The organism is Synechococcus sp. N19 (genome assembly GCF_900474045.1).
GTDB lineage: Bacteria > Cyanobacteriota > Cyanobacteriia > PCC-6307 > Cyanobiaceae > Parasynechococcus.
In genome coordinates this window covers 1-53864 of record NZ_UCNR01000009.1, presented here as the reverse complement: position 1 = coordinate 53864, position 53864 = coordinate 1, and the positions used below count along the sequence as shown (strand labels likewise).

Sequence of the window (53864 nt, the reverse complement as noted above, 5' to 3'; positions counted from 1 at the left end):
GGCTTGGGGGTCAGACCCAGCTGGTCTCTCACCAGGCTGCAACCGGAGAGTGCGCTCCCGGCCAGGGCGATGGCGAGCCAATGCTGGGCGTTGGGCATCACGACGAGATGTGTGCTGATGCATTTAAGACGGCCTGAGCGGATCGGCATGCGTAGATTCAGCGCTCGGGCGATGGGTGGTTTTGGCGCAGACGGGCGAAGAGCTCTGGATCAAGGTGCGGGATGGGTTGCAGGCGAAGCTGAGCAAGCCCACCTTCGAGACCTTCATTCGCCCCACGGGTTGCAGCGGCTTTGCCAATGGAGAGCTGAAGCTTCTGGCCCCGAATCCCTTTGCCAGCGTTCGTTTGCGGGAGCAGCTGCTGCCCACGATCGCCGAGATGGCCAGCAGCATCAGCGGTCAGCCCGTCCAGGTGACGGTGCTGGCGGAAACCGCCTTGCCGCTGCCGGATGCCAACGATGAGGCCTCAGCCGCTACAGATGCGGCGCCGCCTCCAGCGGCCCAGGAGTCGGCATCGGCTCCAGCGCGGAACGGCTCCCCACGCCGCTACCTGCCCGGGCTCAATCCCCGCTACGTGTTCGGTCGTTTTGTGGTCGGCCCCAACAGCCGGATGGCCCATGCGGCGGCTTTGGCTGTGGCCGAAGCACCGGGCCGGGAGTTCAACCCCCTGTTCATTTGCGGCGGTGTGGGCCTGGGCAAAACCCACCTGATGCAAGCGATTGGTCATTACCGGCTGGAAATCGACCCCGGGGCTCGGGTGGCCTATGTCTCCACCGAAACCTTCACCAATGACCTGATCCAGGCCATCCGCAAGGACGGCATGCAGGCCTTCCGCGATCGCTACCGCGCCGCCGATCTGATCCTGGTGGACGACATTCAATTCATCGAGGGCAAGGAGTACACCCAGGAGGAGTTCTTCCACACCTTCAATGCCCTGCATGAGGCAGGCCGTCAGGTGGTGATCGCCAGTGATCGTCCCCCCAGCCAGATTCCACGGTTGCAGCAGCGCCTGATCTCCCGGTTCCAGATGGGCCTGATCGCAGACATTCAGTCGCCTGACCTGGAGACACGCATGGCGATTCTTCAGAAGAAAGCGGAGCAGGAGCGCATGTCGCTGCCCCGTGATCTGATCCAGTACATCGCCGGTCGCTTCACCTCGAACATCCGCGAGTTGGAAGGGGCCCTGACCCGGGCTGTGGCCTTCGCCTCCATCACGGGGCTGCCGATGACGGTGGAATCCGTGGCACCGATGCTCGACCCCACGGGGCAGGGGGTGGAGGTCACGCCGCAACAGGTGATCGACAAGGTGTCTGAGGTGTTTGATGTCACGGCCGAGGAGATGTGCAGCAGCACCCGTCGCCGCGCCGTAAGCCAGGCCCGTCAGGTGGGGATGTACCTCATGCGCCAGGGCACCGACCTCAGCCTGCCGAGGATCGGCGACAACTTCGGCGGAAAAGACCACACCACGGTGATGTACGCGATCGAGCAGGTGGAGAAAAAACTGGCCTCCGACCCCCAGCTCGCTGGTCAGGTGCAGAAGGTGAAGGATTTGCTGCAGATCGATTCCCGCAAGAAGCGCTGATCAGCGGCAGGCTTTCTTGTCACCTTTCCAGCCCGGCATGTCCTGTGCAGCGGCTGAGCACACCAGCTGGCGGGCTGCTGCGAGTGCCGGCTCCAGGCGCCTGGAACTGAAGGGGGGCAGGGGCCGGCTGCGCAGCCAGGCACCCCAACGAAACTCGTGATACGGGATTAGGGGCTGAGGCTTGATCCACCCCTCCTGCTTCAGCTTCCACACGAGGCTCCTGTAGGGATCGTCGTCCAGTCCCAGAAGGCTCGTGGGCAGCTGCTCGGCCGGGCGCGGGCCGTTGCCTCGTCCGTCGTAGAGGTAGAGCCAGCCCTGGTTGTGCAGATGGGCCAGCACAGCGCTTCGGTCGGCGGTTGGCAGCTCCTCCACCACGTAACCCCAGGTGGTGGCCCCTGGATCAATGCCGATAAGGCCTCGCAGGCGGTGGTGCCGGTCCAGCATCCACATGGCGCCATCGGCAGATCGGATCAAAGGGACCGGTTTGCCGCGCAGGTAGTCAAGACGCTGCTGACGGGTGTCCTGGGCGAAATCCTTCTCGCGCGACCAAATCTCCGCCAGTCCCACACACCACTGGGTCGGCTGCAGCTGCGCCGCTGATACTTCAATCAGATCGGTCCCCCGATCGGGGGCGGGGATCGGTTGATAAGCGGGCAGCCGCAGGGGCACGACTCAGCGTTGGCGCCCCCGCACTATGACCCAATTAGGAAGGGTCGGGGATCCTGATCAAAGCGATCCCTCACCGGCAAGGGCTTGGCCTGCTCAGGGCCATCCAGCTGGGCGGTGGCTTCAAGGGCTTGACGCAGCAGTCGAGCGGCCGGGAGCGGCATATCCCTTGGCACCGAAATGCGATCGCGCAGATAGCGCAGCCCGGCGGCACTCCCCGCTGGAGGCGGGCAGGGGGTGTCGCGAACCAACCGGGTGAGGGCACAGCGCAGGGGCTGGTCAAAGGCTGCAGCACCCATGGGGTTCACCTCGCGCAGCCGTTGCTGGTGACGCAGCACCCGGCTCAGGGCGATGACGGCCTGATCGGCTTCATGGTCCGCATCCCAGCAGGCTTCGTCCTCGCCGAGGCCATCACCTCGGTCGATCCGTTCGGCCAGGCGCTTTGCTTCCGCTCCATCGTCGGGCCAGCAGCCGCCCATCTGGGGAGGCAGGTCATGGGCATGGGTGTGAAAGTCGCTTTGGGTGCCGCGGTAGGTCTCCAGTTGCTCCAGGGCACGGAACCAGCGGTCAATGGCCGGATGCTCAGCCCTCAGCCGGTATCCCTTGTAGTAAGCCAGCGAGGCATTCATCCGTTCCACGTAGGGAACGAAGATCAGATCCACGGTCTGCGGCTCCGGGCCCCGCAGCCATGGGCCTTCGTCCCGGTTCAGCTCCCGTTCGAAGCGCCGGGCGATGTCTTGAAACTGCTCTCGGGCCAGAACCTGTTGCCTCGGACGCAGCCGTGGTGAACACAGCCAGATGCACCAGGCTTGAAACAGCAGCCGTTCAAGACGGCGCAGCTCCAGAGCTTCTGGCGCTGTCATTGCCATGCCCAGAGGGCCGAACTGCTGTTCGAGGGCCAGCAGGATGTCGTCGCTTTCGGTGATCAGCCGCCCGTTGAGCTCCAGGGCCGGCAACATCCCTGAAGGCACTTTTTCCAGGAACCACGGCTCCTTCGGGCCGTAGCAACGCATGGTGACTTTGCGGATCCGGTAGGGGATGCGCTTGAACTCCAGCCAGAGCCAGATTTTTTGGCAGTAGGGGCACCAGGCGTGGTGGTCGCGGTACAGCGTGACCATCACGTTGGATTCAGGCTGTCCGAACAGGCGCAATGTGGCCTGGGCACTGGTCGGCCCTTCAATCCGATTCGGTTCCGGCATCGCCAGGCTGGCCAGGTCCGACCAGTTCAGGGGTTCAGCTGATTCCGATGAAAGGGGCATGCAGGATCGGCGCAAGCGTTGCCCGTCCATAGGACTGCCAGTCGCCCAGTTCGTGCATCAGCGCCAGACAGTCCTGCTGGCGGCCCTGATCAGCCAACTGCTTCAGCCGCAGTTTCATGTCATCGCTGGTGATCATCATCACGATCTCGCGGCGTTGCGATCGTTTGAGGCGCAGCTCAGGTTCAGGCGGCTGCCTGCGGCGCTTGGAAGAACGGTTCATGGTTTAAGGACGCGGTTGAAATACGACCGACTCGTCTTGGGCCTTTATGACCCCCTTCCCCGGACCATAACGCCATCTTTACGATGACGCCCGTCATCTTGAGCACCCTTCTGTTATGGGCGCTGATCTGGATCTGGTTGTGCTCGGCGCAGGCTCCGGTGGTCTGGCTGCTGCGAAACGCGCGGCCCGTCATGGAGCCCGCGTCGCCATCGTGGAGGGTGATCGCGTCGGCGGCACCTGCGTGATCCGCGGCTGTGTTCCCAAGAAGCTATTGGTGTACGGCGCCCAGGCCCGCCATCAACTGGCGGATGCCTCGGCCTACGGCCTTGAGATCGGTTCGGTGCGTTCGGATGTGCCTGATCTTCTGCGTCGGGTGCGTGCCGAGGTGGATCGGCTCAATGCCCTCCATCTCGGATTTCTGGAGAAGGCCGGCGTTCAGTTGATCTCCGGTTGGGGACGCTTCACGGCAGCAGATCGCATCGGCATTTCCGATCAACGCGGTGGGCCCGTGCGAGAGGAACTCTCGGCCCCGCGCTTTCTGGTGGCGGTTGGTGGCCGGCCGGCCCGGCCGGAGATTCCTGGGGTTGAACACACCTGGGTCAGCGACGACATGTTCCTGCTGGAGGATGTCCCCTCAGCCGTGGTGGTGGTGGGCGCAGGCTTCATTGCCTGCGAGTTCGCCTGCATCCTGCGGGGCCTTGGTGTTGCGGTCACCCAGGTGGTGCGTGGTCCGCGCTTGCTGCGCGGTTTTGATGCTGAGTTGGCCGATGCCGTGCTGGGTGGCATGCGTGAGCAGGGCATTGAGGTGCTGTTGGAGCAAACGCTGGTGGCCGTGGAGGGAGAGCCCGGGGCGCTGACGGCGCGGCTGGGCAATGGTGAGTCTTTGGCTTGCGGCGGTGTGTTGATGGCCACCGGGCGTCGCCCCTGGCTTGCGGATCTTGGGCTGGATGCTGCCGGTGTAGCGATCGAGCACGGCCGCATCAGGGTCGATGCCAACTCCTGCACCTCGGTTCCCCACATCCATGCCGTCGGTGATGTCACCGATCGGGTCAACCTCACGCCTGTGGCCATTGATGAAGGTCGTGCCTTCGCCGATAGCGTCTTCGGGTCGCGTCAGCGGCAGGTGAACCACGACCTGGTGGCCAGTACCGTGTTCAGCGATCCAGAGCTGGCGACCGTGGGCCTTTCGGAAGAACAGTCCATCGAACGCCATGGCGTGGAAGGTGTTGTTGTGCATCGCGCCCGCTTCCGGTCCATGGCGCGGGCATTGCCCGCCTCCGGTCCCCGTTGTCTGCTCAAGTTGGTGGTGGAGAAGGCCACCGATCGGGTGCTGGGCTGCCACATGGTGGGCGAGCATGCCGCGGAGATCATTCAGATGGCGGCGATTGCCGTGGGGATGGGCGCCACCAAGGCCGATTTCGATCGCACCATGGCACTGCACCCCTCTGTTTCAGAGGAGTTCGTGACGATGTAGTGATCTGGCAATCCTTTCGACAGTATGAAAGGTGAATGACAGTGCATATCTGGCGATCTAGACCACGATTAGATCGATATATATGACGTGGAATCATTCATGCAGACTCGAGGTCATAAGGCTAATTTTGCTCACTTTTTGATTGAATCAGGCGAGCAGTTGCTCAGCCTTCTTTGGCCTGCAGCTGATGCTCGCCGGGCAGCGTCCTTAGAGATTATTGCTCGCACGGCCTACACGGCTGAGGAAAGTGCTTGTCATTACCTTGAAACGATTGGACTCGATCAGAGTGGTGCTATTCGTAAAACTCTGGAGCTGGCACGTCGGCAGGATAGTAATGAGCAGACGCATGAAGACATTTTTTCTCGTGATCTTGGTGGATTGTCTTTATGGATAGACCGCTTTGTGGCAAGGCATGTAGCTGTGCTTGTTTATTGGATATTTGCTCTTACTACCTTGTTGGATCACGAGTTGGCCTCTTTGCTTGGAGAAGCTGTTGAGGCCGAAGCTGTCAAAACGTACCGGCGCATGCTTCTGGAGCAGCCAGAGGAATGGTTGCAGCAGCCCGTAACTCCAATTGCAGCAACCTATTGGAGAAAAGAGGGAAATATGTGGGCTGCCCGTGATGAATGTGAGCCAAAAACTCTTCGAGATGTAATCGAATTGATTGCCAGAGATGAGTTGGACCATGTGGCGGCTAATAGCCAAAAAGCAATTGCTTTTTAGGTATTGATTTTAGTGGTTGGACTGTTCTGGTTGTCCCGCCAATAAAAAACTGCCTGAGTGAAAATCACAATCATCACGATTGGAATTACAGCGCAGAGCATCACAAGGCGAAATTCATCGGCCCAGGTGGCCATGGCCGTTCGGGGCAAAACATTGTCGACCAGATACAGAACATAGAGGCCGAGAAGTAGCCCTCCTTCCAAGCGGGATATTCGACCTTTCGTCCAAAAAATTGGCATACAGGCCAGGCTGGTGAGCAGCATTACCGGCAAGTCGTCCTGAATCAGTTCCGGGCTGACTTCAAGTCCGTTGCCAGCTGCCGCTATGGCTCCGCCGCCCAGCACCAGCATCAGGTTCAACAGGCAGCTGCCTACCACGTTGCCGATCGCCAGATCGGTGCGCCCGCGCAGGGCGGCCACCAGGGACGTGATCAATTCGGGCATCGACGTTCCGGCTGAAACGATTGTCAGACCGATCACTGCCTCACTAACTCCCAGAAAGGTTGCGGCGCTGACCGCGCCATTCACCAGAACCCTGGATCCGATCGAGAGAACGCTGATGCCGGCAATCAATCGCACTGAAGCTGGGATCAATCCACCTTTGTTTGCTTCGTCACTGATTTCGGGTTCAGCGCTACCGCTGTCGTCCGGTTCTTCACGGGCGGTGCGGATCTCCCAGACGGTGTTGATCACAAGCCCCAACAGCAAGGCCAGGCCCGCTTGCCAGGTGACCCGTCCTGCGGAGGCCATGCCCCAGACCGCCGCCGAGATGGCAATCATCAGAGGCACATCCCGCCTCACCAGGCGGCTTTCAACCCGCAAGGGCAGCACAAGGGCACTGCTGCCCAGCACCACCATCACGTTGAAGATGTTGCTGCCCACCACATTGCTCACGGCGAGGGCGTCAGTTCCCTGGAGCACCGAACTCAGGCTCACGAACAGTTCCGGGGCGCTTGTGCCCAGCGACACCACCGTGAGGCCGATCACGAGCTGGGGAATCCCGAAGATCACCGCCATGGCGACGGACCCCTGAACGAACAGTTCCCCGCCACCGAAGAGCAGTCCGATGCCCAGGAGCACTTGGATCGAGGCCTGCAGAAATTCAGGCATGGGGCTAGCTCAGCTGTACGGGGATTCTGCTTTGAAGCGAATCAACCTAAGGTCACTCACCTGGGTAATAGATAAGAAACCTTGTTGAACCGGATCAGCACAAGCAACATCCGGGGTGACGCCTTTGGTGGCGTGACCGCCGCGGTGATTGCTCTGCCGATGGCCCTGGCCTTCGGGGTCGCCGCAACGGGTGACCCTGCCCCTGGGCTTTGGGGGGCCGTGATCATCGGCTTGGTGGCGTCTCTCTTCGGCGGAACTCCCACCTTGATCTCCGAACCCACCGGTCCCATGACCGTGGTGTTCACGTCGGTGATCCTGAGCTTCACCGCCACAGCGCCGGACAAGGAAACGGCCATGGCCATGGCCTTCACCGTGGTCATCCTGGCGGGTCTGTTTCAGATCCTTTTTGGCGTCTTCCGTCTGGGTCGATACGTCACCCAGATGCCTTACACCGTGATCTCTGGCTTCATGTCGGGGATTGGAGCCATCCTGGTGATTCTCCAGCTGCCCGCTTTCCTGGGGCAGACCGCATCGGGTGGGGTGATGGGAACCCTGTCCAACCTGCCGGGTTTGATTGCCGGAATTCAGCCAATGGAGCTGGCGCTGGCGTTGATCACCGTTGCGATCCTCTGGTTCACCCCAGCCAGCGTGAAGCGTTTCTGCCCACCGCAGCTGCTCGCTCTGGTGCTGGGAACGGTGCTGTCGATGACCCTTTTCCAGACGGCCGGTCTCAAGACCATTCCTCCGTTCAATGCTGAGCTCCCCAGCCTGCATGTGCCCACCTTTTCGGGCGGACAGCTGCGTTTGATGTTCGTGGATGCCGCAGTGCTGGGCATGCTCGGCTGCATCGATGCGCTGCTCACCTCCGTGGTGGCTGACAGCCTCACCCGCACGGAGCACAACTCCAACAAGGAATTGGTGGGTCAGGGACTGGCTAACATCGCATCGGGCGTCTTTGGCGGACTGCCTGGGGCAGGAGCCACGATGGGCACCGTCGTGAACATTCAGGCCGGCGGACGCTCAGCCCTGTCGGGCATTGTCCGCGCGCTGATTCTGATGGTGGTCGTTCTGGCTGCCGCGCCCCTTGCGTCCACGATTCCCCTCGCTGTGTTGGCGGGCATCGCCCTGAAGGTGGGCATCGACATCATTGATTGGGATTTCCTCCAACGGGCCCACCACCTCTCGGTGAAAGCTGCGGTGATCACCTACGGAGTGATTGCGCTCACGGTGCTGGTGGATCTCATCACTGCAGTGGGCATCGGAGTTTTCGTGGCCAACGTGCTCACCATTGATCGGATGAGCGCGTTGCAGTCAAGAAAAGTGAAAACGATCAGCACCGCCGATGACGATGTGGAGCTGACTGATGAAGAGCAAGTGTTGCTGGATCAGGCCTCCGGCCAGGTTCTGTTGTTCCAGCTCGCAGGGCCGATGATCTTCGGCGTGGCCAAGGCCATCTCGCGTGAGCACAACGCCATCGGCAATTGTAAGGCGGTGGTCTTCGACCTCTCCGAGGTGTCCCACCTGGGGGTCACCGCTGCGATCGCCCTCGAGAATGCCGTCAAGGAAGCGATTGAAGAGAGTCGTCAGGTGTTCCTGGTCGGTGCAACGGGCAGCACGGAGAAGCGCCTGCAGAAGCTGAAGCTGTTGGATCGGCTCCCCCAGAGCCACATCACTGGTGATCGCCTCGATGCCTTGCGCCTTGCCGTGAACGGTCTGCAGCTGAATGTCTGATCAGATCTCGATCATCGCCCCTGATGATTGGCACGTGCATCTCCGCGACGGGGAGATGCTCCACCAGGTTGTGGCCCATACCGCCCGCCGTTTTCAGCGGGCCATCGTGATGCCCAACCTGCGTCCCCCGGTGACCACGGTGGCTGCTGCACGGGCATACCGAGACCGGATTCAGGCGGCGTGCCCCGCTGATCTGGAGTTCACGCCGTTGATGACGGCGTACCTCACGGATTCGATCGCTCCTGCCGAGTTGGAGACAGGATTTCGAGAGGGCGTCTTTGCTGCCGCCAAGCTTTATCCCGCGAACGCCACCACCAATTCCGCCGCAGGGGTGACGGATCTGCTGCAGATCGATCCCGTGCTGGAAACGATGGCCCGGATCGGTATGCCCTTGCTGATCCATGGTGAAGTCACGGATAGCGAGATCGATATCTTTGACCGAGAGGCGGTGTTCATCGAACGCCATCTGGCACCACTGCGGGACCGCCATCCCGAGCTGAAGGTTGTGTTCGAGCACATCACCACCGAACAAGCGGTGCAATACGTCAGCTCAGCGGATCGTCATCTCGCCGCCACCATCACCCCCCACCATCTGCACATCAACCGCAACGCGATGTTTGCCGGCGGGTTGCGCAGTGATTTTTATTGCCTCCCCGTGGCCAAGCGGGAATGCCACCGCCAGGCCCTGCGCCGGGCGGCCACCAGCGGTGACCCATGCTTCTTTCTCGGCACCGACACGGCACCGCACGAACGGGCATCCAAGGAAAGTGCCTGCGGATGCGCCGGCATCTTCAATGCGCCCTTCGCCCTGGAGAGCTATGCCCAGGTTTTTGATGAGGAGGGCGCCCTGGAGCATCTCGAAGCCTTCACCAGCCTGAATGGACCGGCCTTCTACAACCGTCCAGCCAACACGCGTCGCATCACGTTGCAACGCCGTGACCATCTCGTGCCGGAACTTGTAAATGGACTGGTTCCTTTCCATGCTGGAGAGATCCTGTCCTGGGCCGTTGCCGATGCACCTGATCAAGTTCAGCTCTGAAGACTGCGGCACCTGTCACCGCATGAGTCACTACGACGGCAAGGTGGCCGAGGAGCTCGGCTGCAGCTTCATCTCCGTGATGCTGCAGGACACGGAGATGTATCGGAAATACCGGATGATCCTGCTCAAGCAGTACCCCAACAAGGAGGGGATGGGCTGGCCCACCTACCTCCTGGTGAACGATCCCGATGGAGATTTTTCGATCGAGGGAGAACTGAAGGGCGGCATGCCCAAGGGAGATTTCCGCACCAAGCTGGCTGAGTTGCTGCCGTCTTGAGCTCAGGTGGTGGGGGCAGGGGGACTTGAACCCCCACAGGCCTTTCGGCCCAAGCGATTTTAAGTCGCGTGCGTCTACCGATTCCGCCATGCCCCCTCCCGGACATCTTAGATTTCCCCCAGATGTCCTCAGGCCTTGGACCTTTCGTCCCTGCTTTCTCAAGTCCCACAGGACACGTTGTTGGTTCTGTTGGCCTACACCGTTCTGGGCGGCATGTATCTCGTTGTAGTTCCCCTCGCCCTGTACGCGTGGATGAACCAGCGTTGGCATCGCATGGGCAAGCTGGAGCGTCTGGGGATCTATGGCCTGGTCTTCCTCTTTTTCCCGGGGATGATTCTGTTTGCCCCCTTCCTCAATTTCCGGCTGAGCGGGCAAGGAGACGTCTGAATTGACGCGTGGCAAGGTTCTTCTGATCGGACTTGCAGTCCTCCTGTTGGGCGGGCTTGGGCAAGTCGGCTTTCAGGCTGCAGGCTTTGAGGGGTTTTCAGCAGGGATTGCTGCGGAGGCCCTGCTGGTTGTGATTGTGGTGGTGTGGACAAGCTCTTACCTGTTCCGTGTGGTCACCGGCCAGATGACCTACATGAATCAGCGGCGTCGCTACCGCGAGGTCTACGACAAACAGGAAGCTGAGGCGCTTCAAGCCCGTTTTGATGCTCTTCCCGAGGAGGAGCAACAGGCGCTGTTGCGCAAGATTGGAGCGGATGCCTCGGTTTCCACCGACGGCGATGCCCCCGTCGACTCATAGGCTTCCGAAGTTTGTTCCTGGTCGGTTGACCGAGATGCCCAATCAGCAGTCCTCTTCCATCGCCCAGCGCTTTGAGCAGCTGAAGCAGGACGGTCGCCTCGCCTTGATGCCATTCCTGATGGCCGGCGATCCGCATCTCTCTGTCACCGCTGATGTGCTGCTCAGCCTGCAACGTGCAGGGGCTGACATGGTCGAACTGGGAATGCCCTACAGCGACCCCCTCGCTGATGGGCCGGTCATCCAGGCTGCTGCGTCCCGGGCCCTTGCCGCCGGAACCACGCCAAAGGGTGTTCTGGACATGCTGCGGTCATTGAAAGGCCAGCTGCAGATTCCCGTGATCCTGTTCACGTATTCCAATCCACTGCTCAATGTGGGGATGGAGGCGTTTTGCCAGTCCGCAGCGGAGGCTGGTGCGGCGGGTTTGGTGGTCCCTGATCTACCCCTTGAGGAAGCGGAGCGGCTGTCGACGATCGCAGAGCGTCATGGCTTGGATTTGGTGCTCTTGGTTGCACCCACCACTCCCCAGGATCGGATGGGTCGGATTGCGACATGCAGCCGAGGTTTCACCTACCTGGTGAGTGTCACAGGTGTCACCGGTGAGCGAGCTCAGATGGAAAGCAGGGTTGAAGGTTTGGTGCAGCAACTCAAACAAACCTCACCGGTTCCTGTTGCGGTTGGTTTTGGGATCTCCGGTGCCGAGCAGGTGCGTCAGGTTCGGGGTTGGGGTGCCGATGGAGCGATTGTGGGCAGTGCACTTGTGAAACGGATGGCGGCAGCGTCGCCCGGGGACATCGCTCAGGAAGCTGGTCGTTTTTGCGCTGAGTTGCGTGCCGCTGCTGATCAGCCCTAGGGGCTGCCATCCCGCTCAAGCCATGAAAAACCCCGGCATTGGCCGGGGTTGCATTGGTTTTTAATGTTGAATCACTCGTCGTCTTCGTCGGTGGCGCCCACCGATGTCAGACGAATCTGTTTGCGACCAAGTTTGATTTCAAATTCATCTCCAGGTTTCAGGTCAAGCAGCGCTGTATAGGCCTTGCCGATGAGAAGATTGCCGTTGCCTTGCACAGTGGCCACATAGCTGAGTTTGCGGCCGCCTTTGCCCACACCGCCAACTCCACCCACGCCAAGACTGACGCCTTTGGCCTCCAGCAGTGCTTCATAAAAAGCGGTGAAATTCAGACGTTCACCACCATCTTTTTTCGTGGAGACATAGCCACAGGCACGAACAAGGTCAGACTTGCTGATGTCACCCAGGTCTTTGACTTTATTGAGAAGGTCGCTCCCAGTGAGCATCGCTTTCGAGAGATATCAACCTTCACAACATAGCCATAGTTCAAGCGGCTATGCCATCATTTTCCATTGAAAAGTTCGCTGTTATTTCATCCTTCGCTATGGCACGTTTCGTTTTGTGGGGCACTTACTGCGCGGATGCTCTTGAGAAGCGTGCTCCCTATCGGGATGAGCACCTTGCTCGTCTCCAAAGTCTGAAAGAGCAGGGAACGCTGGTCACGCTCGGACCCACCGAGGGAAGCACCCATGTTTTCGGGATCTTCGAGGCCGACAGCATCGACGTCGTCCGCAGGCTGGTTGTGGACGACATCTATTGGAAGCAGGGGATCTGGACGGCGCTCGAGGTTTATCCCTGGGTCCAGGCGTTCTGAGCCTGCATGAGCACCCATTCAGCCACGAGCTGATCTCCACCGCTCCCGAGAACATCGGCGTAACCACTCATCTGGCCTCGCCCTTCCCGGGCGATGGCTGCGATGGCGTCCACCGTTGCGATCTGCTCACGCTCGAGGGTCTTCAGCTTCAGGTTTTTCCCCCGGCGAATGATGTTGCCACCGTTGATGTGGCATCCCGCGCAGTGCTGTTCGAACAACAGGGCGCCGGGGCTGGCGTCAGACCCGGCAGCCAGCGAAGCGCCGGCTGAACCAAGGCTCATCAGCAGAACAAGAAACGCACCAATGCAGCAGCGCAGGAGGTGGCTCAGCACAGGGATGATGTGGCTTGGATCAGTCTGCTTGAGCAGGCGATGCCTCCTTCTGGAACCGCTGGATCAGTTCATCGGGAGAGCGGTAATCCTTCGGAAGCGAGGTGTGCAATCTGTTGAGGTAGTCCCAGCAGACCGTCCGGCGAATGGCGTTGAGGTCGCGTCCATCGGCCACAAGGCGACGCAGGGCCTGGCAGTAGGTCGAGAATCCAGCCTCCAGATCTCCGATGGTGAGCGCCTTGGTTGCGGACGGCATGAAACAGAAGGTCAGGATCTTCTGACTTTTGCGTCGATCCCCTGATTGGTCTGTTGTCAGGATCACTGTTGAAGCTGTGCGGTGGTCTCCGTGGCGGAACAGGATCTGATCCGTTTCCTCAACAAGATCTCCCAACTTCAGGCTCTTGCGGAGCGTGTGCGGAACGACTCCAGCAGCCGCGAACAGCTGGCGGCTTGTGCGGACCACAACCAGGTTGTTCAGTTGGCCCGATCCTGGGGGTTCGACATCGGTCGGCGCTGGGGTGAGCGTGACCATCGGCCGGGGGGAGAGGCCAACCTGCTGGTGACCCCGTGCCCTCCACCGGGTGAGGAATCAACCCAGGTGGTGGCGTCTGCCGAAACATGGAGACTGCTGCTGATCGCCTCCAACGGCTTCAGCTCCCCCCGTGACGAATGGATGGATCAGTCCGATCACGAGTGGGTGCTTGTGCTGCGGGGGAGTGCCTGTGTTGCGCTGCAGAACCCCGATCGGATTGTGGATCTCAGTCCAGGGGATCATCTGCTGCTTTCGCCCCATCAACGCCACCGGGTGGAGCGCACTGATCCCGATCCAGGAACCCTGTGGCTGGCCTTGCACTGGGATGTTGCTTAAGCCCGGCGAGGTACGCCACCTCCACGATGGGTCGTGCAGCCCCCAAAAGGCAATGAGCACGACAGCTGATTGCCGTCGGTGGCATCGCTGACGAGAGTGAGTGCATCGAGATCGGAGGAGCCCATGACGGCCGACACTCCACCTGAGCAAGCCCCAGAAGCAGACTGACTTTCTGGCCCCTGCTCCAACAGTTTCCACCCATTCGTAAGCGATTCGTCTGGCGCGACAACGAAGAGCGTCAAGCCAGTCGACTCCCCTCTGCATCGTTCGTAGGTGCCCCGCAGGAGAGCCGCTTCACACCTGGACCCGATGGCCCCAGGGTGCCTTGAGCCAGATGCTTCGACCTTCCTGTCTCAGTTCCATTGCTGGAGGAGATTTTCCAAGGCATCAGACACTGAAGTTGAGGTCGATTGCCATGTGCAAACGAGCGAGTTAGGCCGTCTTTCCATCGGGAAGGGCGGCCTTCCTTTTGTTCGTGAAGCCTCAGTCCTGGAAATCAAGCTTGTTGGCTGATCCTCCGCGGCCCAGTCGTTTGCGGGAGGGAGTGGCGTTCGCACGCTTCACCAACCAGTAAGCCGCTGAAAGTGAGACGACTGCGATCCCGAGGCCCACCAGCAGCTGGGGTTTGTTTTCAGCACCGGAGGGCAGCACGATCACCTTTCGAGCCACAGCCGTCAGCGCGGTGACCAGAACCAGTTCGATCTGCACCACGTGGCGCCTCAGGTAACTGGTGATGTTCTGCAGCACCTCCAACGCGATCAACACGGTGAGCAGATCGCCAAGGATCTTGATCAGGTCATCGCCCAACCATGTCGCCGCTGACCCAGTCAGCAATTTGGAGCCCAAGGAAACAATCAGCTGGATGATGGCGGCGCTGATCACCACGGCCGTGATCAGGGTGAGCAGTCGGGCGACCTCGCGCTCGCCTGCATCAACGAAACCGAGAAAACTTCTCTTGGAACGCGTGGGTTCACTCACGGGCTTCAGTCGTTGAAAGCGATGTCTGAGCCACCACTTTGCCCGTGTCAGCGGTTAATCGGTGCAGTCGTCTCGAATTTCCTGCAAAAGCAGATCAAGTTGCCCGAACGGATCGTCGTCGGCCGTTGCCACACCGGCAGGTTCGCTGGAAGGCTGGCCATGCCATTCGGCTTCAACGCTGCAGAGCCGATCAGCCAGTCCGGCCAGTCCACGCATGTTGTGTTCGCGCTCCAGCACCTCAAGCAGGGCGGGCATTCGGGTCGACACAGCGCGTAGGTTGCGACGCAGGTCGGCCTGGGTGCGCCCTTGCTGCTTCAACCAGTCCTTCAGCAGCAGAGTTAGATCCGCTTCAAATTCAGGGGTCCAGCCAGACATTGATCAGCGATTCAGTTCAGCGGTTTCAGTTCAGCGATTCAGGCCGCCAGGGGAAACCAGTGATCCAGTTTGCGCCGAGCTCGCATCCGGATGGCTGGCGTGACGTGATTGCTCCACAGACGTACCATGGCCGTAAGCGCCACCAGATCATCACTGAAACCGGCCACCGGCAGCAGATCGGGAATCAGGTCGGCGGGCATCAGGAGATAAATCAGGGCAGCCAGCATCGTCAGCCGCGCGGCTGAGGGGGTCCCGGGGTCCAGCATCAACTCGAGGGCTTCCAGGGCTGGGGCGGCAAGGCCTCCGCCGGCCCGTTGCAACAGGCGCCGCAGCAGGTTTTCGTCGACCACTTCCCGTTCAAGCACGTCGGCTTCAACGGTGGTTCGCGCAGCCTGGTCAGTCATGCGGAGAGAACCGGTTGGAACCACTCTCCTCAGTTCCTCCGCAAGACGCCAGCGGGGCGGGCCGATCTTCAGGGTGTGGATTCCACGAGTCCGCTCTGAATGCCCGTCTTGCGCAGTTTGCGCAGGGCCCGCTGCACCACCTGACGGCAATACTCCCGTGAACAGTTCATGTGGCGAGCCACCTCGGCAAGGGTGCGCCACTCGTTGGTGCCATCCAGCCCAAAGCGCAGGGTCACAACGGTGTGTTCTTTCGGGGTGAGATTGGCTTTGGCCAGTAAAGACCACACCGAAGCGGTGCGTTCAGCGTTCTCGGCCCGTTCCAGCGGCGGGAGCTCCTCGCTTGGCAGCACATCCACCAGCTCGGAGGGATCCGATTTCGATTTCACAACCCCCTGCAGGCTCACGGTGACGCTGCGCAGTTCACAGGCCAGCAGATCTTCCACCTCAGCGATGGGGATCTCCATAAACTCCGCCAGCTGTTCACCGCTGGGGCTGAGGCCATTGCGCTGCATCAAACGTGCCTTGGCAGCACGCAATTTGGTGAGCTTTTCATTCACATTCACGGGAATGCGAATCGTGCGGCTCTGGGTGGAGAGCGCTCGATTGAGCCCCTGCCGAATCCACCAGTAGGCATAGGTGGAGAAACGATGGCCGCGGGTGGGGTCGTATTTCTCGACGGCTCGGGTGAGGCCAAGGGTGCCCTCCTGAATCAGATCGAGAAGATCCAGCCCTTTGCCCTGATAACGCTTGGCCAGATTGACGACAAGACGAAGGTTGGACGTGATCATCTGATTTTTGGCCCGTTCGCCACGGCGAATCACCCCTTTTCTTCATCGCTGTACTCACAGGCTGGGCCACTCCCGCCAGCCAGATGACAGCGTTCTGTGATGGCGACCATCGCCTGAACCTTCCTTCCCATCATGAGTTCCTGCTCCGGAGTGAGCAGTTGATGGCGACCAATTTCGCCGAGAAAAGCACTCAGAGAACTCGTCATCATGACGATACGGCTGAATTGAACCTAGAACCAAAGTGTTTTTTTCTGGCGGTCATAATAAAGACTCCCGAATTAATACTTTGTGCGCTATTTCACTCTTTCTTCCTGTTACTGAAGTGAATCTTTCATTGTTGATTCAATTGGGTGGCTAAGGTCGCCGCACTTTCCGTCGCCACGACCATGCCCCTGGCCGTCGCTCTCACGTCCGACATCGCCAAAAACGCTGGCGCTGCCTACGTTCACTACCTCAGTTTCATGCTCTGTTTCGGCGCCCTGGTGCTGGAGCGGAAGCTGATCAAAGCGGATCCAAATCGCCAGGAGGCCACGGCGATGGTGATCACCGACATCGTTTATGGCATTGCTGCCCTGGCACTTCTGGTCAGTGGGATCCTGCGGGTGATCCACTTCGGCCAGGGGGCTGAGTTCTACACCCAGAATCCATTGTTCTGGTGGAAGGTTGGTCTGTACCTCTCCGTGGGAGGCCTGTCGCTGTACCCGACGATCACCTACATCCTCTGGGCGATTCCGCTGAGCAAGGGTGAGCTGCCCAAGGTGAGCGAAGCCCTGGCCAAGCGTCTGGCCTGGATCATCAACATTGAACTGGTCGGCTTCGCCAGCATTCCGTTGATGGCGACCCTGATGGCCCGCGGTGTGGGGCTTCCCGCCGCCTGATGCAGCCCGAGCTCTGTCCTCCACAACAGCAGGTTCGAATCCTGCAGGTGGCTTTGGAACGCCAGGCTCCAGGCCAAAGGCCGGGCTATGCCTCCTCCATAGCCACCACATCCCTGGGCCCGCCGGTGTTGAAGCACTGGTGCGTGTGGGTTCAGCCCGCCGCCGCCACGCCAGTCAATCGCTGGGATCAACGCTGGCTTGATCAGTTGTCATCGGCGCTGACCACCTGGGGTGCATTGGTTCCACTCACGCTGGTGGACAATCCGGACCAGGCGAACGTGTTGATTCATCGGCAGCGCCCGGCGCGCCGGCAGGTTGCTGGGGTGTGGCGCGCCAGCAACGGACGCGCACAGCTTCAGGTTGTGAACGTGCAGCGCCAGGGCCGCCGAAGGCTTGAACCCCTGGTGAAGGTGATGGTGTCACCAGGGCTGCGAGCTGAAGCACTGCAGGCCACCGCACTGCATGAACTGGGTCACGCCTTTGGCCTTTGGGGCCACAGTTCCGTTCCCACTGATGTTTTGGCGATCAGCCAGGGCGAGCGTCCGGTGTTGGTGCCATCGCAGCGGGATCGCCTCACGCTGGCTTGGGTCATGCAGCAGACCACTCGTTTCGGTTCAACGCTTCGAAAGCCCCTCGAACCGGCCGAATCTGAATCACTTGAGTGACGTCACCATGCGGGCGCGGCATGCTGCCGGCAGTCGTGCTTGATCGATGCACCTGGTCCGTTCTCTGGCGCTGGCTGGTCTGCTGCTGAGTCTGGTGGGTTGTCGTTCCAACAACAGCCTGCCCCAGCACGACCCACAGGTTCGAGCACCGATTCGGATTCAGCTGGACGGCAGCAATCCAGCAGCCAGTGAAGGTGTGTTGGATCGTGCTGAGGGGCCGTTGCGTTTCACCGTTGGCCATGGTCGCCATGGCATTGCCTGTGAAGGCACCACCTTTGAAGAGGGTGTCACTCCGCTTGGAACCTTTCAGGTCAACGCCATCCTCAGCAACGACCGCTTCGAGATGGATCCCGGCCTGGTGGAGCAATCCGGCAAATCAGAAGAGGTGCTGCGCGAGACCCTCTTCACCAACATGAACTCCATTGACTTCAAAGGTGATGGGGAAACCGGGGAATACGGCATCGGTTACATCAGCCTGGCTCCTGTGCCTGCCACAGAGCAGCCCTTCCGTTTCAACACCTATGACGGCGTCTTCCGCTGGTACAGCTTCGCCATTCACGGCACCAATGACGAGTCCCGGATCGGCAAGGCGTTGACCGGCGGTTGCATCAATGCCGGAAAGCTCACCATGGGGGTGTTGTTGGACACCGTGGAGCTTGGCGATGAAGTGGTGATCAGCAGCGACAGCCCCTGTCTGCCTTAGTGCCGGCGCGGGGCACCCCGTCGTGCGGCCAGCACTTCCTGCACCTGTCGCCAGCTCACGCCGTGATGGGCCAGGGCCACCTGCATGTGGAAGATGATGTCCGCTGCTTCGCCGGCGATCTCGGCGGCGTTGTCGTCTTTGCAGGCCATCACGAATTCAGCACCCTCCTCGCCGATTTTCTTGAGGATGCTGTTGTCTCCCCCCGCCAGCAGCTTGTTGGTGTAGCTGCCCTCTTCCGGTTTCTCGCGTCTCCCCTCGATCACCCGGAACAGTTCGGTGCAGGCATCCGTTGGTGGCGCTAGAGCCTCGGCTCCACCTGTGGTTCGTGCATCGCTGTTTTCGTAGAAACAGCTGCGGGAGCCGGTGTGGCAGGCCACATCCCCAGCCTGCTCCACGGTCACCAGCAGCACGTCGGCATCACAGTCGTAGCGGATCTCCCGCATCGTCTGAACGTGACCGCTGGTGGCCCCTTTGTGCCAAAGCTCCTGGCGTGAGCGGCTCCAGTAATGCACCTCACCGCTGCGCAGGGTGGCTTCGATGGCTTCCCGGTTCATCCAGGCCAGCATCAGCACCGCTCCGTCCAGCCAGTCCTGGGCCACAGCTGGAATCAGCCCCGCTTCGTTAAAACGGAGTTGGTCAATGAAGGCGGGGCTGAGGGGCTGCATCAGGCCTCGGTCATTCGGGCAACACCTGAATCTTCCCGCAGCGTGCTCCATTCCGCGTTTTCACCCCTTGCTCGTTTCTCCGACCCCCTACAGCTGCAGCAAAGCCTTCAGCGGCTATCCCTGCTGTCACCGGCAGTGGCGCCATCAGGGCCATTGTCGCTTCGTGCATGGGTACAGCCGCAGTTTCAACCTCTGGTTCGCCGCAACGGAGCTGGATGCCTGCGGGTTTGTGGTTGATTTCTCCAGCCTTCGCCCCTTCGAAGAACGCCTGAGGAAGCAGTTCGACCACACCTTTCTGGTCAATGCCGACGATCCACTGCTGGCGGAATGGCAGCGGCTGCACGACCTCCAGGCCATTGATCTTCGCGTGATGGAGAACGTGGGCATGGAGGCAACGGCGGCCTTGATCTGGACCTGGGCCAATGAGCTGCTGCAGGAGCGGGATGGTGGTCGCACCTGTTGCTATGGCGTGGAGGCGCGGGAGAACAGCCGCAATGCCGCCACCTACAGCGCTGTTCCCGCCTGGTTTTCAGCGCAGGGCTAACGCGTCTGCTTCCAGCTCCACGCTGATCGCCTGCCCCTCGCTGTAACGACCCGCCAGGATCGCTTTGGCAATGGGTGTCTCCAGTTCCCGCTGCACAGCGCGTTTCAGCGGTCGTGCCCCGTAGACGGGGTCATATCCGGCATTGGCGAGCCAGTCGGCGGCCCCATCGCTCAGGCTGAGCTCCAGCTTGCGCTCAGCCAGCCGCTGGCGCAGACGTTCCACCTGAAGGGTGACGATCTGGCGCAGTTCCTCCCGCCTGAGGCTGTGGAAGATGATCTGATCGTCGAGGCGATTGAGGAATTCCGGCCGGAAATGGGCCCGGAGAGCGTCATTCACCTGGCTTTCCATCGCTCCATGCTGCTCGGGATCGCCGGCCAGCTCGAGGATCGACTGGCTGCCGATGTTGCTGGTGAGAATCAGCACGGTGTTGGTGAAGTCCACGGTGCGGCCCTGCCCATCGGTGACACGGCCGTCATCGAGGATCTGCAGCATCACGTTGAACACATCCGGGTGGGCTTTCTCCACCTCGTCGAACAGGATCACGGCGTAGGGCCTACGACGTACCGCTTCGGTGAGCTGGCCACCGGCCTCATAGCCCACGTATCCGGGAGGTGCCCCGATCAAACGGCTCACGGTGTGCTTCTCCATGTACTCCGACATGTCGATGCGAACCATGGCGTCATCGCTGTCGAACAGCCGATTGGCGAGGGCTTTGGAGAGTTCCGTCTTGCCCACACCCGTGGGGCCGAGGAACAGGAAGCTGGCGATGGGGCGGTTCGGATCGCTCAGCCCCGCCCTAGACCGTTGAATCGCATCGGCGACGGCGGTGACGGCCTGGTGCTGGCCGATCACCCGCTGATGCAGATCATCTTCGAGTTGTAGCAGCTTCTCCATTTCGCTCTGCACCAGCCGCGCCACAGGGATTCCGGTCCACTTGGCGATCACCTCGGCGATGTCGTCTTCACTCACCTCCTCACGCAGCAAGCCTTTCTCGCCAGGCTCCTCTGAGGCGATCTGGGCTTCCTGTTCGAGCAACTGCTTCTGCAGCGAGGCCAGGGTGCCGTATTCCAGTTCCGCTGCTTTGTTCAGGTCGTAGCTGCGTTTGGCCTGTTCCACCTGCAGCTGCACCCGTTCGATCTCTTCCTTGAGCGACGACAGCTCATCGATCGCACCTTTCTCCTGCTGCCACTGGGCATTCAGGGAACTTTGCTGTTCACCCAGTTCCGCCAGTTCCCGTTCAATCCGTTGCAAGCGTTCCTGGCTGGCGCTGTCGGATTCACGGCCGAGGGAGAGCTTCTCCATCTCCAGCTGCAGGATCTTGCGATCGATTTCATCGATCTCCTCCGGTTTGGAGGTGATCTCCATCTTCAGGCGGGCGGCTGATTCATCCACCAGATCGATCGCTTTGTCCGGCAGGAAGCGGTCGGCGATGTAGCGGCTGCTCAACACAGCAGCTGCCACCAGGGCACCGTCGGCGATGCGGACGCCGTGGTGCACCTCATAGCGCTCCTTCAGACCACGCAGGATTGAAATCGTGTCTTCCACGCTGGGTTGATCCACCAGCACCTGCTGGAAGCGTCGCTCCAAGGCGGGGTCCTTTTCGATGTGCTGGCGGTGCTCGTCGAGGGTGGTGGCGCCAATGCAGCGCAGTTCCCCCCGGGCCAGCATCGGCTTGAGCAGATTGCTGGCATCCATGGCTCCACCGGTGGCTCCAGCGCCCACCACCGTGTGGATTTCATCGATGAACAGCACGATCTGGCCTTCCGAGGCGGTGACCTCCTTGAGCACAGCTTTGAGCCGTTCTTCGAACTCACCGCGGTATTTCGCACCGGCGATCAGGGCTCCCATGTCGAGGGCGATGAGCTGACGGTTCTGCAAGGCCTGGGGCACATCTCCATTCACGATGCGCTGTGCCAATCCTTCAACAATCGCGGTCTTGCCAACCCCTGGTTCGCCGATCAGCACAGGGTTGTTTTTGGTGCGCCGGCTGAGGATCTGGATGGTGCGCCGGATCTCCTCGTCGCGACCGATCACCGGGTCCAGCTTTCCGTCACGGGCGGCGGCCGTCAGGTCCCGTCCGTACTTCTCAAGCGATTCATAGGTCCCTTCCGGGTTTTGATCGGTCACCGTCTGGTTGCCTCGCACGGCTGTAATGGCTTCTTTGAGTTTGCTGGTGTCGACGCCCGCTTGGCTGAGCAATTGCCTGCCGCAGCGGTCATCGTCGGCCAAGGCCAGCAACAGATGTTCGATGGCGATGTAGCTGTCGCTGAATCCATCCCGGGCTGTTTCGGCGCGATCCAGGCAGCTGTTCAGGGAGCGTCCCAGAAACACCGATTCCGGTGGAGTGCCAAGACTGGGTTGCTGCCTGAGATGGCTGTCGACGGCTGCCTGGAATGTGTCAACGTCGACCCCTGCTTTGCTGAGAATGCGTCCAGCCAGACCGTTCTGCTGCAACAGCGCAAGCAGCAGATGCTCCGTTTCAAGTTGCTGATGCCTGGCGCTCTGCGCCAGTTGCTGGGCGGCGACGATGGCGGCCCAGGTTTGTTCGGTGAACTGTTCCGCCGTGGGTTGCATCTCGGATGCGTTTCAACTGGGTTCACCGTATGGGGCTTGTTCCATTTTCAGTGGGGACAAACCGAAGCCTTTGGATCGGTCCCCACGCCAGGAAGCGGCAAACCGGGGCGTCTTTTTAGAGTTTGCCGAACCCTTTGATGCCAATGCCTGATCAGCCGCTGGTGGACTCCCTCGTGCAGCAGGGCCTGGCGCTCGCCGCAACGGCTGGGGGTGAGCTGGAACGCAGCTGTTGGATGGTGGTTCATGAGCACCACCACGGTGTGAAACCCACGGAGTACGACATCCGAGAAATTGACGAGGATCTCTATCTGGCTGTGTTGCAGGCGGCCAAGCAGGCTCAGTCCGTCGTTTGATCAGCCGTTGAGCAGCTCCCGTAGAAGCGCGCGGTGAGCGTTTTCGGCTTCGATGCTCTCCCGCATCTTTTTCGGGAGGCGGGCCTCAAGGATGTCCTGTTTTTTCATCTCCGTGGCATAGCGGCTGCTGAACGCGCTGAAGCGATCGAGATACGACCTTGCCACCTCTGGGGTGAAGGCAATCACCTCCAGGGCGTGTTTGAAGTGGAGGTAGGACACGGTCCACTCCACCAGCTCGTCAAAACTCTGCAGGCCAAGCGGGTTCTCAGGAAGCGTCATCGCTGCATGGCCCATGGCTTCAACCAAAACCCTTGGCCTTGGCCTGGGCCTTTAGGTCCTTCAACCGGCCGTTGAGCAGAACATCGCGTTCACGGTCTGCTCCCATATGGGGTGCGATCTCCACCCCAGCGCTTCGCATGGCCTGCAGTGCTGCTGCTTCCTCAGCTGAGCCCGTGTCACTGCCGAGGTAGCGCTCCACGGCCGCAGCCCCTGGGGCGTCCGCGGCGAAGTACACCGTTCCTGGACCTCGCCGCTCGATGGTTTGCTGCCGCTGCCGGCGGCGCTGCTGCACGCTCGCCCAGAGCCGGCCTTGATTGGCGGTCATGAAGGCGTTCAGATCAGCGGCGTCGGTGTCTTCCGCCAGGGCCATGCTGGTGCCGTCGATGAAATCACTGAGCAGGGTGACAACGGCCATCAGGTCTTTTGTGGTTGAGGGGCTGTTGATTGGGAGGCTGTTGATTGCGAGGGATTTGATTGGAAGGGTGGTGATTGAAACGAGCGCTGGATTCGGCTGGTTTCGAACCAACTGGTGATGGCTGATTCGCGGGCGTCGTCGCAGAGATCCCGCTGGATCACATTGAAGCCGTGGCGGCGTGCCAGGGCCAACAGTTGATCGTCATCACGGCATTGGGCCGCATCACGCCGCAAGCCCTGGTGGTGCTCCACAGCCCGCAGAAAATCCCGAAGAGCTTCACGACTCATCGCCTGGACCAGCCCAATTCGGCCCTTTGTTCAACGTAGGTAGCCACCGCCATGATCTCCTCTTCACTCAGTTTGTCGGCATAGCTGGGCATGGCATTCAGCCCATCCTCGATCTCATGCTCCAGGGCCTCCAGCGGGGAGCTGGAGTAGGCCTCCACATGGTCGTTCAAGTCGCTGATCTTCAGCGTTCGGTTGGCGCGGATCACATTGCCGCCCCCCATGTGACAAGCCGCACAGTTGCTGTTGAAAATCTGCTCACCTCGCTCCAGGGCGGAGCTTTCCATCGTGTACATCGCCATCGCCGGAGCAGCAGACAGCAGGCCTGTTGCGCCAACGATCAACAGCAACGTCAGGATCAGGCCTGATAGGCGTGCCATCGCAACCCCCCTCAATGCCCCAAGCTATCCATCGTTGCTGGCAAAAAAAAGAACCCCTGACTGTGGTTGATCCACAGCCTGGGGCTTTCAGTTCAATTTGAGATGTTCAGAAATTTCCTCAGAAATCCAGAGATCACTCAACGATCACCTTGCCGACCATGCCAGCACCGCGGTGGGGCTCGCAGTAGAAGTCGTAGGTGCCAGCGGTGGCGAAGGTTTCCTCCCAGGATTCGCCGGGGTTGAAGGCGAGATCAGAGTGGCTGTACTCGTCGTGGCCTTCGAAAACAGCGTTGTGAGGAGCCAGCTTGTTGTTGACGAACTTGACGGTGTCGCCGGCCTTGATGTTCACGGTGGCGGGCTCGAAGGCGAGCATGCCGCCGTCGGTGCCGAGCTTCACTTCAACAGTGGCGGCTTGAGCGCTGCCGACGTTGAGGCCGATCAGCATCAGGAAGGCGCAGCAGGCGGCTGCAATGGTGCGGATGACGGAGCGCATGAAAGTGCTAGGTCGATTCATTGACCTTACGCGCGGGTCTGGGGGTTCCGCGGTTGGGTAGGCCGGAATCGCTAAGAACTGTTGCCAAGTCAGGGGCATGGCTGCTGCCACCGAAACGTTCGGGCTGCGTCACCGGGTCATGAATGAAGTGGCGCTGGCGAATGCTGAACCGGTCCCAGGCATTCACTTCGATCGGCAGAACGCGGATCAGGGTCTCAATCAGCCATGGCCAGAGCGGAATGCCGGGTGTTCGGGCCACACCGCGCCAGCGGCAGAGGGTTTTCACCGTGTCGTTCACCGAGATGGCCGCTTGTCCCATCACCACTCTGCGCAGGGCGCCTTGCCCTGGTTCTCGGTTCGGTTCATGGGGGCGGGTGGCCAACAGGCCACAGATGCGGGCGATGTCTTCCGCATGGATGAAGTGGAAGCTCGCATCCACCCGAAGCCAACGTGCCAGCCAGAGCCAACGGCTGACTTCAGCCAAACCTTCGGTGAGGTAGCTGGTGGGGAAGGGGCTGGTGCCGTCGACACGTCCACCGAACACCAGGGTGGGAAACACCGCCACGACTTTGCTGGCCAGGGAGTGCTGCTCCAGATCCCTGAGGCAGCGAGCCTTGGTTTGAATGTATTCCGTGCCGTAGGCCAGAGCTTCCGGCAGGGGGCGCAGGTGCCGGTCGAGCACGCTGGCCGTGGAGAAGTAAATGATCTGCTCCAGCTTGCTGGGATCCAGAAGCGCCAGCATCCGTTTCACCGCCACCACATTCACCTGTTCGGCCCGCTCAGGGTCACCCCAGGCAGTGGCGGTGTGAATCACCCGGTTCACCGAGGCCAGCTCTTGGGCAAAACGGTCGGTGTCCCGCAGGTCCCCGACCAAGAGGCGGATGCGGGGATGGTCTGCTGGAACAGCGGTGAGTTTGGCGGGCTCCCTCAGCCAGAGCAGCAGCTCGGCATCCGAGTGGTCCAGAAGCCAGCGGGAGATGTACTGACCGACGCATCCGCTGGCGCCGGTCACCAGGATGCGGGTCAAACGACAGCCCCGAGACGGTCCATCACGCTCTTGCCGGCCCGGAAGAAGGCTTCACCGTTTTCTTCCGGTGTGCCCGGCAGGATTCCATGGCCGAGGTTGAGGATGTGCTTCCGGCCGCGGGCCTTGCGCACGCAGTCATCGATGCGGGCCTCAATCGCCTCCGGGGTGCCGAACAGCAGGCCGGGATCCACGTTGCCCTGAACACCAACGTGCTCCGGAAGACGTGCCAAGGCTTCGGCCATGTCCACCGTCCAGTCGAGCGAAACGATGTCAACTCCGGTGTTGGCCATCCGCTCGATCACGCCGGCGCTGCCGGAGATGTAGAGGATGAAGGGGGTGTCGGGGTGTGTCTGCTTGACCAGATCCACCACCTTCTTCTGATAAGGCGCAGCGAAGGTGTCGTAGTCCGCTGGGCTCAGCTGGCCCGCCCAGGAATCAAACATCTGCACCACCTGGGCGCCGGAATCAATCTGATAGCGCAGGTAGTTGGCGATCGACTCGGCGAAGTGGTCGAGCAGCTTGTGCAGGATCTCGGGCTCGCGGAAGGCCATGGCCTTAATCACCGCGTAGTTTTTGCTGCTCTTACCCTCCACCACGTAGGCGGCCAGGGTCCAGGGGGCACCAACGAAGCCGAGAACAGCTGCTTCGTTGCCGACGCTTTGGCGCAGACGACCCAGCACTTCACCCACAAAGGGCATCGACTCGGCGGGGTTGAGGGGGCGCAGGGCATCCACCTGGGCCATGCTCCGGATTGGATCGCCGATCTGGGGGCCTTTGCTCTCGATGATGTCGAAATCGATTCCCATACCCGGCAGGGGCGTGAGGATGTCGGAGAACAGGATCACGCCGTCGGGCTTGAAGGCGTTGAACGGCTGCATGGAGATCTCGTAGGAGAGATCAGGGTTTTCGGAACGCTCACGGAAGCTGGGGTACTTGTCCCGCAGGTCCCGGTAGATCTTCATGTAGCGACCGGCCTGGCGCATCATCCACACCGGAGGACGCTCCACCGATTCACCGCGCGCAGCACGCAGGAGCAGGGGTAAAGAGTCGCTCATCAAGCCCGGTCAGGTCAGCCGGAAACCTACCCGAATCGAGGCCTTGGCTAGAGCTTTACCCCCTCTTTGTCATCACGTTCGTCACACGATGTTGTCCGGCTCGCTGCTGCTCAGGCTGCGTTTCGGGTCGTGCTTGAACACCATCAGGCTCAGCGGCGGCAGGCAGAGATCCAAGGAGTTCTCGTAGCCGTGGATGCCCCATTCGTCTGTTGGTTTGCCGCCCATGTTGCCGAGGTTGCTGCCGCCGTACTTGGCTGCATCGGAGTTGAAGATCTCCTCGTAGAACCCTGAGAGAGGAACGCCCACGCGGTAGTGGGAGTGACTTTGGGGCGTGAAGTTCGCCACCACCACCAGCCAGGTGCCGCTTGCACTCTCCCGACGCATGAAGCTGATCACGGAGTGGCGGTTGTCGTTGCAATCGATCCACTGGAAGCCGAACTGGTCGAAGTCGTCCCGCCAGAGAGCCGGTTCTGCCTTGTAGAGAACGTTGAGGTCATCCACCAACCGCTGGATGCCCTTGTGGGGTTCGTAGTTGAGCAGATCCCACTGGAGATCGCCCCACACATTCCATTCAGCCCGCTGGCCAAATTCCATCCCCATGAAGATCGTCTTCTTGCCGGGGTGCGTCCACATGTAGGAGAGCAACGCCCGGGTGTTGGCGTACTTCTGCCAGTCATCTCCCGGCATCTTGTGCAGGAGATGGCTCTTCCCGTGCACCACCTCATCGTGGCTCAGGGCCAGCATGAAGTTCTCGGTGTAGGTGTACCAGATCGAGAAGGTGATGTTGTTCTGGTGGAACTGGCGGAACCACGGGTCCAGCTCGAAGTAATCGAGCATGTCGTGCATCCAACCCATGTTCCATTTGAGGTTGAATCCAAGCCCGCCGCTGTCCGTGGGCTGCGTCACCATCGGCCAGGTGGTTGATTCCTCCGCGATCGAAAGGGCCCCTGGGAAGTGCTGGAAAAGCACATGGTTGGCCTGCTGCAGGAAGCGAACGGCTTCGGTGTTTTCCCGGCCACCGTTCTCATTGGGGAGCCATTCCCCGTCGGGACGCAGGTAGTCGCGATAGAGCATCGAGGCCACGGCATCCACGCGAATGCCATCGATGTGGAACTGCTCGAACCAGAACACCAGGTTGGCGACGAGGAAATTACGAACCTCGTTGCGGCTGTAGTTGAAGATCAGCGTTCCCCATTCCTTGTGTTCCCCGATCCGGGGATCACTGTGCTCATAGAGATGGGTGCCATCAAAGAAGGCCAGGCCGTGGGCATCCTTCGGAAAGTGGCCCGGAACCCAGTCGATGATCACGCCGATGCCTTCGGCGTGACAGCGATCCACGAAGGCCCGGAATTCATCGGGCGTTCCGTAACGGCTGGTGGGGGCATACCAACCCGTCACCTGATAGCCCCAGGAGCCGTCGAAGGGATGCTCGGTGATCGGCATCACCTCGATGTGGGTGAAGCCCCTCTCCTTGACGTAAGGAATCAGCCGATCAGCGAGTTCGGCGTAGGTGAGCAGGCGAGCGCCTGGTTTCATCTCCGCGGCGGGAACGGGCTTCCGAGGGGTGCCGTCGGGTTGAATCCAGGGCTCATCCGCTGAGGCGTGGATCCAGCTGCCCAGGTGCATTTCATACACCGAGATCGGTTGATCGAGCGCGTTGCTGCTGTCGCGCTTTTGCATCCAGCCCTGATCAGACCATTGGTATCCGCCCAGGCGAGCCACAACGGAGCTGTTGTCCGGGCGAACCTCGTGCTGGAAGCCGTAAGGATCAGCCTTTTGATAGCAGTGGCCTTCTTGGGTACGGATTTCGTACTTGTAGAGATGTCCCTCCTCGAGGCCGGGGATGAACAGTTCCCAGATGCCCCCGACGCGCTGCTGCATGGGGTGGTGACGTCCGTCCCATGAATTCAGGTCTCCAATTACGGAGACCGTGAGAGCGCTGGGCGCCCACAGGCAGAACATCACACCCCTGACCCCGTCACGCTCGGTGAGGTGGGCACCCATCTTTTGCCAGATGTGGTGATGGTTGCCTTCAGCAAAAAGGTGGCGATCCATTTCGCCCATCCATTCGCCACGGAAGGCCCAGGGGTCGTGTTGTTCGTGCACAATCCCGCCCCGCTCAACCCTGACCTGGTAAGTGCAGCCGGGGTCTCTGTTGAGCTGTGCCTCGAACACCCAGGGGTGGTTCGGCGTTGTCATGGCGATCTCGTCGCCAGCCTGCAACAGGGTGACTGTTTGGGCTTCCGGCATCCAGATCCGCACGGTCCAATGCTGATCCGAGGGTTGAGGACCAAGCACCGCAAACGGGTGGTCATGGCGACAATTCGCCAACCGTTCGCCGTCCTGCACCATCCAGTCGAGGACTGCGGCGACACCCATGGGAGATCTGTGAATTGGGCGAGATGTTAAGCCCGATTTACGAAACAGATCCGCTGTTGATCAGACGAAGTCTCGGGAAATGTCGACGTTGATGATTCGACCGCTTGCGTCAAAGATCACGAACAGGTTGGTGGTGGCCTGGCCGAATGCGACAGCCACCAGCACGAGCTGCTGATCGCTGCCTTGATGGGCGATCACAGCGTTCTTGACCTTGCGGAACCCACCTGACACCTGGCTAGGCTTGGTCCATATACGTTCCAGATCTCCCGGGGCCAGCTCCTCCTGGAGTTGGAGAGACCTCTTGGATTGCGCGGCAATCCAGCGTCCTGCTGCCAGGTCGCGGGTGAATTCGAGGGCCGTTAAAGCACAAACGTCAATCGAGCTTCAGTCTGCCGGAATCAAAGGGGTTCAGCTGCAGGGTGGAGCCAGCAAGTTTCAGTGTCAGCGTCACCACACGATGCTCTGGGCTTGGTGCTCCGCAGGGAACGGCATCGTGGCCAGGGTTGACGCTAATGGCGGGCCAAGCTGCTGCGGCAACGGAGATCCGCAGTCGATCGCCACAAGCCAGGCTCGCGTGCAGCGGCTGGAGGGTCACGCTGCGCCTGGCTGGCTGCAACGCCTCCTCTCCGCGAACCCGTACGACTCCCGTGCTCAGTTGTTCAACGCTGTTGGCTTCCGCGGGCAGGCGCGAGAGGCTGATGCAGAGATCAAACCCGGGCTGGTCCGCTTCGACGTCAAGCAGGAGGTGCGGTTGACCTGACAGCAGCAGCTCATCAACCAGGGGTGCGGTGGTGAATGTCGCAACGTCGCTGCGTTGATCCACGGCCGTGCGCTCCGCCGGCCCAGGGGTTGTCCCAAGGTGTCCACCGATGGCCGGAACCGGTCGCCAGGGGTCATGAACGATGACCACGCTTCCTTCTCCCTCTCCATCCGCCACAAGGGCACCGTCGTTGGGGTCGATGCAGGCCAGTCCATGGCTGCGAAGTCCCCATGACACTGACCTGCCCGTGTCCGGTGCGGGGATCGCATCCCACTGATGCTGGGTGATGTTCCAGAGCTGGTGCCTGGGCTTCGGCTCCTGCGGGGGGCGATCCTGCAGATGCTGTTGGAAGAACTGAAGCATCAGCTGCTGGGTTTCCGGCCACCACTGCAGATGAGAGGCCGGCCCGATGTGCAGGGATGGCTGCCCGCCGGCCACCTGACTGCGATGCCAGAGGTCCAGCAGACCCACCAGATGCGGATCCCACCATCCACCGATCAACAGCATCGGCCTCTGGAGCCAGCTCTCCGGGGCGTGATGAACCGTCCACTGCTGATCGTTGCTGGGGTCGTTGTTCAACCAGCTCCAGGCCATGCCTTCGGGGTCATGGCGCTCCAGCAGGGTTGGTCCGTCCCGTAAATAGCGGTTGTCTTCAAGGCTTCGGCGGATCTCCAGCCAGGCCGTTGCATCTCCGCGTCGCTGGGCCTGGAGGGCCGCCAGCTGCAGCCCCCAGCCCAGGCCGAGGTGCCACCAGTGGGCACCGCCTTCACAACTCCAATGGCGTCGTTCGTCCAGGCCGGTCATCGCCGGAGCGGTGCACTCCGGCGGTGGGGCCGATTCAGCTGCGGTGAGCTGGGTCAGGCCCTGATACGAAAACCCGTAGACCCCCAGGCGTCCATTGCATTCCGGAAGCTGCCGCACCCAGGCATGGGTGGCGGGGGTGTCGGCTGCTTCCTGACCAAACCCCCGGAAACGTCCCTCCGACTCGCCTTGTCCTCGGACGTCCTGAACGACCACCAGGAAGCCATGGGACGCCCACCAACTGGGGTGGGCGTAGGTCACGGTTGAGGCGATGCGGCTCCCGTAGGGCTGCCGCATCAGCAGGGCTGGCCAGGGGCCTTCGCCGCTGGGATGCCACAACCGTGAACGCAGCTCCACGCCATCGGCCGTCCTCAGCGCTGCAGACCGGCAGACAATTCCGCTGGTCTCAGCGGACATCGGCGCAATGCATCCCCACGATGTAGGTCATGAGGATTTCCGCATCCTGAAAACTCAGCTTCTCGCTGGCGGCGACCTGGTTGATGTAGGGCTTGGAGAATGGCGATCGGCCGTTGGCGTTCATTTGCCGGAACGAACGGCACATGGCCTTTGCTTTTTCAGGATTGCGTTTGACGCTGTTGAGCAAGTCCGAGTCAGCGGCAACAACGAGCAATGGTGAGCCCAGGAGCGCCAGAGCGATCAAAGCTGTGCGTAGGAGTTTCAAGCCCATAACAGGTTCATACGCAGGATTGGATGCCAAGGCAGGGTGGCTGGGGTCAGTTCGCCAGTTGCCTGGCGCGGCGGATCCAATCGCCGGCCACCCGCAGATCCACCACGGCAGGCCGTTTGGTTCCAAGGCTGCGCTCCAGCCTTCCGGTCTGGCGCACGAGACGTTCGGGGGTGCATGCCGCTAGTGCGGCGGGCGTGGCGATGCCCGCATGCATCAGCAGCGCGGCGTCCTGGGGAGGCAAATCCAAGCGGCAGACCAAATCGGCCATGCCCCGCAGCCGCTTGAGGTTTCGGGCCGAAGCCTGGCCACTGCGGGCGAGTTGGCTAAGTTGCAGATCCGTTAGATCACGAATGCTGGACCAGCGCTGGATACCGGCCCGATCCAGTTCCTGTTGTTCCCTGCGAAACGACTGGGGGAGCTCCTCGATCGCATCGTTGAAGTTCGTCATCAACGCAAGGTCTTGCTCACCTCGCCCAGGATGACGGGGCGTCCCAGCCCATCGCCCTCCGCCTGGATGCCCCGCAACCGCACCAGCACGGTCCTGCTGGAGCGACCTGAGCCGCGCAGGTTGCCCTCCAATTGCTCCAGGGTGGCTTGAACTGTTGTTGGGGCCAGGTCGGCAGGAACCTGGGCGACCACCAGGTCGTTGCCGTTATCGAACACGATCGGTGCCCGCACCGCACCCTCCACCACCACTGGCGGTGTGTAGCTCACGCCGAATGCCCAGCAACTCACGGCCAGCAGCAGGGTGAAGCTGCTCACGCCGACCAGTCGAAACCGAATGCCCCACTTGGCGAGAAAGGCAACTGCCGTTAGCGCTCCAAGCCCAAGCCCAGACCAACCCAGCCAGGGAGCGGCAGTAAGCAGCAGCTGATCGAAGGCCATGGGGTCTGGTGGACTGAAAACAGTCTCCTTATATTGCGCGAGATTCCGGGGTGACCGCCGCGTCTGATGGGAAAAACGCGGCGCAGGACCTGGTTGGTTGCGGGAAGTTTTGTTCTGGTCGGGGCTGGAGCAGCAGGCTTGATCGCCCTTGACCGCGCTGCCGAAGGCATCCTGAGCCGGGCGCGCCCCAGCTTGGAGCGCACGTTGTCGGGTCCTCTGGGCCACGACGTGGATCTTGGCCCTTACGAAGGACTTCGCCCCTTGGGCCTGGGGATCGCCATCGGGCCGAGTCGAATCTTGCCGTCGGCGGCGGATCGTTCTGAGCTGAGCCTGGCGGGGCTGGAGGTGGGCCTGGCCCCCTTGGCGAGTCTTCGGCGTCTGCAACCGGTTCTGCAGATCAAGGTGCACAGGCTGCGTGGTCAGTTGCAGGCCAATGAGGCTGGTCGGTACTGGACCTTTGGGCCCCTGAGCGGCGACGGCACCCTGCCGCGACTTGGCGTGCAGTACCGGTTGGCCGATCCTGCATTGCTCCGTTTCGGTCCTCAGCAGCAGACCCTTGAACTCCGCAGTCGGGGCGCAGTGCGGCTCGGGGAGGCTTTTTTCAGTACCGCATCGGAACTTCGCTGGCTCGACGCTGAAGGGGTGCTGCGGCTCGATGCACAAGGGCATTGGGATCGCCCTCGCTTCAAGCTTCGAACTCGGCTGGATCGGCTCAACCTGAAACCGTTGGGGGCCGTCATCGCCCCCGCTCAGGATCTGGATGCCTCTGGAACCTTGGAGGGAGATGTTCAGATCGGCTGGGCCGATGGGTCGTTGAACTGTCGAGGTGGGCTCAGCCTCAAGCGTCTTGAACTTGCTGCGCTGAACAGCAATCGCCTCAGGGTCGCTTGCAAGGGCGATCACCTCACCTTGCAGCCCGCAACACTGCGTTTTGGAGCCTTTGAGGCTCGGGCCTCAGGGTCCGTTGCCTTGAACAAGAGCTTTGATCTCCGGGCTGACGTTCGCCGTACAGACCTCAGCTCTGCAAGCCAGGACCGGTTGAAGCTCAGGATCCAGGGCCCCTGGGGGGAGCCCCGGTGGAGTGCAGATGGTGAGATCCAGCTGCCTGAGGCCACAGGGCTCAACACAGCCCTAACGCTGGACGCTCAGTGGCGCACCCCATGGTTGCAAGACCAACAACCGTCTGTTGCTGTGGACAGGCTCCGCCTCAGTGCCCCGGGACTGCGCTTCGGGCTGGCCGGGACGATTGGATCCCGATTGGATCTGCGCAGCACGGAGCTGCAGATCGATCCCCGCTTCTGGTCTGCGCTGCCGACCCTGCAGGCCGGACTGGGCCAAACCGCTCCGCTCCTTGGAAGCGTCGACGTCAGTGGTGGGTTCGCGTCACCGGAGCTGAGCCTGAGGCTTGGCCAGGCGTCCAACCCTTTGCTGGACGAGTGGTCGTTTCAGACCCGATGGTCCTCGCAGGACTCCGCCCTGGTACTGGATCACTTCACCAGTCCGCTGTTGCGGGCGGAAGCGCGCCTTCCTGTGCAACTGGCGCAGGGGCGGTTGCAAACCGGTGAGCTTCAGAGCGGCTTTGAACTCCAACCTTTCAGCCTGAGTCGTTTCACCCCCTTGATCGGTACGCCGCTGGGCGGGCAGGTGGCGGCGCGGGGTCGCGTGAAGGGTCCTCTGTCGGGGCTTCAGCCCGACATCAGCCTGACGCTGAATCAACCCCGCGTTGGTGCCTTGCAGGTTCCCGAACGCTGGCAAGGCAGCCTCAACGGTGAACTGGGCCGTGGTGCTCGTCTGGCGATGGCGGCCCAGCACCCTGTCGTGCCCGGCTCGCTCGTGGCTGAACTCGATGCCGATGCTTGGCCCAAGACCGTGCTCTTGCGCCGGGGTGAGGGGCAGTTGCGCTTGCACGGGCTGGATCCGGCTGGAGAGCAACGCCGCTACCGCTGGCGTGCAGCGGACCTCAACATCAATGGACTTCGTTTCATCGTGCCTCCGGTCAACCAGCCCAAAGCTGTGGCAGGTCAGCTCTCGGGTGCAGGGAGCCTTCCCATGGCCCCCCTCGCGATCCGTGGGTCTGCCGTCATTGCGGACGGCTCGTTGGCGGGAGTTGCAGTGCAGAGCCTCGAGCTGGAGGGTTCCCTCGGGGATGGCCGTTTTCAGGCCGATGCAGCACTGACGCCCTTGCAGGGCAGTATTCGGCTGAAGGCCCGTGGCGATCTGGGTGGCTGGATGCACAGCGGCATCGAGGCCGAAGGCCTGGATGTGACCTGGCTGACGCTTCTGGCCCGTCAGTTGAGAGGGAGCGATCCCGAACCGGGCCTGGCCCCCGGCCGTGCCGAGGATCTCGGAACCCTGTTAATCAACACCTTTGGTGGGTCGCTTGATGGTCAGTTGCAAGCTCTGGCGGCATCGCGCCGGGCGCTTGAGGCCTATGCCCTGGCTCACCCCCGCAAGGGCCCTGAGCTGAAGCGTCTGGAGGGGCGGGTCAATCTGTCGGGAACGATCGACGGTCCTGATCCAAAGCGCCTGAAGGCCGATCTGATCGCCAAGGCGCACCTTTGGATTGAAGGGGATGACCAGGCCAAGGCACTCCAGCTTGAACCGATGGTCGCCACGCTTCGCGGCCCGTTGCTCGGTGGATCCGGTGACCTCTCCCTGCTGCAGGTTCCGCTCTCTCTGCTGGCGTTGTTTGCTCCTGTGCCGCCGCAGCTCCGCGGCAGTGTTGGCATCCGCGGCCGCTACGACCTCAGCGGAACGGCTCCCCTGCTGGTTTCCGATCTGGTGCTCGACTCCGCCAGCCTGGCGGGGCAGCTCCTGCAGTTGGAGCAGCGATCGGTTGTCGTTGAGCGTGAGTTGATCCGCCTCAACCTGGCCCTGAAGGGAGGCGAGAGCAAGGAAGCCGTCACTGTGGCCGGCACGGTGCCCTTCAACTCCGATTCGGATTTAAATCTCAGGCTGGAAAGCCATGGGGATGCCCTTGGCGTGTTGACGCTTCTCGCCGGGGATTCCGTGGCTGTGAAGCGGGGCAGCACCAACCTCCGGCTGTTGCTGCGCGGGCCATTGAACCAACCGCAAGCCAATGGCTTTGTGGTGGTCAGTAATGGAGATCTCAGCATCGGTGAACAGGAGCTGAGTCGGATCAATGCCTCGATCATTTTCGATTTCGATCGCGTCTTGGTGCAACGCCTGGAGGCTGAAGTGGGCCGCGGCGGCTTGCTGCGCGGTTCTGGAAGCCTTGGCTTGTTCACCCCCCAGAGCGGGGCTTCACCGCTCACCCTGCAAGTCAGCCAAGGTCAGATTCGACAGCCGATCGTGCAGTTCCAGGCCGATGGCGAACTGCAGGTCTCTGGAGCTTTGTTGCAACCCGTCCTCTCCGGATATCTGGACCTGTCGCGGGGCACGCTTCGGCCCCAGTCCGGCTTCTTCGGACGGTTGCGGCGGGGCGGAATTCAGGCCCCGGTTCCTACCGGAGTGGAGGGCTCCCCAGCGGCGGTGCAGCTCGGTCCTCAGGCGTTGAACACACTTTTGGAGGAGGAGTGGGACTTCCAGGAACCCCTGGTCCTGATGGGTCCCAACCGATCCATCCAAGCCCCGGATCAGCTGCAACGGTTCATGCCAACGCTGTCCGCCATCCGCCTTGAGAACCTTCGGCTAGCCCTCGGGCCGGACACCAGGGTGCTGATGCCCTCGATCAGTTTTCAAGGGGGGGGTGTGGTGACACTGAATGGCCCTGTCGACCCCTCTCTGCAGGCAAGAGGGGTGATCCGGCTTAATGCCGGCAGGATCTGGATTCCTCCTCTCGCTCCCCTCCGTTTGGATCCGCAGGAGGAGAACGTTGCGGTGTTCACGCCCTCGTTGGGACTTATTCCCTACGTAGATGTCGCTATGCAAGCCAGGGTCTCCGACACCGTTACCGCTGGCAACAGCGATCAGCTCACCAGCACCAACCTCTTTGCTTCAAATGGCACTGGCAGCGCTCACGCCGCGGTTGGCCAGCTTCGACTGGTGAAGGTCATGGTCCAGGCCACTGGCCCGGCCAACCGTCTGGGTGACAGAAACAATCTTGTTTTACGAAGCTCACCCCCGATGAGCGAGCAACAGCTGTTGGGTTTGATCGGTGGCAATTCCCTGGCTTCTTTAGGCAGTAATGGGGGAGCCGCGTTGGCCACGATGCTGAGTCAGTCGCTGCTCTCACCGGTGCTGGGCACGTTGACCGATGCCATGGGGCAACGGCTTCAGGTGGCGATCTTCCCCACCTACGTCAACCCCGAGGTGAAATCAGAGAAGGAGCGCACCTCCGGCAACGTTTCGCCGACATTGACAGTGGTGACTGAGTTTGGTTTGGCGCTGACCGACAAACTCAACCTCTCCTTACTGATGGCACCGAACACAACCGATGTTGAAGTTCCTCCACAAGGAACGGTCTCCTATCGGCTGACACCGACCACGTCAGTTTCCGCGGCCATGGATGCCAATGGCACATGGCAGAGCCAGTTGCAGGTGTTTTTCCGGTTCTGAGCCATGCATACCGCGCAGTTGATTGGAGTGGATCTCGGGGGAACGGCGATCAAGCTGGCCCGGATTCGTGCTGATGGAACGGTGCTGGCTGAGGTGCAATGCCCCACACCGCAGCCCGCAGTACCTGGCGCCGTGACGATGGCCCTGTGTGAAGCCATTGAACAGATTGATCCTGAGCATGCGGCTGAGGCGGTCGGCATCGGCCTGCCCGGTCCCATGGATGCGGCGGCTCGGGTGGCCCGGGTTTGCATCAACCTGCCCGGCTGGGAGGACGTGCCGCTGGCGGATTGGCTGGAGTCCAGGCTCAGCCGCCGGGTCACCCTTGCCAATGACGGCAACTGTGCGGTGGTCGGTGAGGCCTGGCTCGGCGCCGCCCGTGGTGTTGATGATGTGGTGCTGCTGACCCTCGGAACCGGTGTAGGAGGGGGGGTGCTTCTAAGGGGTGAGCTGTTTACGGGCCACAACGGCGCTGCAGCGGAACCCGGTCTGATCGGGGTTCAGCCCGATGGTCCGGCCTGCAACAGCGGTAACCGTGGCTCCCTGGAGCAGTTCGCCAGCATCACCGGCCTGCGGCGCTTGAGTGATCGCGATCCCCGCGAGCTCAGTGCAGAGGCCGATGCTGGTGATCCGGAGGCCGTGGAGGTTTGGAGCCGTTATGGCGAGCGCTTGGGCTGTGGCGTTGCTTCGCTGGTGTACGTGTTCACGCCGCAGTTGGTGTTGCTGGGTGGCGGCTTGGCCGGTGCTGCCCGCCACTTTCTGCCAGCGGTGCGCCGCGAGGTGGAGTCGCGGGTTCAGGCCGTCTCAAGGGAGGGGTTGCGGATCGAAGCCGCTTGCCTGGGGAACGGCGCTGGATGCCTGGGGGCTGCGCGGCTCGCTCTGCAGCGGCTGAACGGGATGATGGCTCCAGATTGATTGCCTTGATGTCCAGCGTTCCAGAGCCTTCTGCTGCGTTGCTGCAGCGTGCCGTGGCTGTCCGCCGTGCTGCTCTTGATCTGGGGCAGACCGATGACGGCCAGAGAGCTCAGGCGCTTCAGGCGATGGCGGACGCGCTGACCGACCGTGCGGAAAGCATCCTCGCGGCCAACCGTGAAGACCTCCAACGCTCTGCAGCCGAGGGGTTGGCGCCGGCTTTGATGGCGCGGCTGAAGCTGGATGACAGCAAGTTGGCGGCGGCCATTGATGGCGTCCGAAAGGTGGCCAGCCTCAGTGACCCGCTGGGTTGTCGTCAGTTGCATCGTGAACTGGATCAGGGCCTGGTGCTGGAACGGGTCTCCGTTCCGCTCGGGGTGGTGGGTGTGATCTTTGAAGCCAGGCCGGATGCGGTGATGCAGATCGCCTCGCTGGCGATCCGTTCTGGCAACGGTGCTCTGTTGAAAGGGGGCAGTGAGGCTCGCTGCACCAATGAGGCTGTGATGGAGGCCCTGCAGGCAGGCCTGGCGGCCAGTCCGGTGTCTGCCGATGCCCTGGCTCTGCTCACCACTCGTCAAGAAAGCCTGGCCTTGTTGCGTCTCGATGGCCTCGTGGACCTGATCATTCCCAGGGGAAGCAACGAGCTGGTGCGCTTCATCCAGGACAACACCCGCATTCCGGTGCTGGGCCATGCCGATGGGGTGTGCCACCTCTACGTTGATGCGGCGGCCGATGTCGACAAAGCCGTTCGGGTGGCGGTGGACAGCAAGAGCCAGTACCCCGCCGCCTGCAACGCCATTGAGACCTTGTTGGTGCACCGCTCGATTGCGCAGCCTTTTCTCGCCGCTGCGCTGCCGGCCTTCGCTGCTGCCGGGGTGCAGCTGCGGGGCGATGCCGAGAGCGTGGCCCTTGGTGTGGCGGAAGCGGCCACGGAGGAGGACTGGAGCACGGAGTATCTGGATCTGATCCTGGCGGTGAAGCTGGTGGACGATCTCGAGGCAGCCACCGATCACATCCGCTCCTATGGCTCGCGTCACACCGAAGTGATCCTGACGGAGGATGCCCAGGCGGCTGATCGTTTCCTTGCGGCGGTGGATAGCGCAGGTGTTTATCACAACTGCTCCAGCCGCTTCGCTGATGGCTTCCGTTACGGATTCGGTGCTGAGGTTGGCATCAGCACCCAGACCCTGCCGCCCCGCGGACCCGTTGGTCTGGAAGGGTTGGTGACCTACCGCTATCGGTTGCGCGGCGAGGGCCACATCGCTGCCGACTACGCCAACGGCAGCCGCTTCTTCACCCACATCGATCGGCCGCTCTGATGGATTGCATCGGTGTGAGGGACCTGCGGTTGTGGGCCCACGTCGGGGTGTTGGAACACGAACGTCGGGATGGCCAATGGTTCAGCCTTGATTTCAGTGTTCAACTCGATCTGAAGGCTGCTGCCGTGGCCGACGACCTGAGCCGGAGCCTGGACTACGGCGTGGCCATTCAGGCCCTGCAAGGCTTGTCCCGGCAGGTTCGTTGCCTCACGATCGAGCACTTCAGCGAGCAGATGCTGGATCGACTGGAAACGTTGTACGGGCCCATCCCGGTTTGGCTGCGGTTAACCAAATGTGCTGCACCGGTTCCAGGATTTAACGGCCGCGTGTTCGTGGAACGCTCCCGCCATGGCGGGAGATCAGCCCTGTGAGCATCCCGTTAGTGCTGGTCCATGGTCTCTGGGACACGCCCCGCCTGTTTCATCGATTGATTCAGGGGTTGGACCAGCCCGATCGCCCGCTGCTGGCGCCGCATCTGCCCCATGGTCTGGGTTGGATTCCCCTGCGGCAGCTGGCCTCTCGCCTGGATCAGCACATCCAGCAGCGCTTTGGTGCTGACACCAGGGTCGATCTTCTGGGGTTTTCGATGGGGGGCGTGATCGGCAGGATCTGGCTGCAGGAACTGGGGGGGGTGCAGCGCACCCGGCGCTTCCTCAGTGTGGGCAGCCCGCAGCAGGGCACCCTGGCTGCTCAGATGATTCCCCGCCCGCTCCTCGCCGGTGCGGCAGACATGAAAGTGGGAAGTCGCCTGCTGCGCGAGCTGAATCGCCAACCCGATGCCCTGGCTGGGGTCGAGTGCTCCAGTTTCTTTTGCCGCTGGGATCTGATGGTTTGCCCCGGCTGGAGGGCTGTTCTGCCCATGGGCCGGTGTGAGGAAATACCGGTCTGGACCCATCAGCAACTGATCAGCCACCCCGCCGCAATTCGACGGCTCTGCAGCAGCTTGCGCGCCTGAATTCAGGCCGCGGCCACCAAGCCGGAATGGCGAATCAGGGCTTCGGTGCTGGCAGGACGGCCTCGGAAGGCTTCAAACACCTCTGCTGGAGATCGGCTGCCACCGAGGCTGAGCACGGTGTCGCGGAAGCGGGCTCCCGTTGCACGCACCTGATCCTCCTGATCCAGACCCACCTCCTCAAAAGCGGAGAAGGCATCTGCGCTGAGCACCTCAGCCCACTTGTAGGAGTAGTACCCGGCGGAGTAGCCCCCCGCGAAGATGTGGCCGAAGGCACAGAGGAACTGATCCTCCGGGATGGGATCCATCACCGTGGTGGTGGCCGCGATCTCACGGCGCAGTCCGTCTGGGCTGACGCCAAGTTCCGGGGTCCACTGGCTGTGGAGACGAAGGTCACTCAAGGCAAAGTGAACCTGCCGCAGGGTGGCGAGGCCTGCATTGAAGGTGCGGCTGCTGCGCAGCTTGTTGAATTCCGACTCAGGCAGGGGTTCACCGGTTTGCCAGTGGCGCGCCATGCCCATCAAGGTGGCGTGATCAAGGCACCAGTTCTCCATGAACTGGCTGGGGAGTTCCACGGCATCCCATTCCACGTTGCTGATGCCGGCGGCTTCCGGTTCCTCAACGGTGGTGAGCATGTGCTGGAGCCCATGGCCGAATTCATGAAAGAGGGTCTCCACTTCCTCAAAGCTCATCAGGCTGGGCGTGTCGCCCACAGGTGGGGTCTGGTTGCAGACCAGGTAGGCCACCGGCAGCACCACAGAGCCATCGGGTTTCTTGCTCAGGCCCAGGCATTCATCCATCCAGGCTCCGCCGCGTTTGCTGGCGGGCCTGCTGTAAGGGTCGAGGTAGAAGCCGGCAATCGGTGTGCCATCGGAGCGCTTCACCCGGAAGAAGCGCACGTCGTCGTTCCAGGTCGGTGCCTCGCCGTCGGCGGCAACGATCTCGACGTCGAACAGACGCGTACAAAGGCTGAACAGGCCTTCGAGCACCTGCGGCAGCGGGAACCAGGGACGCAGCGCCTCTTGGTCCAGATCGAACCGGGATTGGCGCAACTTCTCCGACCAGTAGGCGATGTCCCAAGGGGCCAGCTCATCAGCTTCGGGGGCCTTGTGCTCCCTGGCGATGGCTTGGAGATCCTGCAGCTCTTGCTCAGCTGCTGGGTATGCCGCAGCGCGCAGTTCTTCCAGCAGTGCTTCCACCGCCGGAACATCGTCAGCCATCTTGGCGCTGAGGCTGAGGTCAGCCCAATGGGCATAGCCCAGGCGGGACGCTTGCTCGCGCCTCAGGGTCAGGATCTCCTCGATCAGTGCCCGGTTGTCGACTTCGCCTTCACTGGCCCGCCCCACATGGGCCCGATAGGCCTTCTCCCGCAGGGATCGGTTGTTGGCGTGGGTGAGGAAGGGCAGATAGCGGGGCATGTCCAGTCCCAGCAGCCACGGGCCGGACTCCGCAGACGCATCAGCATCCCCTGCTTCACGCGCTGCGGCGGCCAGTGCCTCTAAGGCCCGTTGCGGCAGGCCTTCCACCTCATGGGGCTGGCTGACTTTCAGGGTCCACTGCTGCGTTGCATCGAGCACGTGGTTGCCGAACTGGGTGGAGAGAGCAGCCAGGCGTTCACTGGTGCTGTTGAAGGCTGCCTTCTCATCGCCACTGAGGCCAACACCGCGCTGCTGCATCGAGAGCAGCTCGGATTTCAGGATCCGCTCCTGGGTTGGGTTGAGCGGTTCGGAGGGATCGCTTTGGAGGGCCATCAAGGCCCGATGAAGAATCTGGCTTTGGCCAAGCCGGTTGCTGAGGCGCACAACATCCGGTTGCTGGGCGGCATGGGCATCGCGCAGCTCAGGGGAATTGCAGACGCCATTGAGGTGTGACACCACACCCCAGCTCCAACGCAGCCGTTCGCCGATGGCCTGCAGCGGTTGCATCACCCGATCCCAGGACAGCTTCGAGGGGCCGACGAGGGCTGTCTCAAGAGTCTGCTCGAGCGCAGTGAAGTCCTGATCCAGCTGTGCGAGCAAAACCGGGATGTCTGTGCTGACGAGCTCAGGGGAAATGGCCCGGAACTCGGGAAGCCCTTGGCCGCGCAGGAGGGGGGAAACAGTCGACATCTCAGCTGGCAATGAACTGCAGGGCCAGAGCGTTGGTGGAAGCTTCGTAGAGGTCCATGGCAATGCGGGGCCAAATGCCGATCACCAGGGTTGGCACCAGCAGGCTCAGGCCAATCACCAGCTCCCTGGGGCGCATGTCAGCGACGCTGGCCAGGGCCGGAATCCTGGGGCCGAAGAACACCCGTCGGCACATGGAGAGCAGATAAATCGGTGTGAGCACCAGTCCGATGGCGGCCAGCAGAACGGTGATCGATCGGAACACGGACGTGAAGGCTTCCTGGCTGGTGATGCCAAGGAACACGGTGATTTCACTGATGAAGCCACTCATGCCCGGCAGCGCCAGCGACGCCAGGGAGCTGGCCAGGAAGAAGGCAAACGTGATGGGCAGTGCCTTGGCCAGTCCGCCCATGTTGGGGATCGAGAGGGTCTTGGTTCGCTCGTAGAACACGCCCGTCACGAAGAACATCGCGGCTGCGATCAGGCCATGGCTCACCATCTGGAGCATGGCTCCGCTGATTCCCAGGGCATCAACGGCACCGATCCCCACCAGCACAAAGCCCATGTGGCTCACGGAACTGCAGGCAATCCTGCGTTTCACGTTGTCCTGGGCGAAGGCGTTGAGCGCGCCGTAAACGATGTTCACGATCCCAAGGATCACCAGGGCTGGCGCCAGGGTGGCGTGCGCTTCGGGAAGCATCTGCACGTTGAAGCGCAGCAGGGCGTAGCCGCCCATCTTGAGGAGCACCCCGGCAAGCAGCATCGACACCGGAGCGTTGGCCTCACCGTGGGCATCGGGCAGCCAGGTGTGGAGCGGGAACATCGGCAGTTTCACACCGAAGCCAATCAAGAAACCCACATAACACAACAGGCCGAAGCTGCCGCCGGGGGAACGGGCCGCCAGTTCCGTGATGTTGAAGGTGAACGTGTCACCGGAGAGGGCCAGAGCCAGGCCGCTGATCAGGATCAGCAGAGAGGCCAGGGCCGTGTAGAGGATGAATTTGGTGGCGGCGTACTGGCGGTTCTGCCCGCCCCAGATGGCAATCAGCAGGTAGACGGGAACCAGTTCCAGCTCCCAGGCCAGGAAGAAGAGCAGGAAGTCCTGCGACAGAAACACCAGGCCCTGGGCCGAGGCCTGAACAAGCATCAGGGCGAAGTACAGCCGTGATTTGCGCTGAACCGACCAGCTGGCCGCCACAGACAGGAACGTGACCAGGCCGCTGAGCACCACAAGAGGTGCTGATAGACCATCCACACCAAGGGACCATTCGAGGCCGAGTGCTGGGAGCCAGCTCACCCGCTCCACAAGCTGAAGCCCTTCAGTGCTGGGGTCGAAGCGGGTGGCAAACACCCCCATCATCAACAGAAGATCGACCAGAAGGACGACCAGGGTGATGATCTTGGGCGCGGGGGATGGCTTCTCTTCGCTGCTCGGAACCAGTGGCAGCACCAGAGCTGCTGCCGCCGGCAACAGCACAATCAGCGACAACCAAGGGAAGGGACTGCCCGAGACAGCAAGCTCTGCTAACCCAGCATCCATTCCGTGTCCGCAATCTTTAACAAAGCTAACAGGGCTGAATGCCCTGTTTAGGTGGATCTACTCATCGTCGGCCGGTTGCCAGTGGCTGCCTGAGGTCTGCAAATTCAGCACCGGCGCGCGGCTGGCGACCCCGGCAGCTTCCCAGGCTTTGACCATGGCTCGGCTGACGGCTGGGCCTTTGTCTTCCTCGCACAGAGCCAGAACGCTGGGTCCGGCTCCGCTGATGGCGCAACCCCAGGCTCCCGCGTCCATGGCGGCCTGTTTGACCTGGTCGCCGCCTTTGATCAGGCGCCAGCGGTACGGCTCGTGCAAGCGATCGTGCATGCCGTCGGAGATCAGATCACCATTGCCGGTGCGCAGCCCTTGCAGCAGCAGTGTCAGAGCACCCAGATTGACCACAGCGTCGCCAACGGGGATGGCCTTGGGCATGGCCCGGCGGGCTTCGCTTGTGCTCAGGCGAATCGATGGAATCGCCACGACGGCCTTCACGCTCGGCGTCCATTCGCAACGCACCACGCGCCAGCGCTGAGAGGCGGCCTTGGCGGTCATGCAGAGGCCCCCCAGAAGGGAGGGCACAACGTTGTCAGGGTGACCTTCGATATCGATGGCCAGCTCCAGCAGCTTCTCCTTGGAGAGAGGCTCACCGACGAGGGCATTGGCTCCCATCAATCCCGCCACGATCGCCGTGGCACTGCTGCCCAGCCCCCGTGCCGGCGGCACGGCAAGACGCACCCGTGCCTCAAGGGCGACGGGTTCCAGCCCAGCCGCTTTCCACACCCGTTGGGCCGCTCGGTAAACGAGGTTCTCCGGCCCACCCCGGAGGTGACTGCCCTCCGTTCCCTCAATAATCAGCTCAAATCGTTCACCGCCCCCTTCGATTCGCCGCATCGCGAAGCGGTTGTTCAGATCAAGGGCTGCACCGAGGCAGTCAAATCCAGGGCCGAGATTGGCGGTGGTTGCCGGGACGTCCACGACCACTTTCTGACCGATGCGCGGCTGCGCCATCGCTGATCCTCTGCTCAGGCCAGTGTCCCACCTGACTCCGCCAGCATCCGGGCGCGACAGGCTGCACTGAACAGTCCGGCATCGGGATCGATCACCGCTGTGACCTGCATCCCTTCGATCAGTTCGCGGAAGCGTCCCTTGTCGCGCATCGCATTGAGAAAGCTGGCGGATTGCAGTCCTTTCAATTGTTTTGATGCGGTGCCCCCACCAACCCAGAGGCCTCCTGTGCAGAGTTCCTGAAGGGCAAGATCGCCTGCCGCTGAGCCATAGGCCTCCAGCCAAAGCTGTAGGGCGCGTTGCATCAAGGGATCACCCCCTTCAGCGGCAACGCTCACCTGAGCGGGAAGATCGTTGGAGCTGTTGCGCCGCCAAGCCTCAGCCACACTGCGCAGGGGGTGCATAGCGGCATCGGGTTTCTGAAGCAGCCAGTGGGCCACATGCCCCAGGCCTGTGCCACTCACGATGCGTTCGATCGACAGGCGGCTGACGCCGAGGTCTTGTTTGAGCCAGCAGGCCAGCTCCCATTCCGCTTCGTTGCGCGGAGCAAATTCGCGGTGCCCTCCTTCGCTCGCCAGGGCCACCAGTCCCTGGTCGCTCTGCAGGCCTCGCGCCATGCCGAGACCGGTGCCTGCCCCAAGAATGGCCAGGGGGCCCTTGTCTTGGTAGCCCTTCTGAAGGATCACCTGCTGATGGCTGTCGAAATGGGGCAGCCCGTAAATCAGCACGCCGAAATCATTCACCAGCTCGAGCTGTTCCATGCCAGCAGCCCGCGCCAGGTCGGCCTCCCGCAACCGCCAGGGCAGGTTGGTGATCCTGGCCTCCCTGTGTCGCACCGGACCGGCAACGGCGATGCAGGCATGCGCTGGAGCCGGGAGATCGGCGGGGCGATTGTTAAGGAAGGCCTCGAGCATCGGCTCAAGGGATGGCCATTCTCCCGAGCGGAAGCGTTCCTGATACAGCAGGCGCAGCTGGCCCGCCTCACTCCCGTAGAGAGCAAGCAGAGTCTTGGTGCCTCCCATGTCCCCCGCCAGGAGTGTGCTGGTGGCCATCCAGGGCTGCGGCAACTCCTACCAGCGTGGTTGGCTCAGAAGAAGAAGTCCAGTGGAAGCGGTCCCCAGGTGGTGCTTGGCGTTGTGTCGTCGTCACCGTGGCCACTGATCAGAATTCCTTCGCCAAGGCCGTGCTCGATCCGAATGCGGATCATGCCCCCCTTCTGATTGGCTTTCAGGAAAACAGGGCCCTGCTCCTCGGGGCTGTCGACGAGCTCCAGCGGCTCCCACTGTTGGCTTTGCTCGAGGCTGCGCAGCGCTGTGAGGGCCTGCTCCCTGGACGGGGCCATGACGCCGATGGTGAACCAGCTGGCCTGGGCCATCGCCTGATCGAGTTCCCCTCGCAGCTCGTTTCTGATAGAGGGAGCCAACTCCGGCGCTCCCCGCAGCCGCGCGAGATCGGCCAGGTGCTGCACAGGGGTATCCGTCATCGGTTCAGCTCCAGGCCCGCGGCGCGCTCGCTGTTGGCCATCTGGGCGGCACTGAGAAGATCGGCTACCGCTGTGACCCCGAGGTCACCGTCCCGTCGGCTGCGAAGGCTCACGGCGTTCTGCTCTGCTTCCTTGGCACCGATCACTGCCAGCACGGGGATCTTCATCTGTTCGCTGGTGCGGATCAACTTGCCGAGCCGGTCACCGCTGCGGTCGATTGTGGCGCGAACGCCAGCTTTGGTGAGTTGGTCCAACACCTGTTCGGCGTAGGGCTGCACCTCGTCGGTGACCGGCAGCAGACGCACCTGCTCGGGGGCCAGCCAGAAGGGGTAATCGCCGGCGTAGTTCTCGGTCATGATCCCGAAGAACCGCTCCAGCGAACCGAAGATGGCGCGGTGGATCATGATCGGCCGCTGCTTGCTGCCGTCGGCGGCGATGTAGTCGAGCTCGAACCGTTCCGGCAAATTGAAATCCAGTTGGATCGTGGAGCACTGCCACATCCGGCCGATGGCGTCTTCGATCTTGAGGTCGATTTTCGGGCCGTAGAACGCACCGCCGCCCTCATCGATTTTGTAGGCCCAACCCTTGCGCTCCAGGGCTTCAATCAGTCCCTTGGTGGCCAGGTCCCAGACGGCGTCATCGCCGATGGACTTCTCGGGGCGGGTGGAGAGGTTGATCTCGTAATTGCTGAAATCGAACGCGGAGAGAATCCGTTCGGTGAGATCGAGGATCTTCAGGATCTCGTCGCTGATCTGCTCCGGCAGGCAGAACACGTGGGCATCGTCCTGGGTGAAGCCCCGCACCCGCATCAGACCGTGCATCACACCGGGCCGCTCGTAGCGATACACCGTTCCAAGCTCCGCCCAGCGGATCGGCAGTTCCCGGTAGCTGCGCAGTTTGCTGGCGTAGGTGAGCACGTGGAACGGGCAGTTCATCGGCTTGAGCTGATACTCCCGTTCGTCCACCTCCATCGGGCCGAACATGCTCTCGGCGTAGAAGTCGAGGTGGCCTGAGGTCTTCCAGAGGCTGATGTCCGCCACGTGGGGGGTGTAAAGGAGCTCGTATCCGCCCTCGAAGTGGGCCTGGCGCCAGAACTCCTCGATCAACAGGCGCATGCGGGCACCGCGGGGGTGCCAGAACACCAGACCAGCTCCGGCCTCATCCTCGATCGAGAAGAGGTCGAGGTCTTTGCCGATGCGGCGATGGTCGCGGCGAAGCGCTTCTTCCTTGCGACGTTTGTGTTCCGCCAGCTGTTCCGGGGTTTCCCAGGCCGTGCCGTAGATGCGTTGCAGCTGCGCTTTGGTTTCATCGCCTCGCCAGTAAGCGCCTGCCACGCTTTCCAGCTCGAAGGCCTTGGCATTGAGTTGGCCGGTGTGATCCACGTGGGGGCCAGCACAGAGGTCCCACCAGTCCTCACCAAGGGTGTAGAGGGTGATCGGCTCCTGCAGACCCTCAAGAATCTCGAGCTTGTAGGGCTCGTTCTGGGCTTTGATTTTTTCCTCGGCCTCGTTGCGGCTCACCTCAACGCGTTCGAGAGGCAGCTTCTTGTTGATGATCTTGATCATCCCCTTCTTGATGGCTTTCAGGTCGGCCTCGGTGAAGGGATCGGGATTGTCGAAGTCGTAATAGAAACCTGTTTCGGTCCAGGGGCCGATGGTGACGCGTGCCTTGGGAAACAACTGCTGCACAGCCATGGCCATCACATGGCTCATGGAGTGCCGAATCTTCAGCAGTTGATCGCTTTCGCTGGTCTTGGGCAGAACCACCGGTGCTGAAGGGGCTGGGGTGGTTGCTGCAGCGCTGCTCACCGGTTCAGGTTCAGGGCCCGCCATCCTATGGGCGAGACCCGAGGGCATCAGGTGGGTGAGTCAATCAATCAGGAAGCTGGCGCACTGTTGGATGAGTTGCTGGCATCCCTGCTCGATGACTTCGAGCACTGGTTTCAGCGCGGTGAGGAGCTTCTGCAGGCCTGTCCGGAGGAGGTGATGCCGTTGCAGGAGCGCCAATGCATGCAGGAGCGGCTGCAGGACGGCAAGAAGGCCATTGCTGCAACACGCTCCCTTGTGGCTGCATCAACGCAGCCCATGGCGGTCTCGATGGAGGTGATGAACCCGTGGCATGGCTTGGTCACGGAGGTGTGGGCCCTGGCCGCGAGGTTGGGGTCGAACCGTTCGCCTCAGGCCCCGAGCTGATTGCGCAGCTGGCGCAGGTTGCTGCTGTAGAAGCTCGCCAGGTCCTGGGGGCTCTTCACCGGTTGACCGTAGGCGGAGCGGCCGGTCCAGGTGGGGAAAGATGCCCATTCGGGAGCCAGCTTCGCCATGGCGTTTCTGGTCAGCCCTTTGCGGTCAATTTCCCTGAGAGCACCGCGACGCTCAACAAGATGCAGAGCGGCTTGGTCCTGGTGCCTGGGCTCAAAGCTGGCCAGCTTGAGCTCCTTCGCCACGCCCTTCCAGGTCTTGGGCAGAAATTGATAGGCCCCCGCTGCGGCGCTGGTGTAGCGCTTCACGATCACCCGCTCGGGATGACGTGAGAGGTCCTGAAACTGCCCGCCGCCATACATGATCCGGTATCCCTTGTCTTCGCCGTTTTTCCAGGTGCCCTCGGCATAGCGAATGGTGTTAAGCAGGGCGCGTCGCTCAGGTGTCAGCTCGTAACGACCACCCTCTTTGCCGGAGGACAGGGTGGCGCGGCTGCTGGTGTTGCGGCTGCTGGTGGCGCTTTGCTCAACCTGTTCTGCGGGCGCCTCTGCGTCCTGGAGCGGCTGTTTGGCTCCTGCGGACAGCACCAATCCTGCGGTCAGGGCTGCACCGACGACAGGCCGGCTCCAACGTGTGGCTGGGCTGAACGCAGAAAGGCGATGCACGCAGAACAATTAGGTGGACGATAAGAGTGCTGGCCCACGAGGCCTGGACGCGAGATCGGCGCCTGAGGGGTTGACGCGTTGTCTGTGCTGTGTATACGCAAGTGAGAGAAGGCTGAGAGTCTTGCGAGACTCGCCTCTGCGGCTGACGTTGTCTCCCTCAAGCCTCAGGGGCCATGGCTCGAGCCCATGGCCGTCGCATTGATCAGAGCAGCTAATGCTTCTCTTTGTTGCTGATCAGGCTGGCCGGGCGAAACCCAAGGCATCCCGAACGCGTTCAAGGGTGGCGTTGGCCACGGTTTCGGCCTTCTCACGGCCTGTTCTCAGCACCTGATCGAGCTCTGTGGGGTCCTGCATCAGCTCCCGATAGCGGGACTGGATGGGTTCCAGCGCGCTCACGGTGGCTTCGGCCAGCAGCGGCTTGAACTGTCCCCAACCCATCTCGGCGCATTCAGTGGCGGCCTGCTCCCGCCCCTTGCCGCTGAGGATTGCGTAGAGCCCAAGCAGGTTGTCGGTTTCCGGTCGATCGGGGTTGCCGAATTCGAGGCCACGCTCTGGATCGGTCTTGGCGCGTTTGATCTTTTTGGTGATCAGCTCCGGAGGGTCCAGAAGCGTGATGCGACTCCCCTCGTTGGGATCGCTCTTGCTCATCTTGCTGCGACCATCCGTCAGGCTCATCACCCGTGCCCCCTCCTTGAGGATGAGCGGTTTGGGCACTTTGAGCACCGGCGTGTCCTTGCCGCCGAAGCGGGCATTGATGCGCTGCTGGGCGATGTCGCGCGCCAGCTCCAGGTGCTGCTTCTGGTCCTCGCCGACGGGCACCAGGTCAGCGTCGTAGAGAAGGATGTCGGCGGCCATCAACACCGGATAGTCCAGCAGGCCCACGGAGACGTTGTCCCCCTGCTTCACCGCTTTCTCCTTGAACTGAATCATCCGCTCCAGCCAGTTGAGCGGCGTGACGCAATTCAGCAACCAGCACAGTTCGCTGTGGGCTGCCACCTGGCTCTGCACAAACACCGAACAGCGTTTGGGGTCCATGCCACAGGCCAGGTATAGCGCTGCTGTGGAACGGGTGTCCTCAGCCAGGCGGCTGGGGTCATGGGGAACAGTGATGGCATGGAGATCCACAACACATACAAAGGTGTCGTGGGTCTCCTGCAGATCAACCCAATTGCGGATGGCACCCAGCCAATTGCCGAGGTGCAGTGCTCCGGTCGGTTGCACCCCGGAAAGAACCCTTGGCCGGCTCATCAATCAGCCCTCTGCTGCGGTGTTGGTGTCGTCGCTGGAGGTTGCTTCTGATTCCACCACCGGCTCCACCACTGATCCAACCTCCGGCTCGGCAACCGGTTCAGCTGCAGCCTCCGGCTGGGGTTTGGCCGGTCGGGCAAAGGGATTCGGACGGGACCCACGGCCACCCCGCTCATCGTCAAAGCGGCGGCCACGACCGCCACCATCACGACCAGCACCATCACGCCGGCCGCCTCGTGCAGGCTGATTTTTCTGCTGTTCGATCAGAGCGTCGAGTTGGCCGTCCTCCAGCATTTGGCCAAGGCTGCGGACTGCGAAACCCAGCACAGCCACGGTTGAGCGGAGATTGAAGGCCTCCTGCAGGGCCCGGGCTGAGCGCATTTCGTTGTCACTCAGGCGAATCCGGAAGCCTCCGCCTTCACGGCCGCCACCACGGTTGCCACGACTGCGCTGACCATCTCGGCCGCCGTCTCCCTGTCCCGCCTGTTGTTGGGGATTGCTGTAGGAATCACTCATGGCCCATGGCCTGGAATCAGGCGCAAGTGTGACGCATCACCGGGGTGTTTTCGGTGATCCAGAGCAGCTGGTGGCATTCAACGCTGTTCTTCCGAGCCAGCACCAGCATCGGAACCACCGTGATCCCCCGTTCAATCCGTTCGCGATAGCTGCTCACCAGTTGTCGGTACCGCTCGGCTGTCCAACCGTGGATGGCCGTGTCACGACTGTTCCAGTAGTCCTGCAGCGCTCTTTGGCAGTCCTCGATGCCGAACTCCCGCCAGGAGCTCTGTTGGGCCAACAGTGGATCCATCCCCTGCTGCAGCAATCGCCGGTAATGCACCAGTTCCGGGGCTTCATCACGCCCATCCGGAGGGAGCCAACGATGAAGCTCGGTCAGGGGAGTTCGAGACAGCCGCAGCCAGCAGCGCTCCCGCAGCAACACCGGCAGTTGCCACGACCAGCTCTCGGCACGACGGACTTCATCGAGCACCTCAATCAGCCCCAGCTGCTGACGCTCGGTCAGTCCAGCGAGCGCCTGGGTTGTGGTGTCGACCTCAGCCATGGGCGCCGGTGTAGGTGATCCCGTCCTCCACGTAATCCTTGGGTTCCAGATGGATGGTGCACCGCACCGGCCCGAAACTTTCGTCCAAGCGCTCTTCCACCTCTTCGGTGATCCGGTGCGCCTTGGTGAGGTCGTCTGCTTCGACAACCATATGCATTTCGATGAACACCTGCTGGCCCAGAACGCCCCGGCTGGCGATGTCGTGGCAGTTCAAGACGCCGGCGGTGGCCATCGCTTCGGCATAGATGGCTTCAGGTGCAACCGCCATGTGGTCCACCAGCCAGGGCAAGGTTCCGCGCAGCACCTGCCAGCACACACGGATCAGTAGGAGTGCCATGGGGATGGCCAGCGCAACGTCGAGCCAGCTCAACTGCAGCCACACCGCCCCCGCCATGCCCACCAGCACCACCACGGTGGTCCAAACGTCGCTCGCCGCATGTTGAGCATCCGCTTTGAGCAGGTTGCTGTTCAGCCGCCGACCTTCCTGCAGCTCGTATCCCGCCAGCAGGAGGTTGAACCCCAGCACCAGCGTGAGCAGCACCAGCTCCTGGCTGGTCACCCGGATGGGCGGCAGGCCCTCGAGCAGTCTTTCCCCCGAACGCAGCAGGATCTCAAGGGCTGTGAACAGTATGAAGCCAGCGATGCCCAGGGCTCCCACCGCTTCGTATTTGCGGTGGCCGTAGGGGTGATCCCTGTCGGGGCGCGGATCGGACAGTTTGTTGGTGACCAGTCCCGTGAGGCTGGACAACGCATCGGTGGCGCTGTGCATGCCATCGGCGATCACCGCCAGGGAACCACTCATGGCTCCCACCAGAAGCTTCAGCAGCGACATGCTGATGTTCAGGCCCAGGGCCACCATCAGAACCCTGCGCACCCCCTGGCGGTTGTCGACCATCGCATTGGGATGACTTTGTGTCACGGCTGACTCCGGCCTGTTCCCAACTTATGGAGAACTCGTGTTTCTGGCCTGAAGTTCTGGTTTCAGGTGGTGGGTTGAGCTAAGAAGGGCCACTGCTACAGCAGACGTTCTGTTGAAACTCCCGGCTTCATGGCCAGAACTGGTGATGCCACCGTCGTCGCTGCTGCGGCCGTTGGCTCTGGCTGGAGCTGGTCTGCTTGCTGGACAGTGGCTGATCAGTGATGTAATGCATGTTCCCGGCGGGGGGCTGGGGCTGCTGGCCGCCGGTGGCGTTGTGATCTGGCTTGGCCGCAAGCCAAGTCAGCCGCGGTTTGCGGCGCCGGTCTCTCTGGATGGATGGATCGCTCGGTGCCAGGAGGTGCTCGATCAATTCGCACGTTTTGAGCAGCAACCCTCTGCCGATCTGGCCCGTCGCACTGAACTGAAACGGGTGCTGGACCGCTGCGGTCCGGTGCGCATGGCGATGGTCGCCTTGGGGGGCTCTCAGGGGCCGAATGAGGCAGACCTCAGCAGCTCTCTTGCTGGCCCGGCGCCGATGACGCTGTCGCTCTGCCATCCCCTTACCACCGACGACGGCAGCCGTTCCTGGCCCGGCGTCCTGCTGGATCAGGATTTGATCCTGTTCAGCCTGCAGGCGCCACTCCTGGCCTCGGATCTGCTCTGGCTGCAGCAGGTGCCGGATGATCAGCCGGCCTGGCTGCTTGTGTCGACCGATGCGAAGGACGCATCCACCGATGCCGTCGCGGCTGTTCGGGACGACCTTCCCGAGCGCTGGCATGAGCGGATCCTGGTTCAGGAGTCTTCGATGCAGCTGCGCACTGCGCTGGCACCGTTGCGCCGTTCGCTGAAACAGGCTGCGGTGGAGACGCGTCCGCGACTCCTGGCGGACTTGCATCGCCGTTGGCAGCGTGACCTCGAATCGCTTCGGCGCAAACGCTTTCTGCAGATTCAGCAGCGCACCCAGTGGGTCGTGGCCGGGTCGGTGATGGCCTCCCCCATCGCCAGCCTTGATCTTCTGGCCGTGGCGGTGGCGAACGGTTTGATGATCAAGGAGATGGGAGAGATCTGGGGAACATCGCTGCAGCCGGATGTGCTGAGGGAAGCGGCGGCGCAGCTGGCTCGGGTAGCCCTCGCTCAGGGCGTGGTGGAGTGGACCGGACAGACCTTGCTGGGGCTGGCCAAGCTGGATGGGGGGAGCTGGCTGATCGCCGGTTCGATGCAGGCCCTCAGTGCGGCTTACCTCACCCGTGTGGTGGGACGCTCCATGGCGGATTGGCTGGCGATCAATGCCGGCGTTGACGAGCTTGATCTTGTGGCGTTGAAGCAGCAGGCACCGTTGTTGGTGGCTCGGGCTGCAGAGGAGGAACGGGTGAACTGGAATGGCTTCGTTCAGCAATCCCGCGAGTGGCTGCTTCATGCAACTTCATGAACGCTTAATAAAGCGCTTAATGAAGTTTTTTTGAGACCTGATTCTGATTGTTGAGTTGTCATGTAACGGAACGTTCCGTCCATACACTTGATCCACCTGTCCCTTTTTTGAGGGAGAGGTTCATCCGTCTTCTTTTCTTCCATGTCCACCGCAATTCGCAGCGGACGCCAGAGCAATTGGGAAGCCTTTTGTCAGTGGGTGACCGACACCAACAACCGCATCTATGTGGGTTGGTTCGGCGTGCTGATGATTCCCTGCCTCCTGGCGGCCACCATCTGCTTCACCATTGCCTTTATCGCCGCTCCCCCGGTTGATATCGATGGCATCCGCGAGCCCGTCGCTGGCTCCCTGATCTACGGCAACAACATCATCTCCGGTGCTGTTATTCCGTCTTCAAACGCCATTGGCCTGCACTTCTACCCCATCTGGGAAGCTGCTTCCCTCGATGAGTGGCTGTACAACGG

General features: G+C 61.7%; 60 protein-coding genes, 1 tRNA gene and 2 pseudogenes (1 of these 63 running past the window's edge). 24 read left to right on the top strand and 39 right to left on the bottom strand.

Going from position 1 to position 53864, the window contains the following annotated elements; translation table 11 throughout:
* Positions 1 to 98 carry the 5' end (the start) of a trypsin-like peptidase domain-containing protein gene (locus DXY02_RS05285; RefSeq protein ID WP_244276189.1) on the bottom strand. The gene continues 1030 nt to the left of window position 1, outside the view, so 98 of the gene's 1128 nt are visible here — the first part of the coding sequence; the start codon lies at positions 96 to 98; its stop codon lies beyond the left edge, outside the window.
* Positions 99 to 181: 83 nt separating this feature from the next.
* Here DXY02_RS05285 and dnaA point away from each other — a divergent pair, with 83 nt between their 5' ends.
* Positions 182 to 1579: a chromosomal replication initiator protein DnaA gene (gene dnaA, locus DXY02_RS05280; RefSeq protein ID WP_114988624.1), complete on the top strand. Its 1398-nt coding sequence runs from the start codon at positions 182 to 184 to the stop codon at positions 1577 to 1579.
* On the opposite strand, the gene DXY02_RS05275 is transcribed toward dnaA, so the two are convergent.
* The 3 genes from DXY02_RS05275 to DXY02_RS05265 are packed head-to-tail and all read right to left on the bottom strand — an operon-like array spanning position 1580 to position 3724.
* A complete protein-coding gene (locus tag DXY02_RS05275) occupies positions 1580 to 2248 on the bottom strand; it encodes a ParB-like protein (protein ID WP_114988355.1) in 669 nt (222 codons plus the stop codon).
* Positions 2249 to 2271: 23 nt separating this feature from the next.
* Entirely contained in the window at positions 2272 to 3504 is a 1233-nt protein-coding gene (locus DXY02_RS05270) for a glutathione S-transferase family protein (protein WP_114988354.1), read from the bottom strand.
* Entirely contained in the window at positions 3479 to 3724 is a 246-nt protein-coding gene (locus DXY02_RS05265; protein WP_041434546.1) for a hypothetical protein, read from the bottom strand. Before DXY02_RS05265 ends, DXY02_RS05270 begins: the two co-directional genes overlap by 26 nt.
* A 115-nt stretch (positions 3725 to 3839) precedes the next feature.
* Between DXY02_RS05265 and gorA the strand changes: the two genes are divergently transcribed.
* On the top strand, positions 3840 to 5198 hold the full coding sequence (gorA, locus tag DXY02_RS05260; protein ID WP_114988353.1) for a glutathione-disulfide reductase: 1359 nt from the start codon (positions 3840 to 3842) through the stop codon (positions 5196 to 5198).
* A gap of 99 nt (positions 5199 to 5297) precedes the next feature.
* A complete protein-coding gene (locus DXY02_RS05255; RefSeq protein WP_170951484.1) occupies positions 5298 to 5921 on the top strand; it encodes an alternative oxidase in 624 nt (207 codons plus the stop codon).
* Here the strand turns inward: DXY02_RS05255 and DXY02_RS05250 are convergent.
* Positions 5918 to 7030 carry a calcium/sodium antiporter gene (locus DXY02_RS05250; RefSeq protein ID WP_114988351.1) on the bottom strand — a complete coding sequence of 371 codons (1113 nt, stop codon included), beginning with the start codon at positions 7028 to 7030 and terminating at the stop codon, positions 5918 to 5920. The genes DXY02_RS05255 and DXY02_RS05250 overlap by 4 nt on opposite strands.
* Positions 7031 to 7111: 81 nt before the next feature.
* Here DXY02_RS05250 and DXY02_RS05245 point away from each other — a divergent pair, with 81 nt between their 5' ends.
* Genes DXY02_RS05245 through DXY02_RS05235 form a run of 3 tightly spaced genes read left to right on the top strand, consistent with a single transcriptional unit; the run spans position 7112 to position 10077 of the window.
* Complete coding sequence (locus DXY02_RS05245) at positions 7112 to 8761, top strand: SulP family inorganic anion transporter (RefSeq protein ID WP_114988350.1); 1650 nt, start codon at positions 7112 to 7114, stop codon at positions 8759 to 8761.
* Positions 8754 to 9800: a dihydroorotase gene (pyrC, locus tag DXY02_RS05240; protein ID WP_114988349.1), complete on the top strand. Its 1047-nt coding sequence runs from the start codon at positions 8754 to 8756 to the stop codon at positions 9798 to 9800. Before DXY02_RS05245 ends, pyrC begins: the two co-directional genes overlap by 8 nt.
* Positions 9775 to 10077 (top strand): thioredoxin family protein, encoded by a 303-nt coding sequence (locus DXY02_RS05235; RefSeq protein ID WP_114988348.1) that lies wholly within the window; start codon positions 9775 to 9777, stop codon positions 10075 to 10077. The genes pyrC and DXY02_RS05235 overlap by 26 nt, the downstream gene beginning before the upstream one ends.
* A gap of 7 nt (positions 10078 to 10084) precedes the next feature.
* On the opposite strand, the gene DXY02_RS05230 is transcribed toward DXY02_RS05235, so the two are convergent.
* Positions 10085 to 10173 (bottom strand) — tRNA-Leu (locus DXY02_RS05230).
* 39 nt (positions 10174 to 10212) lie between these two features.
* Between DXY02_RS05230 and DXY02_RS05225 the strand changes: the two genes are divergently transcribed.
* Genes DXY02_RS05225 through trpA form a run of 3 tightly spaced genes read left to right on the top strand, consistent with a single transcriptional unit; the run spans position 10213 to position 11672 of the window.
* Complete coding sequence (locus tag DXY02_RS05225; RefSeq protein ID WP_114988347.1) at positions 10213 to 10464, top strand: NAD(P)H-quinone oxidoreductase subunit L; 252 nt, start codon at positions 10213 to 10215, stop codon at positions 10462 to 10464.
* 1 nt (position 10465) lies between these two features.
* The gene (locus DXY02_RS05220; protein ID WP_114988346.1) at positions 10466 to 10822 is read left to right on the top strand and encodes a DUF3007 family protein; all 357 of its coding nucleotides are present in this window, start codon (positions 10466 to 10468) and stop codon (positions 10820 to 10822) included.
* Positions 10823 to 10856: 34 nt separating this feature from the next.
* Positions 10857 to 11672 carry a tryptophan synthase subunit alpha gene (trpA, locus tag DXY02_RS05215; RefSeq protein WP_114988345.1) on the top strand — a complete coding sequence of 272 codons (816 nt, stop codon included), beginning with the start codon at positions 10857 to 10859 and terminating at the stop codon, positions 11670 to 11672.
* 71 nt (positions 11673 to 11743) lie between these two features.
* On the opposite strand, the gene DXY02_RS05210 is transcribed toward trpA, so the two are convergent.
* Positions 11744 to 12115, bottom strand: a complete 372-nt coding sequence (locus DXY02_RS05210) for an AbrB family transcriptional regulator (protein WP_114988344.1) — start codon at positions 12113 to 12115, stop codon at positions 11744 to 11746.
* 98 nt (positions 12116 to 12213) lie between these two features.
* Between DXY02_RS05210 and DXY02_RS05205 the strand changes: the two genes are divergently transcribed.
* On the top strand, positions 12214 to 12483 hold the full coding sequence (locus tag DXY02_RS05205) for a YciI family protein (RefSeq protein WP_114988343.1): 270 nt from the start codon (positions 12214 to 12216) through the stop codon (positions 12481 to 12483).
* Here DXY02_RS05205 and DXY02_RS05200 read toward each other — a convergent pair.
* A complete protein-coding gene (locus DXY02_RS05200; protein WP_114988623.1) occupies positions 12459 to 12764 on the bottom strand; it encodes a c-type cytochrome in 306 nt (101 codons plus the stop codon). The two genes, DXY02_RS05205 and DXY02_RS05200, sit on opposite strands and share 25 nt — an antisense overlap.
* Before the next feature lie 70 nt (positions 12765 to 12834).
* Complete coding sequence (locus tag DXY02_RS05195) at positions 12835 to 13068, bottom strand: DUF3136 domain-containing protein (protein WP_114988622.1); 234 nt, start codon at positions 13066 to 13068, stop codon at positions 12835 to 12837.
* A 90-nt stretch (positions 13069 to 13158) separates the two neighbouring features.
* Here DXY02_RS05195 and DXY02_RS05190 point away from each other — a divergent pair, with 90 nt between their 5' ends.
* Positions 13159 to 13680 carry a Nif11 domain/cupin domain-containing protein gene (locus DXY02_RS05190; RefSeq protein ID WP_114988342.1) on the top strand — a complete coding sequence of 174 codons (522 nt, stop codon included), beginning with the start codon at positions 13159 to 13161 and terminating at the stop codon, positions 13678 to 13680.
* Between the two features lie 483 nt (positions 13681 to 14163).
* Here the strand turns inward: DXY02_RS05190 and DXY02_RS05180 are convergent, their stop codons facing one another.
* The 4 genes and pseudogenes from DXY02_RS05180 to DXY02_RS05165 form a co-directional block, all read right to left on the bottom strand.
* Complete coding sequence (locus tag DXY02_RS05180; protein ID WP_114988340.1) at positions 14164 to 14658, bottom strand: phosphate-starvation-inducible PsiE family protein; 495 nt, start codon at positions 14656 to 14658, stop codon at positions 14164 to 14166.
* A gap of 54 nt (positions 14659 to 14712) precedes the next feature.
* On the bottom strand, positions 14713 to 15033 hold the full coding sequence (locus DXY02_RS05175) for a hypothetical protein (RefSeq protein WP_114988339.1): 321 nt from the start codon (positions 15031 to 15033) through the stop codon (positions 14713 to 14715).
* A 38-nt stretch (positions 15034 to 15071) separates the two neighbouring features.
* Positions 15072 to 15437 (bottom strand): YkvA family protein, encoded by a 366-nt coding sequence (locus DXY02_RS05170; protein ID WP_114988338.1) that lies wholly within the window; start codon positions 15435 to 15437, stop codon positions 15072 to 15074.
* A gap of 68 nt (positions 15438 to 15505) precedes the next feature.
* Positions 15506 to 16431 (bottom strand): annotated as a pseudogene (locus DXY02_RS05165) (sigma-70 family RNA polymerase sigma factor).
* 180 nt (positions 16432 to 16611) lie between these two features.
* Between DXY02_RS05165 and DXY02_RS05160 the strand changes: the two are divergent.
* Genes DXY02_RS05160 through DXY02_RS05150 form a run of 3 tightly spaced genes read left to right on the top strand, consistent with a single transcriptional unit; the run spans position 16612 to position 18471 of the window.
* Positions 16612 to 17103 carry a DUF2214 family protein gene (locus tag DXY02_RS05160; RefSeq protein WP_114988621.1) on the top strand — a complete coding sequence of 164 codons (492 nt, stop codon included), beginning with the start codon at positions 16612 to 16614 and terminating at the stop codon, positions 17101 to 17103.
* Entirely contained in the window at positions 17103 to 17768 is a 666-nt protein-coding gene (locus tag DXY02_RS05155) for a peptidase (RefSeq protein WP_114988337.1), read from the top strand. The genes DXY02_RS05160 and DXY02_RS05155 overlap by 1 nt, the downstream gene beginning before the upstream one ends.
* 46 nt (positions 17769 to 17814) lie before the next feature.
* Positions 17815 to 18471 (top strand): L,D-transpeptidase, encoded by a 657-nt coding sequence (locus tag DXY02_RS05150; protein WP_114988336.1) that lies wholly within the window; start codon positions 17815 to 17817, stop codon positions 18469 to 18471.
* Here the strand turns inward: DXY02_RS05150 and hisIE are convergent.
* A complete protein-coding gene (gene hisIE, locus DXY02_RS05145; RefSeq protein WP_114988335.1) occupies positions 18468 to 19136 on the bottom strand; it encodes a bifunctional phosphoribosyl-AMP cyclohydrolase/phosphoribosyl-ATP diphosphatase HisIE in 669 nt (222 codons plus the stop codon). The genes DXY02_RS05150 and hisIE overlap by 4 nt on opposite strands.
* Before the next feature lie 67 nt (positions 19137 to 19203).
* Here hisIE and DXY02_RS05140 point away from each other — a divergent pair, with 67 nt between their 5' ends.
* Complete coding sequence (locus DXY02_RS05140; protein ID WP_114988334.1) at positions 19204 to 19680, top strand: 6-carboxytetrahydropterin synthase; 477 nt, start codon at positions 19204 to 19206, stop codon at positions 19678 to 19680.
* Here DXY02_RS05140 and clpB read toward each other — a convergent pair.
* Positions 19666 to 22254, bottom strand: coding sequence for an ATP-dependent chaperone ClpB (gene clpB / locus DXY02_RS05135; RefSeq protein ID WP_114988333.1), 2589 nt, complete (start codon positions 22252 to 22254; stop codon positions 19666 to 19668). The two genes, DXY02_RS05140 and clpB, sit on opposite strands and share 15 nt — an antisense overlap.
* Before the next feature lie 143 nt (positions 22255 to 22397).
* On the opposite strand from clpB, the gene DXY02_RS05130 reads away from it, so the two are divergent.
* Positions 22398 to 22607, top strand: a complete 210-nt coding sequence (locus DXY02_RS05130; RefSeq protein WP_114988332.1) for a hypothetical protein — start codon at positions 22398 to 22400, stop codon at positions 22605 to 22607.
* On the opposite strand, the gene DXY02_RS05125 is transcribed toward DXY02_RS05130, so the two are convergent.
* From DXY02_RS05125 to DXY02_RS05065, 13 genes are all read right to left on the bottom strand, one after another.
* Positions 22608 to 22886, bottom strand: coding sequence for a hypothetical protein (locus DXY02_RS05125; RefSeq protein WP_244276160.1), 279 nt, complete (start codon positions 22884 to 22886; stop codon positions 22608 to 22610).
* A 19-nt stretch (positions 22887 to 22905) separates the two neighbouring features.
* Positions 22906 to 23301: a hypothetical protein gene (locus tag DXY02_RS05120; protein WP_114988331.1), complete on the bottom strand. Its 396-nt coding sequence runs from the start codon at positions 23299 to 23301 to the stop codon at positions 22906 to 22908.
* Entirely contained in the window at positions 23301 to 23588 is a 288-nt protein-coding gene (locus DXY02_RS05115; protein WP_170951483.1) for a Nif11-like leader peptide family natural product precursor, read from the bottom strand. Before DXY02_RS05115 ends, DXY02_RS05120 begins: the two co-directional genes overlap by 1 nt.
* Positions 23585 to 23965: a c-type cytochrome gene (locus DXY02_RS05110; RefSeq protein WP_114988329.1), complete on the bottom strand. Its 381-nt coding sequence runs from the start codon at positions 23963 to 23965 to the stop codon at positions 23585 to 23587. Before DXY02_RS05110 ends, DXY02_RS05115 begins: the two co-directional genes overlap by 4 nt.
* Before the next feature lie 133 nt (positions 23966 to 24098).
* The gene (gene petE / locus DXY02_RS05105; RefSeq protein WP_038555756.1) at positions 24099 to 24458 is read right to left on the bottom strand and encodes a plastocyanin; all 360 of its coding nucleotides are present in this window, start codon (positions 24456 to 24458) and stop codon (positions 24099 to 24101) included.
* 7 nt (positions 24459 to 24465) lie between these two features.
* Positions 24466 to 25485: an NAD(P)-dependent oxidoreductase gene (locus tag DXY02_RS05100; RefSeq protein ID WP_114988328.1), complete on the bottom strand. Its 1020-nt coding sequence runs from the start codon at positions 25483 to 25485 to the stop codon at positions 24466 to 24468.
* Entirely contained in the window at positions 25482 to 26540 is a 1059-nt protein-coding gene (gene hemE, locus DXY02_RS05095) for a uroporphyrinogen decarboxylase (protein WP_114988327.1), read from the bottom strand. The genes DXY02_RS05100 and hemE overlap by 4 nt, the downstream gene beginning before the upstream one ends.
* 81 nt (positions 26541 to 26621) lie before the next feature.
* Complete coding sequence (gene glgB / locus DXY02_RS05090) at positions 26622 to 28919, bottom strand: 1,4-alpha-glucan branching protein GlgB (protein WP_114988326.1); 2298 nt, start codon at positions 28917 to 28919, stop codon at positions 26622 to 26624.
* A 60-nt stretch (positions 28920 to 28979) separates the two neighbouring features.
* Complete coding sequence (locus tag DXY02_RS12915; RefSeq protein WP_244276159.1) at positions 28980 to 29150, bottom strand: hypothetical protein; 171 nt, start codon at positions 29148 to 29150, stop codon at positions 28980 to 28982.
* Positions 29151 to 29292: 142 nt separating this feature from the next.
* Complete coding sequence (locus DXY02_RS05080; protein ID WP_114988325.1) at positions 29293 to 30897, bottom strand: CocE/NonD family hydrolase; 1605 nt, start codon at positions 30895 to 30897, stop codon at positions 29293 to 29295.
* Positions 30887 to 31168, bottom strand: a complete 282-nt coding sequence (locus DXY02_RS05075) for a hypothetical protein (RefSeq protein WP_244276158.1) — start codon at positions 31166 to 31168, stop codon at positions 30887 to 30889. The genes DXY02_RS05080 and DXY02_RS05075 overlap by 11 nt, the downstream gene beginning before the upstream one ends.
* 46 nt (positions 31169 to 31214) lie before the next feature.
* On the bottom strand, positions 31215 to 31616 hold the full coding sequence (locus DXY02_RS05070) for a DUF4332 domain-containing protein (RefSeq protein WP_114988324.1): 402 nt from the start codon (positions 31614 to 31616) through the stop codon (positions 31215 to 31217).
* Positions 31616 to 32053, bottom strand: a complete 438-nt coding sequence (locus tag DXY02_RS05065) for a Ycf51 family protein (RefSeq protein WP_114988323.1) — start codon at positions 32051 to 32053, stop codon at positions 31616 to 31618. Before DXY02_RS05065 ends, DXY02_RS05070 begins: the two co-directional genes overlap by 1 nt.
* 66 nt (positions 32054 to 32119) lie before the next feature.
* On the opposite strand from DXY02_RS05065, the gene DXY02_RS05060 reads away from it, so the two are divergent.
* The 5 genes from DXY02_RS05060 to DXY02_RS05040 are packed head-to-tail and all read left to right on the top strand — an operon-like array spanning position 32120 to position 39754.
* On the top strand, positions 32120 to 36571 hold the full coding sequence (locus DXY02_RS05060) for a translocation/assembly module TamB domain-containing protein (RefSeq protein WP_244276157.1): 4452 nt from the start codon (positions 32120 to 32122) through the stop codon (positions 36569 to 36571).
* 3 nt (positions 36572 to 36574) lie between these two features.
* Positions 36575 to 37483: an ROK family protein gene (locus tag DXY02_RS05055; RefSeq protein ID WP_114988321.1), complete on the top strand. Its 909-nt coding sequence runs from the start codon at positions 36575 to 36577 to the stop codon at positions 37481 to 37483.
* A gap of 8 nt (positions 37484 to 37491) precedes the next feature.
* Complete coding sequence (locus tag DXY02_RS05050; RefSeq protein ID WP_170951482.1) at positions 37492 to 38799, top strand: glutamate-5-semialdehyde dehydrogenase; 1308 nt, start codon at positions 37492 to 37494, stop codon at positions 38797 to 38799.
* Positions 38799 to 39170, top strand: a complete 372-nt coding sequence (locus tag DXY02_RS05045) for a dihydroneopterin aldolase (RefSeq protein WP_114988319.1) — start codon at positions 38799 to 38801, stop codon at positions 39168 to 39170. The genes DXY02_RS05050 and DXY02_RS05045 overlap by 1 nt, the downstream gene beginning before the upstream one ends.
* Positions 39167 to 39754, top strand: coding sequence for a triacylglycerol lipase (locus DXY02_RS05040; protein ID WP_114988318.1), 588 nt, complete (start codon positions 39167 to 39169; stop codon positions 39752 to 39754). Before DXY02_RS05045 ends, DXY02_RS05040 begins: the two co-directional genes overlap by 4 nt.
* A 2-nt stretch (positions 39755 to 39756) precedes the next feature.
* Here DXY02_RS05040 and DXY02_RS05035 read toward each other — a convergent pair whose 3' ends face one another.
* Genes DXY02_RS05035 through thrS form a run of 6 tightly spaced genes read right to left on the bottom strand, consistent with a single transcriptional unit; the run spans position 39757 to position 47713 of the window.
* Positions 39757 to 41859 carry a M3 family metallopeptidase gene (locus DXY02_RS05035; protein WP_114988317.1) on the bottom strand — a complete coding sequence of 701 codons (2103 nt, stop codon included), beginning with the start codon at positions 41857 to 41859 and terminating at the stop codon, positions 39757 to 39759.
* 1 nt (position 41860) lies between these two features.
* Entirely contained in the window at positions 41861 to 43396 is a 1536-nt protein-coding gene (locus DXY02_RS05030; RefSeq protein ID WP_114988316.1) for an NAD(P)H-quinone oxidoreductase subunit 4, read from the bottom strand.
* A 57-nt stretch (positions 43397 to 43453) separates the two neighbouring features.
* Positions 43454 to 44401 (bottom strand): homoserine kinase, encoded by a 948-nt coding sequence (gene thrB / locus DXY02_RS05025; RefSeq protein ID WP_114988315.1) that lies wholly within the window; start codon positions 44399 to 44401, stop codon positions 43454 to 43456.
* Between the two features lie 14 nt (positions 44402 to 44415).
* Positions 44416 to 45450 (bottom strand): glucokinase, encoded by a 1035-nt coding sequence (glk, locus tag DXY02_RS05020; RefSeq protein ID WP_114988618.1) that lies wholly within the window; start codon positions 45448 to 45450, stop codon positions 44416 to 44418.
* Between the two features lie 35 nt (positions 45451 to 45485).
* Positions 45486 to 45881: a DUF1824 family protein gene (locus tag DXY02_RS05015; protein ID WP_114988314.1), complete on the bottom strand. Its 396-nt coding sequence runs from the start codon at positions 45879 to 45881 to the stop codon at positions 45486 to 45488.
* The gene (gene thrS, locus DXY02_RS05010) at positions 45878 to 47713 is read right to left on the bottom strand and encodes a threonine--tRNA ligase (RefSeq protein WP_114988313.1); all 1836 of its coding nucleotides are present in this window, start codon (positions 47711 to 47713) and stop codon (positions 45878 to 45880) included. The genes DXY02_RS05015 and thrS overlap by 4 nt, the downstream gene beginning before the upstream one ends.
* A gap of 27 nt (positions 47714 to 47740) precedes the next feature.
* Here thrS and DXY02_RS05005 point away from each other — a divergent pair, with 27 nt between their 5' ends.
* Complete coding sequence (locus DXY02_RS05005) at positions 47741 to 48073, top strand: DUF2605 family protein (RefSeq protein WP_371639946.1); 333 nt, start codon at positions 47741 to 47743, stop codon at positions 48071 to 48073.
* Here the strand turns inward: DXY02_RS05005 and DXY02_RS05000 are convergent.
* The 5 genes from DXY02_RS05000 to DXY02_RS04980 all read right to left on the bottom strand — a co-directional run bounded on the left by DXY02_RS05000 (position 48058) and on the right by DXY02_RS04980 (position 51947).
* A complete protein-coding gene (locus DXY02_RS05000; protein ID WP_114988617.1) occupies positions 48058 to 48744 on the bottom strand; it encodes a glycoside hydrolase family 104 protein in 687 nt (228 codons plus the stop codon). The genes DXY02_RS05005 and DXY02_RS05000 overlap by 16 nt on opposite strands.
* A gap of 234 nt (positions 48745 to 48978) precedes the next feature.
* Positions 48979 to 49992, bottom strand: coding sequence for a tryptophan--tRNA ligase (gene trpS / locus DXY02_RS04995; RefSeq protein WP_114988616.1), 1014 nt, complete (start codon positions 49990 to 49992; stop codon positions 48979 to 48981).
* A 3-nt stretch (positions 49993 to 49995) separates the two neighbouring features.
* Entirely contained in the window at positions 49996 to 50508 is a 513-nt protein-coding gene (locus DXY02_RS04990) for a hypothetical protein (protein ID WP_114988311.1), read from the bottom strand.
* Between the two features lie 16 nt (positions 50509 to 50524).
* Complete coding sequence (locus DXY02_RS04985) at positions 50525 to 51052, bottom strand: hypothetical protein (protein ID WP_114988310.1); 528 nt, start codon at positions 51050 to 51052, stop codon at positions 50525 to 50527.
* Positions 51045 to 51947, bottom strand: a complete 903-nt coding sequence (locus DXY02_RS04980) for a cation diffusion facilitator family transporter (protein WP_114988309.1) — start codon at positions 51945 to 51947, stop codon at positions 51045 to 51047. Before DXY02_RS04980 ends, DXY02_RS04985 begins: the two co-directional genes overlap by 8 nt.
* Positions 51948 to 52083: 136 nt before the next feature.
* On the opposite strand from DXY02_RS04980, the gene DXY02_RS04975 reads away from it, so the two are divergent.
* Positions 52084 to 53400 (top strand): YcjF family protein, encoded by a 1317-nt coding sequence (locus DXY02_RS04975; RefSeq protein ID WP_371639943.1) that lies wholly within the window; start codon positions 52084 to 52086, stop codon positions 53398 to 53400.
* 141 nt (positions 53401 to 53541) lie between these two features.
* Positions 53542 to 53864 (top strand): annotated as a pseudogene (locus tag DXY02_RS04970) (photosystem II q(b) protein); the annotation flags it as partial.

What these genes read in the sequence shown, in the direction of transcription:
- DXY02_RS05210 (WP_114988344.1), bottom strand. Translation starts at nt 12,115, where the DNA reads ATGCTCACTGGGAGCGACCTTCTCAATAAAGTCAAAGACCTGGGTGAC.
- DXY02_RS05255 (WP_170951484.1), top strand. Translation starts at nt 5,298, where the DNA reads ATGCAGACTCGAGGTCATAAGGCTAATTTTGCTCACTTTTTGATTGAA.
- hemE (WP_114988327.1), bottom strand. Translation starts at nt 26,540, where the DNA reads ATGAGCGACTCTTTACCCCTGCTCCTGCGTGCTGCGCGCGGTGAATCG.
- DXY02_RS05060 (WP_244276157.1), top strand. Translation starts at nt 32,120, where the DNA reads ATGGGAAAAACGCGGCGCAGGACCTGGTTGGTTGCGGGAAGTTTTGTT.
- DXY02_RS04990 (WP_114988311.1), bottom strand. Translation starts at nt 50,508, where the DNA reads ATGAGTGATTCCTACAGCAATCCCCAACAACAGGCGGGACAGGGAGAC.
- pyrC (WP_114988349.1), top strand. Translation starts at nt 8,754, where the DNA reads ATGTCTGATCAGATCTCGATCATCGCCCCTGATGATTGGCACGTGCAT.
- DXY02_RS05155 (WP_114988337.1), top strand. Translation starts at nt 17,103, where the DNA reads ATGCAGCCCGAGCTCTGTCCTCCACAACAGCAGGTTCGAATCCTGCAG.
- glgB (WP_114988326.1), bottom strand. Translation starts at nt 28,919, where the DNA reads ATGGGTGTCGCCGCAGTCCTCGACTGGATGGTGCAGGACGGCGAACGG.
- DXY02_RS05115 (WP_170951483.1), bottom strand. Translation starts at nt 23,588, where the DNA reads ATGAGTCGTGAAGCTCTTCGGGATTTTCTGCGGGCTGTGGAGCACCAC.
- DXY02_RS05160 (WP_114988621.1), top strand. Translation starts at nt 16,612, where the DNA reads ATGCCCCTGGCCGTCGCTCTCACGTCCGACATCGCCAAAAACGCTGGC.
- thrB (WP_114988315.1), bottom strand. Translation starts at nt 44,401, where the DNA reads ATGGCGCAGCCGCGCATCGGTCAGAAAGTGGTCGTGGACGTCCCGGCA.
- DXY02_RS05235 (WP_114988348.1), top strand. Translation starts at nt 9,775, where the DNA reads ATGCACCTGATCAAGTTCAGCTCTGAAGACTGCGGCACCTGTCACCGC.
- DXY02_RS05080 (WP_114988325.1), bottom strand. Translation starts at nt 30,897, where the DNA reads ATGTCCGCTGAGACCAGCGGAATTGTCTGCCGGTCTGCAGCGCTGAGG.
- DXY02_RS05175 (WP_114988339.1), bottom strand. Translation starts at nt 15,033, where the DNA reads ATGTCTGGCTGGACCCCTGAATTTGAAGCGGATCTAACTCTGCTGCTG.
- glk (WP_114988618.1), bottom strand. Translation starts at nt 45,450, where the DNA reads ATGGCCACCAGCACACTCCTGGCGGGGGACATGGGAGGCACCAAGACT.
- DXY02_RS05195 (WP_114988622.1), bottom strand. Translation starts at nt 13,068, where the DNA reads ATGCCGTCCGCAACCAAGGCGCTCACCATCGGAGATCTGGAGGCTGGA.
- DXY02_RS05205 (WP_114988343.1), top strand. Translation starts at nt 12,214, where the DNA reads ATGGCACGTTTCGTTTTGTGGGGCACTTACTGCGCGGATGCTCTTGAG.
- DXY02_RS04980 (WP_114988309.1), bottom strand. Translation starts at nt 51,947, where the DNA reads ATGGTCGACAACCGCCAGGGGGTGCGCAGGGTTCTGATGGTGGCCCTG.
- DXY02_RS05030 (WP_114988316.1), bottom strand. Translation starts at nt 43,396, where the DNA reads ATGGATGCTGGGTTAGCAGAGCTTGCTGTCTCGGGCAGTCCCTTCCCT.
- DXY02_RS05120 (WP_114988331.1), bottom strand. Translation starts at nt 23,301, where the DNA reads ATGGCCGTTGTCACCCTGCTCAGTGATTTCATCGACGGCACCAGCATG.
- DXY02_RS05015 (WP_114988314.1), bottom strand. Translation starts at nt 45,881, where the DNA reads ATGACGGATACCCCTGTGCAGCACCTGGCCGATCTCGCGCGGCTGCGG.
- DXY02_RS05055 (WP_114988321.1), top strand. Translation starts at nt 36,575, where the DNA reads ATGCATACCGCGCAGTTGATTGGAGTGGATCTCGGGGGAACGGCGATC.
- DXY02_RS05250 (WP_114988351.1), bottom strand. Translation starts at nt 7,030, where the DNA reads ATGCCTGAATTTCTGCAGGCCTCGATCCAAGTGCTCCTGGGCATCGGA.
- DXY02_RS05050 (WP_170951482.1), top strand. Translation starts at nt 37,492, where the DNA reads ATGTCCAGCGTTCCAGAGCCTTCTGCTGCGTTGCTGCAGCGTGCCGTG.
- DXY02_RS05075 (WP_244276158.1), bottom strand. Translation starts at nt 31,168, where the DNA reads ATGGGCTTGAAACTCCTACGCACAGCTTTGATCGCTCTGGCGCTCCTG.
- trpS (WP_114988616.1), bottom strand. Translation starts at nt 49,992, where the DNA reads ATGAGCCGGCCAAGGGTTCTTTCCGGGGTGCAACCGACCGGAGCACTG.
- DXY02_RS05265 (WP_041434546.1), bottom strand. Translation starts at nt 3,724, where the DNA reads ATGAACCGTTCTTCCAAGCGCCGCAGGCAGCCGCCTGAACCTGAGCTG.
- DXY02_RS05065 (WP_114988323.1), bottom strand. Translation starts at nt 32,053, where the DNA reads ATGGCCTTCGATCAGCTGCTGCTTACTGCCGCTCCCTGGCTGGGTTGG.
- thrS (WP_114988313.1), bottom strand. Translation starts at nt 47,713, where the DNA reads ATGGCGGGCCCTGAACCTGAACCGGTGAGCAGCGCTGCAGCAACCACC.
- DXY02_RS05110 (WP_114988329.1), bottom strand. Translation starts at nt 23,965, where the DNA reads ATGGCACGCCTATCAGGCCTGATCCTGACGTTGCTGTTGATCGTTGGC.
- DXY02_RS05125 (WP_244276160.1), bottom strand. Translation starts at nt 22,886, where the DNA reads ATGACGCTTCCTGAGAACCCGCTTGGCCTGCAGAGTTTTGACGAGCTG.
- DXY02_RS05170 (WP_114988338.1), bottom strand. Translation starts at nt 15,437, where the DNA reads ATGACTGACCAGGCTGCGCGAACCACCGTTGAAGCCGACGTGCTTGAA.
- hisIE (WP_114988335.1), bottom strand. Translation starts at nt 19,136, where the DNA reads ATGCAGCCCCTCAGCCCCGCCTTCATTGACCAACTCCGTTTTAACGAA.
- DXY02_RS05045 (WP_114988319.1), top strand. Translation starts at nt 38,799, where the DNA reads ATGGATTGCATCGGTGTGAGGGACCTGCGGTTGTGGGCCCACGTCGGG.
- DXY02_RS05035 (WP_114988317.1), bottom strand. Translation starts at nt 41,859, where the DNA reads ATGTCGACTGTTTCCCCCCTCCTGCGCGGCCAAGGGCTTCCCGAGTTC.
- DXY02_RS05200 (WP_114988623.1), bottom strand. Translation starts at nt 12,764, where the DNA reads ATGAGCCTTGGTTCAGCCGGCGCTTCGCTGGCTGCCGGGTCTGACGCC.
- DXY02_RS05070 (WP_114988324.1), bottom strand. Translation starts at nt 31,616, where the DNA reads ATGACGAACTTCAACGATGCGATCGAGGAGCTCCCCCAGTCGTTTCGC.
- gorA (WP_114988353.1), top strand. Translation starts at nt 3,840, where the DNA reads ATGGGCGCTGATCTGGATCTGGTTGTGCTCGGCGCAGGCTCCGGTGGT.
- trpA (WP_114988345.1), top strand. Translation starts at nt 10,857, where the DNA reads ATGCCCAATCAGCAGTCCTCTTCCATCGCCCAGCGCTTTGAGCAGCTG.
- DXY02_RS05270 (WP_114988354.1), bottom strand. Translation starts at nt 3,504, where the DNA reads ATGCCCCTTTCATCGGAATCAGCTGAACCCCTGAACTGGTCGGACCTG.
- clpB (WP_114988333.1), bottom strand. Translation starts at nt 22,254, where the DNA reads ATGCAACCCACGGCGGAACAGTTCACCGAACAAACCTGGGCCGCCATC.
- petE (WP_038555756.1), bottom strand. Translation starts at nt 24,458, where the DNA reads ATGCGCTCCGTCATCCGCACCATTGCAGCCGCCTGCTGCGCCTTCCTG.
- DXY02_RS05150 (WP_114988336.1), top strand. Translation starts at nt 17,815, where the DNA reads ATGCACCTGGTCCGTTCTCTGGCGCTGGCTGGTCTGCTGCTGAGTCTG.
- DXY02_RS05130 (WP_114988332.1), top strand. Translation starts at nt 22,398, where the DNA reads ATGCCTGATCAGCCGCTGGTGGACTCCCTCGTGCAGCAGGGCCTGGCG.
- DXY02_RS04985 (WP_114988310.1), bottom strand. Translation starts at nt 51,052, where the DNA reads ATGGCTGAGGTCGACACCACAACCCAGGCGCTCGCTGGACTGACCGAG.